This is a genomic window from Janibacter zhangyanbonis, assembly GCF_050507325.1.
Classification (GTDB): Bacteria; Actinomycetota; Actinomycetes; order Actinomycetales; family Dermatophilaceae; genus Janibacter.
Window position 1 is genome coordinate 3306879 of sequence record NZ_CP191481.1, and the last position, 53088, is coordinate 3359966.

At 72.7% G+C, this 53088-nt stretch carries 59 protein-coding genes and 2 riboswitches (2 of these 61 running past the window's edge); of the genes, 28 read left to right on the forward strand and 31 right to left on the reverse strand.

Annotated elements, in window-relative coordinates; genetic code table 11:
• On the forward strand, window positions 1–1500 hold the 3' portion of the coding sequence (gene recD, locus ACQBJO_RS16275) for an exodeoxyribonuclease V subunit alpha (protein WP_421007861.1). 336 nt of this gene lie to the left of the window's left edge; 1500 of the gene's 1836 nt are visible here — the last part of the coding sequence; its start codon lies off the left edge, out of view; the stop codon is at window positions 1498–1500.
• Between the two features lie 6 nt (window positions 1501–1506).
• Here the strand turns inward: recD and ACQBJO_RS16280 are convergent, their stop codons facing one another.
• The 4 genes from ACQBJO_RS16280 to ACQBJO_RS16295 form a co-directional block, all read right to left on the reverse strand.
• The gene (locus tag ACQBJO_RS16280) at window positions 1507–1992 is read right to left on the reverse strand and encodes an ASCH domain-containing protein (protein ID WP_255184733.1); all 486 of its coding nucleotides are present in this window, start codon (window positions 1990–1992) and stop codon (window positions 1507–1509) included.
• 190 nt (window positions 1993–2182) lie between these two features.
• Window positions 2183–2977 (reverse strand): M57 family metalloprotease, encoded by a 795-nt coding sequence (locus tag ACQBJO_RS16285; protein ID WP_421007860.1) that lies wholly within the window; start codon window positions 2975–2977, stop codon window positions 2183–2185.
• Window positions 2978–3225: 248 nt separating this feature from the next.
• Window positions 3226–4032 carry a M57 family metalloprotease gene (locus ACQBJO_RS16290; protein WP_421007859.1) on the reverse strand — a complete coding sequence of 269 codons (807 nt, stop codon included), beginning with the start codon at window positions 4030–4032 and terminating at the stop codon, window positions 3226–3228.
• Between the two features lie 147 nt (window positions 4033–4179).
• Window positions 4180–5172, reverse strand: coding sequence for an LLM class flavin-dependent oxidoreductase (locus tag ACQBJO_RS16295; RefSeq protein ID WP_421007951.1), 993 nt, complete (start codon window positions 5170–5172; stop codon window positions 4180–4182).
• A 136-nt stretch (window positions 5173–5308) separates the two neighbouring features.
• Here ACQBJO_RS16295 and ACQBJO_RS16300 point away from each other — a divergent pair, with 136 nt between their 5' ends.
• The 3 genes from ACQBJO_RS16300 (at window position 5309) to ACQBJO_RS16310 (ending at window position 7134) form a co-directional block, all read left to right on the forward strand.
• Window positions 5309–5986, forward strand: a complete 678-nt coding sequence (locus ACQBJO_RS16300) for a SprT-like domain-containing protein (RefSeq protein ID WP_421007858.1) — start codon at window positions 5309–5311, stop codon at window positions 5984–5986.
• A gap of 130 nt (window positions 5987–6116) precedes the next feature.
• The gene (locus ACQBJO_RS16305; protein ID WP_421007950.1) at window positions 6117–6338 is read left to right on the forward strand and encodes a mycoredoxin; all 222 of its coding nucleotides are present in this window, start codon (window positions 6117–6119) and stop codon (window positions 6336–6338) included.
• Between the two features lies 1 nt (window position 6339).
• On the forward strand, window positions 6340–7134 hold the full coding sequence (locus ACQBJO_RS16310; RefSeq protein WP_255184738.1) for a GTPase domain-containing protein: 795 nt from the start codon (window positions 6340–6342) through the stop codon (window positions 7132–7134).
• A 124-nt stretch (window positions 7135–7258) separates the two neighbouring features.
• On the opposite strand, the gene ACQBJO_RS16315 is transcribed toward ACQBJO_RS16310, so the two are convergent.
• Genes ACQBJO_RS16315 through ACQBJO_RS16335 form a run of 5 tightly spaced genes read right to left on the reverse strand, consistent with a single transcriptional unit; the run spans window position 7259 to window position 12291 of the window.
• Entirely contained in the window at window positions 7259–8527 is a 1269-nt protein-coding gene (locus ACQBJO_RS16315; RefSeq protein WP_421007857.1) for a class I SAM-dependent methyltransferase, read from the reverse strand.
• Window positions 8524–9906, reverse strand: a complete 1383-nt coding sequence (locus ACQBJO_RS16320; RefSeq protein ID WP_421007949.1) for an FAD-binding oxidoreductase — start codon at window positions 9904–9906, stop codon at window positions 8524–8526. Before ACQBJO_RS16320 ends, ACQBJO_RS16315 begins: the two co-directional genes overlap by 4 nt.
• A gap of 31 nt (window positions 9907–9937) precedes the next feature.
• Window positions 9938–10699 carry an alpha/beta hydrolase gene (locus ACQBJO_RS16325; RefSeq protein WP_421007856.1) on the reverse strand — a complete coding sequence of 254 codons (762 nt, stop codon included), beginning with the start codon at window positions 10697–10699 and terminating at the stop codon, window positions 9938–9940.
• On the reverse strand, window positions 10699–11955 hold the full coding sequence (locus ACQBJO_RS16330; protein WP_421007855.1) for a glutaminase: 1257 nt from the start codon (window positions 11953–11955) through the stop codon (window positions 10699–10701). The genes ACQBJO_RS16325 and ACQBJO_RS16330 overlap by 1 nt, the downstream gene beginning before the upstream one ends.
• 12 nt (window positions 11956–11967) lie before the next feature.
• Window positions 11968–12291, reverse strand: a complete 324-nt coding sequence (locus ACQBJO_RS16335; protein ID WP_421007854.1) for an Lrp/AsnC ligand binding domain-containing protein — start codon at window positions 12289–12291, stop codon at window positions 11968–11970.
• A 625-nt stretch (window positions 12292–12916) separates the two neighbouring features.
• Between ACQBJO_RS16335 and ACQBJO_RS16340 the strand changes: the two genes are divergently transcribed.
• The 3 genes from ACQBJO_RS16340 to ACQBJO_RS16350 all read left to right on the forward strand — a co-directional run bounded on the left by ACQBJO_RS16340 (window position 12917) and on the right by ACQBJO_RS16350 (window position 14617).
• Window positions 12917–13309: a M20/M25/M40 family metallo-hydrolase gene (locus tag ACQBJO_RS16340; protein ID WP_421007853.1), complete on the forward strand. Its 393-nt coding sequence runs from the start codon at window positions 12917–12919 to the stop codon at window positions 13307–13309.
• A gap of 105 nt (window positions 13310–13414) precedes the next feature.
• Window positions 13415–13795, forward strand: coding sequence for an MFS transporter (locus ACQBJO_RS16345; protein ID WP_421007852.1), 381 nt, complete (start codon window positions 13415–13417; stop codon window positions 13793–13795).
• 90 nt (window positions 13796–13885) lie between these two features.
• Window positions 13886–14617, forward strand: a complete 732-nt coding sequence (locus ACQBJO_RS16350; RefSeq protein WP_421007851.1) for an MFS transporter — start codon at window positions 13886–13888, stop codon at window positions 14615–14617.
• Window positions 14618–14696: 79 nt separating this feature from the next.
• Here the strand turns inward: ACQBJO_RS16350 and ACQBJO_RS16355 are convergent, their stop codons facing one another.
• Both ACQBJO_RS16355 and ACQBJO_RS16360 read right to left on the reverse strand, forming a co-directional pair.
• Window positions 14697–15650: a hypothetical protein gene (locus ACQBJO_RS16355; RefSeq protein ID WP_421007850.1), complete on the reverse strand. Its 954-nt coding sequence runs from the start codon at window positions 15648–15650 to the stop codon at window positions 14697–14699.
• Complete coding sequence (locus ACQBJO_RS16360; RefSeq protein ID WP_255184744.1) at window positions 15650–16177, reverse strand: DUF4919 domain-containing protein; 528 nt, start codon at window positions 16175–16177, stop codon at window positions 15650–15652. Before ACQBJO_RS16360 ends, ACQBJO_RS16355 begins: the two co-directional genes overlap by 1 nt.
• Window positions 16178–16332: 155 nt before the next feature.
• Between ACQBJO_RS16360 and ACQBJO_RS16365 the strand changes: the two genes are divergently transcribed.
• Window positions 16333–16737, forward strand: a complete 405-nt coding sequence (locus ACQBJO_RS16365) for a hypothetical protein (protein WP_255184745.1) — start codon at window positions 16333–16335, stop codon at window positions 16735–16737.
• A gap of 46 nt (window positions 16738–16783) precedes the next feature.
• On the opposite strand, the gene ACQBJO_RS16370 is transcribed toward ACQBJO_RS16365, so the two are convergent.
• Window positions 16784–17629 carry a MerR family transcriptional regulator gene (locus ACQBJO_RS16370; RefSeq protein WP_421007849.1) on the reverse strand — a complete coding sequence of 282 codons (846 nt, stop codon included), beginning with the start codon at window positions 17627–17629 and terminating at the stop codon, window positions 16784–16786.
• 103 nt (window positions 17630–17732) lie between these two features.
• Between ACQBJO_RS16370 and ACQBJO_RS16375 the strand changes: the two genes are divergently transcribed.
• Window positions 17733–18140, forward strand: a complete 408-nt coding sequence (locus ACQBJO_RS16375) for a hypothetical protein (protein WP_421007848.1) — start codon at window positions 17733–17735, stop codon at window positions 18138–18140.
• Window positions 18141–18143: 3 nt separating this feature from the next.
• On the opposite strand, the gene ACQBJO_RS16380 is transcribed toward ACQBJO_RS16375, so the two are convergent.
• Window positions 18144–19316, reverse strand: a complete 1173-nt coding sequence (locus ACQBJO_RS16380) for an endonuclease (RefSeq protein WP_421007948.1) — start codon at window positions 19314–19316, stop codon at window positions 18144–18146.
• 246 nt (window positions 19317–19562) lie between these two features.
• On the reverse strand, window positions 19563–20600 hold the full coding sequence (locus ACQBJO_RS16385; protein WP_421007847.1) for an NAD(P)-dependent alcohol dehydrogenase: 1038 nt from the start codon (window positions 20598–20600) through the stop codon (window positions 19563–19565).
• Between the two features lie 150 nt (window positions 20601–20750).
• Between ACQBJO_RS16385 and ACQBJO_RS16390 the strand changes: the two genes are divergently transcribed.
• Window positions 20751–21647: a hypothetical protein gene (locus ACQBJO_RS16390; protein WP_421007846.1), complete on the forward strand. Its 897-nt coding sequence runs from the start codon at window positions 20751–20753 to the stop codon at window positions 21645–21647.
• A gap of 151 nt (window positions 21648–21798) precedes the next feature.
• Here ACQBJO_RS16390 and ACQBJO_RS16395 read toward each other — a convergent pair whose 3' ends face one another.
• The 3 genes from ACQBJO_RS16395 to ACQBJO_RS16405 all read right to left on the reverse strand — a co-directional run bounded on the left by ACQBJO_RS16395 (window position 21799) and on the right by ACQBJO_RS16405 (window position 24647).
• Complete coding sequence (locus ACQBJO_RS16395; RefSeq protein ID WP_421007845.1) at window positions 21799–23172, reverse strand: MBL fold metallo-hydrolase; 1374 nt, start codon at window positions 23170–23172, stop codon at window positions 21799–21801.
• 11 nt (window positions 23173–23183) lie between these two features.
• Window positions 23184–23771 (reverse strand): rhodanese-like domain-containing protein, encoded by a 588-nt coding sequence (locus ACQBJO_RS16400; protein ID WP_084449625.1) that lies wholly within the window; start codon window positions 23769–23771, stop codon window positions 23184–23186.
• A gap of 63 nt (window positions 23772–23834) precedes the next feature.
• Complete coding sequence (locus ACQBJO_RS16405) at window positions 23835–24647, reverse strand: sulfite exporter TauE/SafE family protein (RefSeq protein WP_421007844.1); 813 nt, start codon at window positions 24645–24647, stop codon at window positions 23835–23837.
• 97 nt (window positions 24648–24744) lie between these two features.
• On the opposite strand from ACQBJO_RS16405, the gene ACQBJO_RS16410 reads away from it, so the two are divergent.
• From ACQBJO_RS16410 to ACQBJO_RS16420, 3 genes are all read left to right on the forward strand, one after another.
• The gene (locus ACQBJO_RS16410) at window positions 24745–25164 is read left to right on the forward strand and encodes an ankyrin repeat domain-containing protein (protein ID WP_421007843.1); all 420 of its coding nucleotides are present in this window, start codon (window positions 24745–24747) and stop codon (window positions 25162–25164) included.
• Window positions 25165–25475: 311 nt separating this feature from the next.
• Window positions 25476–25835, forward strand: coding sequence for a hypothetical protein (locus tag ACQBJO_RS16415; protein ID WP_421007842.1), 360 nt, complete (start codon window positions 25476–25478; stop codon window positions 25833–25835).
• A gap of 29 nt (window positions 25836–25864) precedes the next feature.
• On the forward strand, window positions 25865–26326 hold the full coding sequence (locus ACQBJO_RS16420) for a pyridoxamine 5'-phosphate oxidase family protein (protein ID WP_421007841.1): 462 nt from the start codon (window positions 25865–25867) through the stop codon (window positions 26324–26326).
• A 58-nt stretch (window positions 26327–26384) separates the two neighbouring features.
• Here the strand turns inward: ACQBJO_RS16420 and ACQBJO_RS16425 are convergent, their stop codons facing one another.
• Together ACQBJO_RS16425 and ACQBJO_RS16430 are read right to left on the reverse strand one after the other, a co-directional pair.
• Complete coding sequence (locus tag ACQBJO_RS16425) at window positions 26385–26609, reverse strand: hypothetical protein (protein WP_421007840.1); 225 nt, start codon at window positions 26607–26609, stop codon at window positions 26385–26387.
• 26 nt (window positions 26610–26635) lie between these two features.
• A complete protein-coding gene (locus tag ACQBJO_RS16430; RefSeq protein WP_421007839.1) occupies window positions 26636–28006 on the reverse strand; it encodes an MBL fold metallo-hydrolase in 1371 nt (456 codons plus the stop codon).
• A gap of 74 nt (window positions 28007–28080) precedes the next feature.
• On the opposite strand from ACQBJO_RS16430, the gene ACQBJO_RS16435 reads away from it, so the two are divergent.
• Complete coding sequence (locus tag ACQBJO_RS16435; RefSeq protein WP_421007838.1) at window positions 28081–28482, forward strand: DUF302 domain-containing protein; 402 nt, start codon at window positions 28081–28083, stop codon at window positions 28480–28482.
• Window positions 28483–28507: 25 nt separating this feature from the next.
• Window positions 28508–28774, forward strand: a complete 267-nt coding sequence (locus ACQBJO_RS16440) for a metal-sensitive transcriptional regulator (protein WP_007923848.1) — start codon at window positions 28508–28510, stop codon at window positions 28772–28774.
• Here ACQBJO_RS16440 and ACQBJO_RS16445 read toward each other — a convergent pair.
• Window positions 28761–29255: a hypothetical protein gene (locus ACQBJO_RS16445; RefSeq protein WP_255184755.1), complete on the reverse strand. Its 495-nt coding sequence runs from the start codon at window positions 29253–29255 to the stop codon at window positions 28761–28763. The genes ACQBJO_RS16440 and ACQBJO_RS16445 overlap by 14 nt on opposite strands.
• A 125-nt stretch (window positions 29256–29380) precedes the next feature.
• Between ACQBJO_RS16445 and ACQBJO_RS16450 the strand changes: the two genes are divergently transcribed.
• Window positions 29381–30367 carry a WXG100 family type VII secretion target gene (locus tag ACQBJO_RS16450; RefSeq protein ID WP_421007837.1) on the forward strand — a complete coding sequence of 329 codons (987 nt, stop codon included), beginning with the start codon at window positions 29381–29383 and terminating at the stop codon, window positions 30365–30367.
• A gap of 3 nt (window positions 30368–30370) precedes the next feature.
• On the opposite strand, the gene ACQBJO_RS16455 is transcribed toward ACQBJO_RS16450, so the two are convergent.
• Together ACQBJO_RS16455 and ACQBJO_RS16460 are read right to left on the reverse strand one after the other, a co-directional pair.
• Window positions 30371–31330 carry a GNAT family N-acetyltransferase gene (locus ACQBJO_RS16455; RefSeq protein WP_421007836.1) on the reverse strand — a complete coding sequence of 320 codons (960 nt, stop codon included), beginning with the start codon at window positions 31328–31330 and terminating at the stop codon, window positions 30371–30373.
• Window positions 31327–31836 (reverse strand): DUF4919 domain-containing protein, encoded by a 510-nt coding sequence (locus ACQBJO_RS16460; RefSeq protein WP_421007835.1) that lies wholly within the window; start codon window positions 31834–31836, stop codon window positions 31327–31329. Before ACQBJO_RS16460 ends, ACQBJO_RS16455 begins: the two co-directional genes overlap by 4 nt.
• A gap of 137 nt (window positions 31837–31973) precedes the next feature.
• Between ACQBJO_RS16460 and ACQBJO_RS16465 the strand changes: the two genes are divergently transcribed.
• From ACQBJO_RS16465 to ACQBJO_RS16480, 4 genes are all read left to right on the forward strand, one after another.
• Entirely contained in the window at window positions 31974–32645 is a 672-nt protein-coding gene (locus ACQBJO_RS16465) for a GTP pyrophosphokinase (RefSeq protein ID WP_421007834.1), read from the forward strand.
• Window positions 32646–32797: 152 nt separating this feature from the next.
• Window positions 32798–32980: riboswitch (cyclic di-AMP (ydaO/yuaA leader) on the forward strand.
• Entirely contained in the window at window positions 32977–33753 is a 777-nt protein-coding gene (locus ACQBJO_RS16470; RefSeq protein WP_421007833.1) for an NlpC/P60 family protein, read from the forward strand. It overlaps the preceding riboswitch by 4 nt.
• Window positions 33754–33916: 163 nt before the next feature.
• Window positions 33917–34105: riboswitch (cyclic di-AMP (ydaO/yuaA leader) on the forward strand.
• Window positions 34102–34950: a C40 family peptidase gene (locus ACQBJO_RS16475; protein ID WP_421007832.1), complete on the forward strand. Its 849-nt coding sequence runs from the start codon at window positions 34102–34104 to the stop codon at window positions 34948–34950. Its footprint overlaps the riboswitch before it by 4 nt.
• A gap of 141 nt (window positions 34951–35091) precedes the next feature.
• Complete coding sequence (locus ACQBJO_RS16480) at window positions 35092–36831, forward strand: AMP-dependent synthetase/ligase (protein WP_421007831.1); 1740 nt, start codon at window positions 35092–35094, stop codon at window positions 36829–36831.
• 32 nt (window positions 36832–36863) lie between these two features.
• Here ACQBJO_RS16480 and ACQBJO_RS16485 read toward each other — a convergent pair whose 3' ends face one another.
• Both ACQBJO_RS16485 and ACQBJO_RS16490 read right to left on the reverse strand, forming a co-directional pair.
• Window positions 36864–37445, reverse strand: coding sequence for a class F sortase (locus ACQBJO_RS16485; protein ID WP_255184761.1), 582 nt, complete (start codon window positions 37443–37445; stop codon window positions 36864–36866).
• A gap of 141 nt (window positions 37446–37586) precedes the next feature.
• A complete protein-coding gene (locus ACQBJO_RS16490) occupies window positions 37587–38699 on the reverse strand; it encodes an excalibur calcium-binding domain-containing protein (protein ID WP_421007830.1) in 1113 nt (370 codons plus the stop codon).
• Window positions 38700–38839: 140 nt separating this feature from the next.
• On the opposite strand from ACQBJO_RS16490, the gene ACQBJO_RS16495 reads away from it, so the two are divergent.
• Complete coding sequence (locus ACQBJO_RS16495; RefSeq protein ID WP_421007829.1) at window positions 38840–39496, forward strand: class I SAM-dependent DNA methyltransferase; 657 nt, start codon at window positions 38840–38842, stop codon at window positions 39494–39496.
• Window positions 39496–40686, forward strand: coding sequence for a winged helix DNA-binding domain-containing protein (locus ACQBJO_RS16500; RefSeq protein ID WP_421007947.1), 1191 nt, complete (start codon window positions 39496–39498; stop codon window positions 40684–40686). Before ACQBJO_RS16495 ends, ACQBJO_RS16500 begins: the two co-directional genes overlap by 1 nt.
• A gap of 27 nt (window positions 40687–40713) precedes the next feature.
• On the opposite strand, the gene ACQBJO_RS16505 is transcribed toward ACQBJO_RS16500, so the two are convergent.
• Complete coding sequence (locus tag ACQBJO_RS16505; protein WP_421007828.1) at window positions 40714–42288, reverse strand: serine/threonine-protein kinase; 1575 nt, start codon at window positions 42286–42288, stop codon at window positions 40714–40716.
• Between the two features lie 192 nt (window positions 42289–42480).
• On the opposite strand from ACQBJO_RS16505, the gene ACQBJO_RS16510 reads away from it, so the two are divergent.
• The 3 genes from ACQBJO_RS16510 (at window position 42481) to ACQBJO_RS16520 (ending at window position 44924) form a co-directional block, all read left to right on the forward strand.
• A complete protein-coding gene (locus ACQBJO_RS16510; RefSeq protein WP_421007827.1) occupies window positions 42481–42870 on the forward strand; it encodes an ankyrin repeat domain-containing protein in 390 nt (129 codons plus the stop codon).
• Window positions 42871–42991: 121 nt separating this feature from the next.
• A complete protein-coding gene (locus tag ACQBJO_RS16515) occupies window positions 42992–43474 on the forward strand; it encodes a cupin domain-containing protein (RefSeq protein ID WP_421007826.1) in 483 nt (160 codons plus the stop codon).
• A gap of 40 nt (window positions 43475–43514) precedes the next feature.
• A complete protein-coding gene (locus ACQBJO_RS16520; RefSeq protein ID WP_421007825.1) occupies window positions 43515–44924 on the forward strand; it encodes a dihydrolipoyl dehydrogenase family protein in 1410 nt (469 codons plus the stop codon).
• Between the two features lie 5 nt (window positions 44925–44929).
• Here ACQBJO_RS16520 and ACQBJO_RS16525 read toward each other — a convergent pair whose 3' ends face one another.
• From ACQBJO_RS16525 to ACQBJO_RS16545, 5 genes are all read right to left on the reverse strand, one after another.
• Entirely contained in the window at window positions 44930–45238 is a 309-nt protein-coding gene (locus tag ACQBJO_RS16525; RefSeq protein ID WP_255184768.1) for a GNAT family N-acetyltransferase, read from the reverse strand.
• 18 nt (window positions 45239–45256) lie between these two features.
• Window positions 45257–47155 (reverse strand): hypothetical protein, encoded by a 1899-nt coding sequence (locus ACQBJO_RS16530; protein WP_421007824.1) that lies wholly within the window; start codon window positions 47153–47155, stop codon window positions 45257–45259.
• Between the two features lie 29 nt (window positions 47156–47184).
• Window positions 47185–47961 carry a HEAT repeat domain-containing protein gene (locus ACQBJO_RS16535; RefSeq protein ID WP_421007823.1) on the reverse strand — a complete coding sequence of 259 codons (777 nt, stop codon included), beginning with the start codon at window positions 47959–47961 and terminating at the stop codon, window positions 47185–47187.
• A gap of 148 nt (window positions 47962–48109) precedes the next feature.
• Window positions 48110–49654 (reverse strand): MFS transporter, encoded by a 1545-nt coding sequence (locus ACQBJO_RS16540; protein WP_421007822.1) that lies wholly within the window; start codon window positions 49652–49654, stop codon window positions 48110–48112.
• A complete protein-coding gene (locus tag ACQBJO_RS16545; RefSeq protein ID WP_421007821.1) occupies window positions 49651–50280 on the reverse strand; it encodes a TetR/AcrR family transcriptional regulator in 630 nt (209 codons plus the stop codon). Before ACQBJO_RS16545 ends, ACQBJO_RS16540 begins: the two co-directional genes overlap by 4 nt.
• Before the next feature lie 126 nt (window positions 50281–50406).
• Between ACQBJO_RS16545 and ACQBJO_RS16550 the strand changes: the two genes are divergently transcribed.
• Complete coding sequence (locus tag ACQBJO_RS16550) at window positions 50407–51513, forward strand: hypothetical protein (protein WP_421007820.1); 1107 nt, start codon at window positions 50407–50409, stop codon at window positions 51511–51513.
• Window positions 51510–52604 carry a hypothetical protein gene (locus ACQBJO_RS16555; RefSeq protein WP_421007819.1) on the forward strand — a complete coding sequence of 365 codons (1095 nt, stop codon included), beginning with the start codon at window positions 51510–51512 and terminating at the stop codon, window positions 52602–52604. The genes ACQBJO_RS16550 and ACQBJO_RS16555 overlap by 4 nt, the downstream gene beginning before the upstream one ends.
• A gap of 10 nt (window positions 52605–52614) precedes the next feature.
• Here the strand turns inward: ACQBJO_RS16555 and ACQBJO_RS16560 are convergent, their stop codons facing one another.
• Complete coding sequence (locus ACQBJO_RS16560) at window positions 52615–52899, reverse strand: hypothetical protein (RefSeq protein WP_255184775.1); 285 nt, start codon at window positions 52897–52899, stop codon at window positions 52615–52617.
• A 77-nt stretch (window positions 52900–52976) separates the two neighbouring features.
• On the opposite strand from ACQBJO_RS16560, the gene ACQBJO_RS16565 reads away from it, so the two are divergent.
• Window positions 52977–53088, forward strand: the 5' end (the start) of a protein-coding gene (locus tag ACQBJO_RS16565; RefSeq protein ID WP_421007818.1) for a DUF2200 domain-containing protein. 233 nt of this gene lie beyond the right edge of the window; the window shows 112 of its 345 coding nt (coding positions 1–112); its start codon is at window positions 52977–52979; its stop codon lies beyond the right edge, outside the window.

Below are 53088 nucleotides of genomic sequence, written 5' to 3' on the forward strand. Positions count from 1 at the left end.
GTCGAGCTGCCGCCGACGCCCGCGTGGCTCGAGCAGGTGCGGGTCAGCGCACTCGCCGAGGCAGGGGTGCTGCTCGTCGAGCACGACCTCGTCTACCTCGACCGCTATCACCGCGAAGAGGTCCAGGTCGCCCAGGACCTGCAGCGCCGGGCCGAGACGGCTGCCCCCGAGGTCGACGAGCAGATGCTCGAGGCGGGACTGGAGCGCGTCTTCCCCAGCACGGGCTGGGGCGAGCAGCGCGACGCGGTCCGGGCTGCCGCCGGGCGCCTGACGACCGTGCTCGCCGGTGGCCCGGGGACCGGCAAGACCTCCACCGTCGCCGGGCTGCTCACCCTGCTGCTCGAGCAGGCCGAGGCCACCGGTCACCGGCCGCGGATCGCCCTGGCCGCCCCGACCGGCAAGGCCGCCGCCCGGCTGCGCGAGTCGGTCCTCGGCTCCCTGGGCCACATGCCCGAGCAGGACCGGCAGCGCCTCGGCACCGACATCGAGGCCGTCACCGTCCACCGGCTGCTCGGGTGGCGGCCCGACAGCGGCAACCGCTTCAGGCGCGACCGGGGCAACCCGCTGCCCCACGACATCGTCGTCGTCGACGAGGCCTCGATGCTGTCGCTGACGCTCACCGCCCGCCTGCTCGAGGCCCTGCGCCCGAGCGCCCGGCTGCTCCTCGTCGGCGACCCCGACCAGCTCGCCTCGGTCGAGGCCGGTGCCGTGCTCGCCGACCTCGTCGCGGGCTACGGCGACGACGGCCCGGTGGCGCGCCTGCAGACCTCGCACCGCTTCGGCCACGAGATCGGCGCCCTCGCCGAGGCCGTGCGCGTCGGCGACGCCGACCGGGTGCTCGAGCTGCTCGCGCAGGCCGGCCCGGGTGGCCCGGTCGAGCACCTGCCGGTCGACGACGTCATCGAGGCCGACGAGGCCCTGCGCCCCCGGCTGCTCACCCACGCCGAGCGGCTGCGCGACCTCGCCCTCGCGGGCCGCTACGCCGACGCGCTCCGCCAGCTCGGCGAGCACCGGCTGCTGTGCGCCCACCGCGACGGACCCTGGGGCGTCGGGCCGTGGAACGACCGCGTCGAGCGCTGGCTCGCCGAGTCGAGCGACCACCTCGGTCGCCAGGTCGTCGGCCGGCCGCTGCTCGTGACGACCAACGACCGGGGCCTGGGCCTCTTCAACGGCGACACCGGCGTCATGGCGCTGCGGGCCGACCACCGCGTCGTCGGGGTCTTCGGCGAGCCGGACGCCCCGATCGTCCACGCCGCCTCGACGCTCGGTGACGTCGACACCGCCCACGCGCTGACGATCCACAAGAGCCAGGGCAGCCAGGCGCGATCGGTCACCGTGCTCCTGCCCGACGCCGACTCTCGCCTGCTCACCCGCGAGCTGCTCTACACCGCGATCACCCGCGCCCAGGAGTCGGTGACGCTCGTCGGCTCCGTCGAGGCCGTGCGGGCCGCGGTCACCCGGCGCACCCAGCGGGCGACCGGGCTGCGGCACCGGGTCTGACGCGCCCTACTCCGCGTGCAGCACCCGCAGCTCCTCGAGGACGACGGGCATGTCGCGGGCGAAGGCGCGGTCGTGGCTCGGGTGCTCGGTGAAGAACCGCTCGTGGACCTGCCGCCAGTGCTCGAGCGAGCGGTCCCCCTCGCCCTCCGCACGGGCGTGGTCGGCATCGACCTCGTCGAAGGGGACCACCCGCACCCGGGTCGTCACGACGAGCGCCCGCGGGCGGCCCGAGCCGTCGACGACGATGCCGAGCGTGCCCTCGGTGGGCAGGTCCTCCCCTTCGGCCTCGTAGTCCCAGAGCGCTGAAGCGGTCGCCGTCTTGTCCCCGGCGAGGACGAGCTCGAGCAGCTCGTCGGCCTGGTCGGGCGTCGCCCCGAAGGCCCATGCCGGCGGGCGGATCACCGCGAGCGGGTTGACCCCGGTGTAGGAGCTGACCTGCGCGAGGTCGGCGTGCTGCTGCGCGCGCTGCCAGAAGGCCTCGATCTCGTCCATGCCCCCATCGTGCCCTTCGAGGCTCGGCCGCGGGCGGCCTCGCACCTCAGGGATCGAGAACCACCTCGGCCGCGGCGGCCTCGCACCTCAGGGATCGAGAACCACCCCGGCCGTGGGGGCAGACGCGGACGCCCCCTTCGTCACGGGGAGGAGCCGTGACGAAGGGGGCGCCGAGTGCCCCAGGGGTGCGTCAGGAGCCGTAGACCGAGCGGATACCCTCACGGTCCGACGCGGTCATGCTCAGGTCGTCGCTCGACCCGTTGCACTGCGGGTAGTGCATGATCGACGCCGAGTCGTAGGGGGTCAGCGGACGCCAGTTGTTGTCCTCGAAGCACGTGCCCGACTCGGGGCGGGTGTGCTCGTGACGGAAGCCGAGCGTGTGGCCGAGCTCGTGGGCGAGGATGTTGCTCGGGGTCCACGAGCCGGCGTTGAAGAGCTGGCTGGTGCTCACGAGGACGTTGCGGCTGCGCTTGGACGTGCTCGGGAAGAAGGCCCGCGCGATGTACTGCGTCGTGTTGGTCGGCTCGACCGAGAAGACGACGTTGTTGTTGCGCGTGGTGCAGCTCTTGTCCTGGCTGGAGACGTAGGTGAAGTTCACCCCGGAGGAGGCGGACTCCCACTGCGCCGCACCGCTGGCCATCGCGTCACGGACGCGGCCGTGGTCGGAGCCGAACTTCGTGCTGACGCAGTAGGTCAGGTTCTTGGCCTGCGTCGTGGTCCAGACGTCGTCCTTGCCGTAGACGGTGTTGACGATCAGAGCATCGCTCTGCTGCGGCGCGACGAGCTCCTGGTAGAACTCGCGCAGCTGCTTCTCGCCCTCCAGCGGGATGTCGCCGTTGACGATGTACTGGCGGTCCGCGTCCTGGTAGGTCTGCGTCTTGAACTCGTCGTACGTCGGCTCGTCGCTCGACGCGGCGTTGCTGACGCTCATGGCGCCCATCGACACGGTGGCGGCAATCGCCAGCACGCTCGCAACACGCTTCATCTGGTCATCCTTCGTCTCGTCGGAGGCGCGGTCGCGCCATCCGGGTGAAGGGAATGTATGACCGTGAAGGGCCCTCGCGGACCAGCGTCGGGTAAGGATCCGACCACCATCGTCGGGACTTCGTCAGGGTGCGGTCAGGCGAGGGTGGGGCACCCCCGGAGACAGGACGCCCCCTTCGCCCCGGGGAGGAAATCCGGGGCGAAGGGGGTATCCCTTCCCAGGGTGGTTCCCGAGCTGGGGGGAGAGGCTCAGGAACCGTAGACCGAGCGGATCCCCTCGCGATCCGCCGCGGTCATGCTCAGGTCGTCGGACGATCCGTTGCACTGGGGGTAGTGCATGATCGACGACGAGTCGTAGGGCGTCAGCGGACGCCAGTTGTTGTCCTCGAAGCAGGTACCGGCCTCGGGACGGGTGTGCTCGTGGCGGAAGCCGAGGGCGTGGCCGAGCTCGTGGGCCAGGACGTTCTGCGCGGCCCAGCCGGAGGAGAAGATCTGGTCCGTGTTGATCAGGACGTTGCGAGTCGACTTCGCGGTGCTCGGGAAGAAGGCGCGGGCGACGTAGCTCGCACCGCTCACCGGCTCCACGGAGAAGAGCACGTTGGAGTTGCGCGTCGTGCAGCTGGCGTCCTGGCTCGAGTCGTAGGTGAAGTCGACACCCGAGCTCGCGGACTCCCACTGGTTGCCGCCGGCCTGCATCGCGCTGACGATCGCCGCCTTGTCGGAGCCGAAGCGGTCACTCACGCAGTAGGTGAGGTTCTGCGCCTGGGTGGCGCTCCACACGTCGTCCTTGCCGTAGACCGTGTTGACGATGAGCTGGCTCTCGTACTGGGGGTTGACGAGCTCCTGGTAGAACTCGCGCAGCTGCTTCTCCCCCGCGAGCGGGATGTCCCCGTTGACGATGTACTGCTGGTCCGTCGGGTCCTGGTAGGTCTGTGCCTTGTACTCCTGGTAGGTCGGCTCGTCGCTCCCGTCGGCGTAGCCGAGGCTCGCCGCTCCCATCGAGATCGTGGCCGCGATACCCAGGACGGTTGCAGCGCGTGTGGTGGTGCGCTTCATGTGGCGTTTCCCTTCATCACCCGGCGACACGGTCGTATCGCCTTCGTGACTGGGACGCTATGCGGCGCCCGCACCACGACTCCATCCTCGCGCCGTCAAGGATCGGGCAGGCGCCGTCAGGACTTCGTCAGGAGGGTCGAAGGGGGGTCAGCTCCCGGTCTCGCGGAGCCCGGCGACGATCTCGAGGGTGCGGATCCGCTGCGCCAGCTCCGGGGCGGGGTTGGTCATGATCAGCTCGTCGGCGTCGGCGAGGGCGGCGAAGTCGGCCAGCCCGCGGGCCACCTCGTCGGGGTTGCCGACGACCGTGTGGGTGAGCATGTGGCGGGCCTGGGCACCGACGTGGGTGTCCATGAGCGCCGTGACCATCTCCTCGTCGAGGCTGCCCGAGCCGACCCGGCCGGCGAGCATCCGCACCCGGGCCCGCAGGACCCGGTCGGCGGCCTCGACCGCCTCGGCGGAGTCGTCGGCGGCGATGACGTTGAGCGCCGCGATGACGTGCGGCTGCTGCAGCTGCTCGCTCGGCGTGAAGCGCTCGCGGTAGACCCGCACGGCCTGCTCGAGGGCGTCGGGCGCGAAGTGGGACGCGAAGGCATAGGGCAGGCCGTAGGCGGCGGCGAGCTGGGCGCCGAAGAGCGAGGAGCCGAGGATGTAGAGCGGCACGCGGGTGCCGCGGCCGGGGTAGGCGTGGATCCCGTCGACCTGCGACTCGTCGGCGAGATATCCCTGCAGCTCGCGGACGTCCTGGGGGAAGGCCTCGGCGGCGCGGGGGTCGGTGCGCAGCGCGCGCAGGGTCTGGCCGTCGGTGCCGGGGGCACGACCGAGCCCGAGGTCGATGCGGCCGGGGTGGAGCTCGGCGAGGGTGCCGAACTGCTCGGCGATGACGAGCGGCGAGTGGTTGGGCAGCATGATGCCGCCGGAGCCGACGCGGATCCGCTCGGTGCGCGAGGCGATGTGCGCGATGAGGACGGAGGTCGCCGCGGAGGCGATGCGCGACATGTTGTGGTGCTCGGCAAACCAGAGGCGCTCGAAGACCCCGAGGTCGTCCGCGCGCTGCGCGAGGGTGACGGTGTCGGCGAGCGCCTCGCTGATCGGCTGGTCGCGGCCCACGGTGGCCAGGTCGAGGAGGGAAAGCTTCGGGATCACACCCGTCGGCAACCCCGTGCACAGCGCACCTATTCCCGGCGTGACTGTCCACAGGCTCCCACCGGCGAAGGGGGTCGTCCCCAGGTCATCGCGTGGTCGGGAGGCATGCGACCCAGCGCCTACGCTCCTGCACATGGAGATCGGGGCGGCACGCGAGATGGCACGGGGGCTCATGGACGAGCACGGCCTGCAGGGCTGGCATCTCGTCGTCGACCGGGCCAAGCGACGTGCCGGGGTGTGCCGTTCGGCCGATCGCACCATCGGGCTGAGCGGCCCGCTCACCGAGCTGCACTCGCCCGAGCAGGTGCGCGACACCGTGCTCCACGAGATCGCCCACGCCCTCGCCGGGCCGCGGGCCGGCCACGGCCCCCGGTGGCGCGAGATCGCGGCGGCGATCGGCGCCGTGCCGCAGCGCTGCCTGCCGAGCGATGCCCCGACCGTGGCCGGCGCCTGGGTCGGCACCTGCCCGGCCGGCCACACCATTGACCGGCACCGACGCCCCACGCAGGTCTCCTCCTGCCGGGAGTGCAGCCGCTCCTTCGACCCCGGGGCGATCTTCACGTGGACCCACCACGGGCAGCCGGCGGTCATGCCCCCTTCGTACCTGCAGCAGCTCGCCGCGATCCGTCTGGCGGCGGAGCGGGCCGGCTCAGGTGACCTCGTCGCCGTCGGCGACCGGGTGCGCATCCTCACCCCGGGGCGCTACCAGGGTGTCGTCGGCGTCGTCGTCAAGCGAGGTCGCACCCGCTTCCACGTGCGGCGGCGCGGGTCCGTGCTCACCGTCCCCTTCGACCACGTCGAGGCCGCCTGAGCCGCCTCGAGACCGTCTCGAGGGGCCCCCGGGTGCGGGAGATCCGGGCAACTCGTGGTTGGCTGGTGGGGTGAACGTTCGCGAGATCCTGCCCCCCGGCCTCGACCTGCCCGCTGAGGGCACGGTGACGATGTTCTCCACGAGCTGGTGCGGCTACTGCCGCCGCCTGAAGTCCCAGCTGGACCGCGAGGGCATCGGCTACACCGAGATCAACATCGAGACCACGCCCGGCACCGCCGAGCTCGTCGAGACGATCAACGGCGGCAACCAGACGGTGCCGACCGTGCTGTACCCCGACGGGTCGTCCGCGACCAACCCCGCGCTGGCCGACGTCAAGAAGCAGCTGCACTGACATGGCACGCATGTCCTCCGCGACCCGGACGGCCGTCGGCACGAGCATCGCCGGTGGGGCCATCTCCGCGCTGTCGGGGGCGCCGCACCAGCTGAGCCACCTCTTCCGCGGCCGCTTCCCGACCGTCGCCGTCACCGGCATGACCGGGGTCGGCAAGACCCGGCTGGCCGACCGCCTCGCCCGCCGCACCAGCGCCGAGAGCACCGTCGAGGTCGGCTCCGCGACGATGGAGCGCCGCACCCGACGCACCGCCAAGGGCCGCGGCTTCCGCTTCCGCGTCGTCCCCGGCGACAACGCCGCGACCCGGCTCGGCGCGCTCGACGAGGTCTTCCACGACGACCCGGTCGACGGCGTGCTGCACGTCGTCGCCTGGGGCCACGCCACCGCCCGCCGTACCGCCGGCACGTCCGGCGAGGCCGTCGCGACCCGCGAGGAGCTGCTCGCCGCCGAGCTCGAGGACTGGACGATCACGGCGCACCGCATCGCGTCGATGGCGCTGCGCCGCGACAAGCCGGTGTGGCTGGTCATCGTCGTCACCAAGGCCGACCTCTTCCCCGACGAGGTCGACGAGGCCGTGCGCTACTACTCGCCCGGCAGCGGCTCCCCCTTCGCCGCGAAGCTCGACGAGCTGCGCTCCCTCGCCGGCGGTGCCCGCCTCTCGGTCGACGTGCTGCCGATGTGCACCGAGCCCGGCGAGGCGACCGGCAAGGCGGCCCGCAAGGACGCCGGCAAGCGGTGCAGCGCGATGCTCACCGCGCTCGAGGCGCGCATGGCCCAGCTCTCCGGCCACGCCTGATCCGAGTACGTCCGCTCCCACGAACACCCCCCACCCTGCAAGACCCTAGGGTCTTGCGCAGTTGCAGACCCTGAACCCTGCAAAACCCTAGGGTTTTGCAGGGTTCAGCGGCTGCCGCCCGGGGTCAGAAGGTGTGGCGCAGGGGGTAGCCGCTCGTGCCGTCGGCGGTGGTCTTCGTCGCGAGCACGTGGGTGAGCTGGACGTCGTTGCGCTCGAAGCCGATCCGCGAGCCGACGAGGTAGAGGCCCCACAGGCGCGCGGTGCCCTCGCCGACCTCGGCGACGCACTCGTCCCAGTGCTCCACGAGGTTGTCGACCCAGCCGGCGAGCGTCCTGGCGTAGTGGGTGCGGAAGTTCTCGGCGTGCTGGAACTCGAGGCCGGCGTCCTGCAGCTTCGCGATGACCGTGCCGGCCCCGGTGAGCTCCCCGTCGGGGAAGATGTAGCGGTCGATGAAGGCACCGGTGCGGGTCGGCCGGTTGTGGTCGCGCGTGATGCAGTGGTTGAGCAGCCGACCGTAGGGCTTGAGCTTGTCGTGCAGCGAGGCGAAGTACACCGGGTAGTTCTGGATCCCGATGTGCTCGGTCAGGCCGATCGAGCTGATCGCGTCGAAGTCCCCCTCGGCGACATCGCGGTAGTCCATGAAGCGCACCTCGGCGAGGTCACCGAGCCCCTCGCGGTCGATCGCCAGCTTGGCCCAGTCGGCCTGCTCCCGCGAGAGCGTGACGCCGAGGGCCTTGACGCCGTAGTGCTTCGCGGCGTGGCGGACCATGCCGCCCCAGCCGCAGCCGACGTCGAGCAGCCGCTGGCCGGGCTGGAGGTCGAGCTTGCGGGCGATGAGGTCGTACTTGTGCTCCTGCGCCTGCTCGAGCGTCGCGTCGGCGGTCGGGTAGACCGCGCAGGTGTAGGTCATCGACGGGCCGAGCACCATCTCGTAGAAGCGGTTGGACACGTCGTAGTGGTGGTGGATGACCTCTGCGTCGCGGGCGCGACTGTGCCGCAGGCCCTCCATGACACGGCGCCACCGCGGCAGGTGCTCCTGCGGCGGGGGCGGCGGCGGGTTGAGGTGCTCCCACCCGAGGCCGCGGACCAGCTCCAGCGCCTCGCGGGCCGTGGGGATGCGCCACCGGTCGGTGCTGCTCATCAGGTCGAGCAGGGGATAGATGTTGCCGGGGTGGAACCCGGTGCCCGTGAGGTCGCCGGCGACCCACGCCCGGGCCATGCCGAGGTCACCGGGGGCGGTCAGCAGGTAGCGCAGCCCGCGCTCGGAGCGCAGCTCGATGCCGATCTCGGCGTCCTGCGGACCTGCGGCGCTGCCGTCGTAGGCCGTGATCCGCACGGGCAGACCCTCGGGGAGGATGCCGGAGAGGGCGTCGGCGATCTTGATCGTGCTCACTGTGTCCGAACCACCTTGTCGTAGAGGTCGGTCAGTCGGCCGGCCGGGTCGTATCGCTGCTGGACCGCAGCGAGGTTGGCGCCGCCGTAGAGGCGGTCGAAGACGTCACGCGGGTAGAAGGCCTCGGAGTAGAGCGACTTGTGCCCGCCGAGCTCGGTCACCCGGGCCTCGATGGCGCGGTTGCGCGGGCCCTGCGGTGCGTCGGGGCCGACGTGCACGGTTCCCCAGAAGCCGACGTTGACGTAGGTGCGCCCCGGTTCGAGGGGGTAGCCGGGCCAGGTGCGGGCATGCCCGTCGACCTCACGCAGGCGAAGGGGGCACAGCCACACCGGCCGCATGCCGATCGCCTCGTCGAACCACCCGAGGAAGTCGGCCAGTCGGTCCGTGGGCACCTCGACGTCCTGGATGACGCGCTCGCGCCGGGGTCGACCGGCGCGCGCGTCGAGCCGGTCGACGATGCCGTGCCGTCGGTCGAGGGCGACGAGCCGGTGGTAGACGTCGGAGCGACGCCACCGCCGCGGCCACAGACGACGGACCGCCGGGCGCTGCACGCCGAAGGCACCCGAGCACCAGAACCAGTCGGTGTCCCAGCGCCACAGGTAGTCGTGCATCGTCAGCAGGTCGCTCGTGCGCTCCTGGAGCGAGCGGTAGAAGATCTGCTGGCCGGTGTAGTCGCTCGTCTCCCCGGCCTCGTCGGTCCACCGCGCGAGGGTCAGGTAGATCTCGTCGGGGGCGAAGGCCACCCCGTCGAGCCCGTCGATGCGCTCCCCGTCGTGCTCACCGGCCGCGACGAGCCGCTCGACGGCCTCGGCCGCCGACTGCGCGTCGTCGAAGCGCAGGTGCCGCAGCGCGACCCGCGGCGGTACCGCCTCGAGCTCGATGTGCAGCCGGGTGGCGTAGCCGAGGGACCCGTAGGAGTTGGGGAAGGCGTGGAAGAGGTCGGCGTGCTCGCCCTCCGGCCCGGCGGTGACGACCTCGCCGGACCCGGTGAGCACGTCCATCTCGAGCACCGACTCGTGGGGCAGGCCGTTGCGCCAGCTCGTCGCCTCGATGCCCAGGCCGGTGACCGCGCCGCCGAGGGTGATCGTGCGCAGCTGCGGGACGACGAGCGGGATCAGCCCGTGCGGCAGGGTCGCGGCGACGAGGTCCTCGTAGGTGCACATGCCCTGCACCTGCGCGGTCCGCGTGTCCGGGTCGACCTCGATGACCCCGGCCAGCCCCGAAACGTCGAGCCCCGGCACCTCGACCCGGGCGCGAGGGCGGAAGAGGTTGGACGTGCGCTTCGCCAGTCGCACCGGCGCCCCGTGCGGGATCGCCGCGTGCGAGCGGACCAGTCGCTCGACCGCGGCCTGGTGTGCCTGCCAGCCAATTACCTGCATCGAGCACACAACCTACTCCTCGGGCCGGCGGTCAGGACAGCGGGTTTCGTCCCGCGTCGGTGCTGCCCTCGAGGGCGGCGACGCCGAGGTCCTGCGTGGCGAATCGGGCGACGACCTCGAGGCACTCGCTCGGCGCCTCCCACAGGTCGTTGTGGGTGCGGCCCGGCACGACGACCCGCTGCGACGACGAGATCCCTCGTGCCAGCTGCTCGCTCATCGCCAGCGGCACGAGGTCGTCACGCTCGCCGTGGACGAGCAGGGTCGGCACGTCGATCCGCTCGAGCAGCGCATCGGTCTCCCAGCGATCGGGGACCAGCTGCCGCGGGAAGACCCGCACGACCCGCTGCACCATCGCGGTCATCGAGGTGAAGGGCGAGACGAGGACGAGGCGGCCACAGCCCTCGTCGTCGTGGAGCAGACCCTGCGCGGCAAGGTGCGCGGCCACCGACGAGCCGAGCGACTCACCCACGAGCACCGTCCGCTCCGCGCGAAGGGAGAGGTGCGCCAGCCCGTCGCGTGCAGCCGCGAGGATCGCCTCCTGGTGCGGACGTCCCGCCGCCGGGCCGTATCCGGGGTACTCCACGGCTGCGAAGCCGAGGCCGTGCCGGGCGAAGAGCCCGGCCAGCGGGCTGATCGACGCCAGGTCGGATCCGTTGCCGTGGAGGTAGACGATCGTGCGACCGCCCTCGGGGGCCGGGGCGTGGACGAGGTGGGCGCCCCCCTTCGTCCTCTCGGCGGGCGGGCCGGCCTCCGGGTCCCACGCGGGGACCGGGTAGATCAGGCGGCGCAGCATCACAGGTCCGCGAACTGCGGCAGCTCGCGTCCGTCGCCCGGGTCGGGCTGAGGGAGGACCTCGTCGGCGTCGGCGAGGTAGACCTCGTGCCCGTCCTGGCGCAGCCGGCGCGCCGTCTCGAGGATCATCCGGCGGCCGACGTCGGTCACCGAGTGCACACCGGTGAGGTCGAGCGCGATGCCCTGCTCCTGCGGCGGGTGCTCGGAGAGCCGGCGCACGACGTGCTCGGCCCCGCTGAAGCCGATCGTGCCGACGAGGTAGTAGACCCGCACCTGCTCGCCGCGGTGATCGATGACCCGGCTGGACTGGATGACCGACCGGGCGGGCGGCGCGACCTTCATGAGGTGCATGCCCATGTCGCGGGAGAGCCGCTCGAAGGTCTCGACGCCACGCACGCTGTTGCCATGGGCGTCGAGCGGCGGGGCGAAGGTCGCCAGACCCGCCTGCCCGGGCATCGCCCCGATGATGCCGCCCCCGACCCCGCTCTTGGCCGGGATGCCGACGGAGGAGACCCAGTCGCCGGCGGAGTCGTACATGCCGCAGGTGAGCATGACCGACATGACGTGGCGGACCTGGGCGCCGGTGAACACCTGCTTGCCGGTCACCGGCTGCACGCCGCCGTTGGCGAGGGTCGCCGCCATGAGCGCGAGGTCGCGCGCGGTGACGAGCACGGCGCACTGGCGTGAATAGGCGCTCACGACCTCCTCCGCCGAGTCGGTGAGGATGCCGTGGCTACGCAGCATGTGGGCGATGGCCAGGTTGCGGTCGGCGGTGGCGACCTCCGAGCGCCACACGTCCTCGTCGACGGACAGCTCACGACCGGCGAGGTCGGACAGGAGCCGGATGATCCGCTCGACCCGCTCGTGGGGCGCGGTGTCGGGCTCGCCGACGAGGGTGTGGGCGGTGATCGCCCCCGCGTTGATCATCGGGTTGCGCGGGCGGCCACTGGCGTCGAGGGAGAGCTCGTCGAAGGGTTCGCCGCTCGGCTCGACGTCGATCCTCTCCAGGACCTGCTCCAGACCGTGGTCGCGCACGGCCAGCCCGTAGACGAAGGCCTTGGAGATCGACTGGATCGTGAACTCGTGCTCGGCGTCGCCGACGGCGTAGACCTCGCCGTCGATCGTCGCGAGCGCGATGCCGAAGCGGTCGGGGTCGACCTTCACCAGCTCGGGGATGTAGGAGGCGGGCTCGCCCCCCTTCGTCGCGGAGCAGGCCTCGGCGACCTCGGTCAGGTAGTCGGGCACGGGAGAACGCATGTCCCGATCCTGTCAGGCAGAGGCGGGCTCGTCACCGATGATCACCGGCTCGACGACCTCGCCCGTGGACCGCCCGCGCGCGTCGATCACCCAGCCGAAGCGCTTGAGGGTGCGCAGCATGACGACGGAGTCGACGAGGGAGAGCCAGGGCAGGCGGTCGCCGAGGAGGCGCTCGAGACGCAGGAGGTCCGACGGCGAGCGCGCCCACACCGACACGAGCAGGTTGCTCTCCCCCGTCGTCGACACGCACAGCCGCAGCTCGGGCAGGGTCGCGAGCGCCGCGACGGTGCGCTCCTTGGCCTCCTCGGGGACCCGCGCCAGCCACGTGCAGTGCAACGCCCAGAGCGTGGGGTCCTGGGCGACCTCGCAGCGGAAGGCGAGCTCACCCGTGGCGATGACGCGCGCGAGGTGGCGCCGGACGGTCGCGGGGTTGCGCCCCGTCCCGCGCCCGATGGCCGCGGCCTCGACCCGACCGTCCGCGCGAGGGCCGCGACGATCGGCCCGGCATCCCGCGGCATCGTCGCGTCGCCGACGGGCACCTGCCGGCGCAGCTCCTCGAAGCGCTCCCGCTGCGCCGGGTCGAGGGACTGCAGGCGCCAGTCACGGCCCTGCCGGTGGATCTGCAGGGCGAGCGAGGTGCGCTGGCGCTGCAGATCGGGCAGGGCGGGCAGCTCGTCGAGGAGATAGCCGGACAGGGCCGTGAGGTCGCGCGCCATGACCGTGACGAGCAGGTCGCGGCCGCGGGCGCTCTGCTCGACCGACAGGGCGCGCGGGTCACGGACGAGGGAACCGAGCACCGACGCCGGAGGAACCATGACCCTGCTGGACGACGCGAGCACGCTGCGCGAGGAGATGACGCGGCTGCGGCGCGACCTGCACCGCGAGCCCGAGATCCCGGACCCGGGACCTGCTCGTCGCCGCCGTCCCCCGCCTCCTCGAGGGCATCGCCCACGCGCACGGCGTGGAGGTCACCGTCTCCGTCGAGGGCGAGTACCCCGTGACGGTCAACGACGTCGACGAGACGCACTTCGCCGCGACGACGATCACCGAGCTGCTCGGCGAGGGGCGCGGCGAGGAGATGGCCCACCCGCTCACCGGGTCCGAGGACTTCTCCCGGGTCCTCGACGAGGTGCCCGGCAGCTTCATCGGCCTCGGCGCCACCCCTGCCGGCGCCGACCCGGGCACCGCCCCCTACAACCACAGCCCGCACGCCGTCTTCGACGACTCGGTCCTGCCCGACGGCGCCGCCCTGCTCGCCGAGCTCGCCAGCCGCCGGCTCGCGAGCGTGCCCGCCACGCCGGCCCCGCCAACCGCGCCCACCTCACCCATCGCATCCACCAGGAGCACGTCATGACCGCCAGCGCCGCCACGCCCGCACCCGTCGGGCCCACACCCGCAGCGCCCGTGCCTGCCGCCGGGCCAAGACCGTCGTCGGCACCGGCGTCGGCAATGCCCTCGAGTGGTTCGACTGGGGGATCTTCGCGATCCTCTCCCCTTCTTCACGACCCAGTTCCTCAACTCCGACGACCCGGTGTCGGCCTTCCTGTCGACGCTGATCGTCTTCGCGGTGGGCTTCGCCGCCCGACCCTTCGGCGGCTTCCTCTTCGGCTGGCTCTCCGACGTGCGCGGCCGTCGCTTCGCCATGGCCGCGACCGTCGGCGCCGCCGCGGCCGGCAGCATCCTCATCGCCGCCGCCCCGACCTACGGGCAGATCGGCGTCCTCGCGTCCGTGGTCCTCGTGCTCGCCCGGCTCGTCCAGGGTCTGGCGCACGGCGGCGAGCTGCCGTCCGCGCAGACCTACGTCTCGGAGTTCGCCGGCCGGCACGACCGCCGCCTGTAGGCGAGCCTGATCTACCTCTCCGGGACCATCGGCAACGTCCTCGGCGTCATCGTCGGCAGCGTCCTCACCGGCCTGCTGACGACCCCGCAGATGGAGTCCTTCGGGTGGCGCATCCCCTTCGTCATCGGTGGCCTCTTCGGCATCTACGCGCTCGTCATGCGCAGCCGGATGCACGAGACGGAGCACTTCGAGGCCGAGCCCGCCGTCGACGAGGGCCCGAGCATCTGGGCCGAGGTCTGGACCCACCGGGCCTCGGCGGCCAAGGTCATCGGCCTGACGGTCGGCCTGACCGTCGCCTTCTACACGTGGGCCATCGCCGCGCCCGCCCACGCGATCGCGACCCTCGGCATCGACGCCCAGTCGGCCCTGTGGGCGGGCGTCGTCGCCAACCTCGTCTTCATCGCCGTGCTGCCCCTGTGGGGCCGCCTGTCCGACCGCATCGGCCGCAAGCCGGTCTTCGCCGCGAGCGGACTGGGCATGGCGGCGGTCTCCTTCCCCATCAACGCCTACCTGCAGGACTCGGCCGTGCAGCTGGCCGTGTCGATGAGCGTCGCGCTCGTCTTCATCGCCGCGGCGGCCGCGATCCTCCCGGCGGTCTTCGCCGAGATGTTCCCCACCCGCATCCGCACCATCGGCGCCGGCATCCCCTACTCGATCGCCGTCGCCCTCTTCGGCGGCACCGCGCCCTACCTGCAGACCTGGCTGGGCACCGAGGTCGGGCCGCGCGCCTTCGTCACCTACTCGGTGGTGCTGCTGCTCGTCTCCGCCGCGGTCGTGCTCACGATGCAGGAGACCAAGGGCAAGGACCTGCTCGAGTCCTGACCACGACGAAGGGGGTGACCCACCGCAGGACGCGGCGGGTCACCCCCTTCGTGCGGCTGGGTCAGGCCAAGCGATGGCCTTATCCGAAGATGTCGTCGAGGACCTCCTTGATCCGCTTGTTGGCCTCGTCCGTGCGCTGTCCGGTCTCGAGCAGTTCGTCAGCCTCGTCTGGCGAAAGACCCTCGACGCCTTCGCTACCCTCGGCCCGCGCGTCCCTCTCGACGGGCTGGTCGAAGTACCCGTCGAAGTCCTTCTTGGGGTCGACGTAGTTGCCGGGAAGTGAGTTTTCCTCCCACTCCTGGACCTGCTCGTGGGTCACTCCGTCGGGATAGCTGTCCTGGCCCGTGGCCGCGTCGATGGCTCGCTCGATGGCACTGGGCTGGTTGTGCCTCATCTCGGACTGACCCGCGTGCCTCATCTCGTGGTAGATGGTGTGCAACATCATCGGGTCGTCCATGTTGCCTGCGTTGATCTTGATCGAGTACGTGCCGTCACCGTTGTCGATGGACACGCCGTTGGAGGTGAAGTTTGGGTCGTCGACCCAGATGATGCTGGGTGTCGGCTCGATGCCATACTTCTCCGCCTCACGCCGGACGATCTCGCGGAAGATGGCTTCGCGCTCCTCGGTCGTGTAGCTCTCCCACTTGTCGGTCATGCCGTCCTGGAGCTCGCCGTAGTCAGCGGCGTCGCGCGACTGGCCCTCTTCGAAGAGACCCGGGGACGTTCCACCGCTCCGCCCGCCGGAGCGCACCGCGCCTTCGCTGACACCATCCTGCTCGTCGGCCTGTGCCACGGCCGTCTTGCCCATGGCCGCGACCAGAGCGGCGGCCTGGGTGAGGCAGCGGTCAGCAGGGGGCCAGGCCCCGTGGGCGAAGGCCTCGAGATCCTGTCCGGACCAGTTGTCCAGCAAAGTCGCGAGCAGCCCGCGCCCCTGGGTCGCCAGCTCTTCCAAGGAGCGTGAGCTGGCGATCAGCTGCCCACCGACCTCCCGCAGTCGAGCGGTGTCCGACCCATGGGTGATGCCGCCCGCCATCAGAGCTCACCCCCGAGGCTGCGCGCGTCTTCGAGCGCGAACCAGACACGGCCCCCCGCAGCGTCCTCGTGACCATCGAGGACTCGGCCATCGGCCTGAAGCACCGCCTGCTGCACCGGCCGGATGTTCTTTGCCCTGAGGACGTCGTACTCATCCGCGACTCGCAGGACCGACCACGGTCGCTCCCGGGTCCCGTCCCCGGTCGACAGGATCGAGGTGATCGACAGCTGTGCCATCAGTCGCTCGCGCCGGGCAGCCGCCTCGTCTCCCACCTCCTCGAAGGCCGATGCGAGCACGGCGTGCGCCCGCGGGTTCAGCGCTGCCCCAGGCATCTTGCCCGTCAGCGCACGGATGGTGTCGCTGGCCCGTCCGTCGTCGAGCGAGGTGCCGACCACGGCTGCAACGTCCAGATCCGGGTCGAAGGTGGGCGAACCCCTGACGACGGAACGCAGCTCCCGGAGCCGTTCTGGTTGCGGGTCGTGGACGTAGGCCCCCACCAAGTCGGTCAACGTGGTCGCGCCTGTCACGTGAGTGTCCCCCTGGATCCCGTCCGAAGCCCTGATTGCGGTCGACCCTAGGGTAAGACCCCCTGCAGTGGTCGATGGGGAGCTCTCCCCTGTGGAGCAACTGCGGCTACACATACGGTGGTCAAGGACCATCGCCCATCAGCCGAGGAGCCACCATGCTCGTTGTCCTGCGCGCCGTGTCGGTTGTGACCGCCCTGGCACTCACCGTGACTGGGTGCTCCGCCGATCCAGGGAGCAGCATGAACATTGAGGTGTCGACCGCCTTCCACGGAGACGGCTCTGCCAAGGACACCGATCCGACGATCACCCGGATCAGCGCGAGCCCAGGCGAGGTCGCAACGATCGACCATGCCGGCGACACGGTACAGATCACCGTGGACTCGACATCCGAGTCGGCGGTGGAGATCTCCACGGACCGCCGGCTGGCCAAGCGAGTCGACGGTGGTCGTGATCTGCGCAACCTCGAGGACAAGTTCACCGTCAGCACGGACAGTCCCCTGCACATCTCCACGCCGTCGCTCGATGGATACACGGAGTACGAGGTCACCTTGGTTCCATGAGCCTCGCCCCTCGCTCCACGCGAAGCGAGGGGCCCCAGCGGCTGGGTCAGGCCAACGGCACGCACACCTCGGTGACGAGGTCCTCCGGCGCGGCGGCCTGCGAGGGGTCGACGAGATAGCGGTTGAAGCCGAGGACGGCGATGTCGTCGTCGACGCCGGAGCGCGGGGCGAGGGTCAGCCCCTCGGACCGGACCAGCTCGTCGATGCGCGTGTGCGCCTCGCTGATCAGCGTGTACGGCCCCTCGACGTGGGCGAGGACGACCTCCTGCTCGGGCAGCTCGTGCACCTCGAGGGGCGCCTGCGCGGTGGCGCCGGGGGGCACGGGCAGCCAGATCGACAGGGTCGGGTCGACCTCGCGGTACTCGGGGTCGTGCTCGAAGACGCCGCACGGACCGGTGGGCGTCAGCCCCTGGCGCCCGAGCTCGGGCAGGAGCCGCTCCCACAGGCGCCCCTCCTGGTCGTAGGCGGGGACGGTGCCGCGCAGGGCGACGACGGTGCGGGCGGGGACGGTCGTGCGGGTGACGGTGATGGTGGACATGGCAGTGCCTTCCTGGTCGAGGAGCTGGTCGATGAGTGCCAGCCGCTCCTTGGCCGCGCGCAGCTCGTCGCCGAGGGACTCCCGCTGCAGGGCGAGTGCCTGCCGGTAGCTCTCGGTGCCGTGGGCGGCGAGGAGGACCGAGATGGCGGACACCGTGAATCCCACGTCGCGCAGCCGCCGCACGTGGGCGGCCTCGGCGAGCTGCTCCGGCGCGTAGCGGCGGTAGCCGGAGGCGGCGTCCACGTCGGCGGGCACGAGGATCCCGTGCTCGCCGTAGTGACGCAGCATCCGCACGCTGAGCCGCGACCTGGAGGAGAAGTCGCCGATCGCCATGAGGTCCGGGGTGTCGGTCATGGGCACCACCCTGACGCCTCACACGGTGTGAGGGTCAAGACCTCCGTGGGAACCGCGAGGCGCTCCCGCCCGTCCCATCCACGACACCGACCCAGGAGCGACCATGACCCGGCGACACCTCACCCTCACGACGGCCCTCGCCCTGCTGCTGCCCCTCGGTGGGTGCGGGGTGCTCGACCGGGACCAGGAGCCGGTCCCGCTGACGATCACGGCGAGCGACTGGAACGGCTGGGACCCCGACCACGAGTCGACCGACACGACGACCGAGGTCGAGGCGGTCGAGGGCCAGACCCTCCGCGTCGACGACGACCTCGAGATCACCTTCACCGACGTCGACGACGACGAGGTCGAGATCCGCACGGCGGACGCGATGTCGCCGGCCGACGAGGGCGGCGGGATCGACCTGCTCGACCCGGAGCACGACTTCACCGTCGAGCGCGGGACCCCGCTGAGGCTCGCCACCCCGACGACGGACGCCGGCACGAGCTACCGGCTGGAGCTCACCGACTGAGGGTCACCAGATCGACTCGACCCACTCCGGGTGGTCGATGAAGGGGTTGCGGTTGCCCTGCCAGTTGTCGAAGATCCGCTCGTTGCGCCGCTGCTCGAAGGCGTCCGGCGGGTCCTGCTGGCTCCACTGCTTGAGGACCGACAGCCGCCCCATGTAGGGGTTGGACCCGTTGTTCACCTGGTCGTTGACCTCGAGGTCGACCATGTCGCCGGCCTCGTAGCGCACGGCCATGTAGAAGATCATCCGGGCGACGTCGCCCTTGACCGCGTCGCGCGGCTCCCACGAGTCGCTGTCGGCGTAGTTGCCCGGGGCCTCGTCGTTCTCGCTGCCGCCGTTGTCGAAGTCGAGGTTGCCGCGGTCGCTGTTGACCGTGACGTCGGTCGGGCGCAGGTGGTGCAGGTCGGTGCCCGGGCCGTTGGACGTGCCGAAGTCGCCGTGGCTCTTGGCCCAGACGTGCTCGCGGTTCCAGTTGTCGGCGTCGCCGCCGTTGTTCGACTTCGGCGAGCTCGTGCCCTTGTAGAGCAGGACGACGTTGTTGGTGTTCTGCGGGTCCTCGTCGACGTCCTTGATGCCGTCCCAGACCTGGTCGTACGACAGGACCCGGTTGTTGCTGATGATGTCGTGGAGCTTCGACTTCAGGGCCGCGCCGGTCAGGCCCGCGGTGCCGTCGTAGTAGCTGCCGGGGTCGGTCGGCTCGCCCGGGTCACCGGGGTCCTCCGGGTCCTCGGGGGTGGTCCCGTCGGCCAGGCCGATGGCACTCGTGCCGGTCATCCCGGGGTGGGAGAAGTAGCTGGCGAGGGCCCCGGTGACGTCGACCTGCTGGCCCATGAGGTCCGGGTTGGAGGCCAGGCCCCACTGGGCGCGCAGGGCCGAGGGCACCTGCACGTAGAGGATCTTCGAGGTGTCGCCCTCCCCCTTCGTCGCCGCGATCGCGATGGCGTAGTCGTTGGGGAAGCCGCTCGTCACGACCCGGTCGGTCGCGGTCGGCTGGCCGACGACGTGGCCGCGGACGGTCTGGGTGGACCCGTCCTGCCGGGAGAGGGCGTCGGCGACCGAGAGCGCGGCGGCGGACTGAACCGCAGCGGCGCCGGTCGTCTGGGTGACGGCCTGCGAAGGGAGGATCGGGACGGCGACGAGGGCGACGGCGGCGGTGGTGCCGGCGAGTCGACGGAGCATGCGGGACACGGGCGGACCTCACGGGGTGGGTGAAGGGGGTCGCGCCCATGTTCGCGACCCCCTTCGGTCCGCGGGTGAACGATAGGTCAGGACCGGGTCGCAGTTCTCTCCCGGTCCTCCCTGAAGCCCCGCACTCGTCAGGACTCGAGGGACCCCGGCGTGCACAAGAGGTCGTCCTGGTGCATCTCGTGACGTTCGTCTGCCGCGAGAGGCCTCAGGACGACCTCTTGTGCTCGGGGGTGCGACTCAGATCGTCGCGGCGTCGATGACGAAGCGGTAGCGCACGTCGGAGGCGACGACGCGGTCCCAGGCCTCGTTGACCTTGTCGGCCGGGATGACCTCGATCTTGGCGCCGATGCCCTTCTCTGCACAGAAGTCGAGCATCTCCTGGGTGCCGGGGATGCCGCCGATGTTGGAGCCGGCGAGCGCCTTGCTGCCTCCGATGAGGGCGAAGGCCGGGACCTCGAAGGGCTCGGCCGGGGCGCCGACGTTGACCAGGGTGCCCTCGGGGGCGAGCAGCGAGAGGTACTTCTTGATCGGCAGGTCGGCGCTGACCGTGTTGAGGATGAGGTCGAACTTCCCGCGCAGGTCGGTGAAGGTCTCGTCGTCGCTCGTCGCCCGGTAGTCGGTGGCGCCGAGCGCGAGGCCGTCCTCCTGCTTCTTCAGCGACTGCGAGAGCACCGTGACCTCGGCGCCGAGGGCGACGGCCAGCTGGACGCCCATGTGCCCGAGCCCGCCGAGACCGACGACCGCGACCTTGGAGCCCTCGCGCACACCCCAGCGGCGCAGCGGCGTCCAGGTCGTGATGCCGGCGCACAGCAGCGGGGCCGCGACGTCGAGCTCGATGCCCTCGGGGATCTTCAGCGCGAAGTCGGCGTCGACGACGACGTGCGTCGAGTAGCCACCCTGCGTGATCGTGCCGTCGCGATCGGTCGCGTTGTACGTGCCGATCGCGTCGGGGCAGTACTGCTCGTTGCCCGCCCGGCAGGCATCGCACTCGCCGCAGGAGTTCACGAGGCAGCCGACGCCCACGCGGTCACCGACGGCGTGCTTGGTCACCTCGGAGCCGACCTCGGCGACGACACCGGCGATCTCGTGGCCGACGACGATCGGGTAGTGCACGTCGCCCCACTCGGCCCGGGCCGTGTGGATGTCGCTGTGGCAGATGCCGGCGTAGGCGATCTCGATGAGGACGTCGTTGGGGCCGACGTCTCGACGCTCGATGGTCGTCGCAGTCAGGGGTTCGGTGGCGGACGGGGCCGCCCAGGCCTTCACAGTGCGCACGGGGCGCTCCTCTCGAGTGGACGAAGGGGGAACCCCCTCAGTCAACTCCTGCACCCCCTTCGTCACCAAACGCAGGCGGGTGCCTGCCCCACGGACGAAGGGGGGTCCACACCCTGTCGCCGAGCCTCACCCGACCGGTGGGATGGGGAGGTGACCACGACGACCGCACCCCGCGCCCTCCCGTGGCCCCTCGTCCTCGCGATGGTGGCCGTGACGCCCTACCTGACGCTCAAGCTGCTGTGGCTCACCGGCTCGCCGATCGGCCTGACCGAGGCCGCGACGGAGACGATGCGCTCGACCCGCTTCGTCGTGGGCAACCTCGTCACCGTCGGCCTCGAGCTCGTCGCGCTCGGCCTGGCCTGGTCGCTCACCCGACCCTGGGCAGATCGACTGCCCGCACGGCTCTTCGCCCTGCTCGCCGCCGGCGCGAGCGGGCTGCTCGCGCCGATCCTGCTGGGCATGCTGCTCGGTCAGGTCGTCGAGACGATCGCCCACGGACGCCCGTCCGTGGAGGGCGAGGGGATGGCGGCCTGGGTCTTCGGGTGCGTCTACGGCGGGTTCACCCTGCTCGGTGTCGCCCTGGCCGTGCTCCTGTGCCGGTACGCCGACGGCCGGTGGGGCGCCAGCTTCGCCAGCCCTCCGCGGGTGCAGCGCCGCCTGACCTTCGCCCTCGGCGCGGTGACGGTCCTCCCCTTCGCCCTGGCGATGGGGTGGTGGGGTGTGGCCGGCCCCGGTGACGCGGGACCGCAGGGGATGGAGGCGCCGGTCCAGCGCACGGTCCTCGTCGTCAGCGGGCTGCTGGCGCTCGCCGCCGTCGTCGCCCCGTCGGCGCGCCTGGCCGTCCCACCGCAGCGCGGTCGGCTCCCTCACCTCGTCGTGTGGGTCGGCTGCTGCACGGCCGCGCTGCAGGGCCCGACCCAGCTGCTGCTCGCCCACGGCGGGACCATCCAGCCCGCCGTCGCGGCCATCACCCTGCTCGCGACGCCCGGCGCGCTCGCCGTCCTCGCGGGCGTCCACGGCGACCTTCGATCGGTGGGTGCCCGATGATCCCGAGACCTTCGAGCTGATCCTCCTCGCACGGACGGCCCGGGGCCTCGCCACCACCATTCCGCACTTCAACGGCCCGGGCACCGGACGACAAGCGGCTCCTGCGCTACGTCACGGGACGTAGCGCAGGAGCCGTGGGCGCACCTCGGACTCAGGCGTCGACGGTCTGCTGCTCCCAGGCCGCGTACCCACCGACGAGGTCGGTGACGTCCGTGTGGCCGACCGAGCGCAGCAGGCTCGCCGCGACGGACGAGCGCCACCCGCCGGCGCAGTGCACGAGCAGCGGACGGTCGGTCGGCAGCTCGTCGTGGCGGCGGGCGAGCTCGGCCAGGGGGATGTGGACGGCGCCGGGGATGACCTGCCCGTCGGCGCGCTCGCCGGCATTGCGCACGTCGACGACGACGGTCTGCTCGGGCAGCGCCGCGAGATCGGCGACCTCGGTGCGCTCGCTCGTCGTCATGAGGGGGGCGAGCGGACCGTCGAGCGTGAGCGGCGCGGCGACGTGGCCGACGACCGCGTCGTGGCCGATCCGCCCCATCCGCAGCGCCGCCTCGGCCGCCCGGCCCTCGGGCGCCACGAGGAGGACCTCGGCGGCGTGGTCGACGACGGTGCCGACCGTCTCGGCGAAGCGGCCGTCGAGGCCGACGTTGACCGAGCCCGCGAGGTGCCCGCGGGCGAAGTCCTCGGGCGAGCGGGCGTCAACGACGGTGACGCCGCCGGCGATCGCGGCGGCCACCTCGGCCGGCGTGAAGGGGACGACCGACTGCCCGGGCTCGAGCAGGTCGCGCTGGCGCAGGTTGAGCATGGCATCGACCTGGAAGTACGCGGGCGCGGAAGGTTGGCCGGTCGTCACCATTCCGATGAAGTCCTCGACCGACATCTCCGCAGCAAAGGGATTGCTCGCGCGCTGCGCCGCGATCGTCGACTCGAGCTCGTCGGAGAGCCCACGGCCGCAGGAGGACCCGGCACCGTGCGCCGGCATGACCTTGGTCTCGTCGGGCAGCGGGAGCAGCACGTCGTGGAGGGTGTGGTGCATCGCCGTGGCGAGGTCCTCGGCGGTGGAGCCGTCGGAGACGACGAGGTCGGGCCGGCCGACGCCGCCGATGAAGAGCGAGTCGCCGGTGAGCACCGCGTGCGGGACGCCGCGCTCGTGCACGAGGACGCTGATCGACTCCCACGTGTGACCGGGGGTCTCGAGGATCTCGAGGGTGACCTCGTCACCGAGCTCGATGCGGTCGCGCCCGGCGAGGGTGCGCACCTCGAACTCGGCGCGCTCGGCCGCCGTCGGCCCGTAGCCGATCCACGCGCCGGTCGCTGCGGCCAGCTCGAGGTGACCGGCGACGAAGTCGGCGTGGACGTGCGTGTTGATGACCCCGACGATCGTCAGGTCGTGCGCCGCGGCGTCGGCGAGGTACTGCTGGATGTCGCGCTGGGGGTCGACGACGACGGCGCGGCGGCTCCCTTCGTCGGCGATGAGGTAGGAGCCGTGCGAGAGGCAGCCGAGGTAGTACTGGGTGAGGATCATGTCGGTCTCCTTCAGTTCCGGCCGCCGCGCAGCTGCGCGAAGACGGCCTCGGGGGTGGGCTCGTGGCGACGGTTGTGGGGCATGCGCGAGAGGAGCGCGCCCATCGCGCAGGTGTTGGTCAGGGCGGCGCCGGTGAGGCCGGCGCCGATGCCCGCGGAGAGCCACTTGGCCTGCGGGACGACGGTGCTCGCAAGGATGCCGGTGAGGACGATCGAGCCGGCGACGAGGCGGACCTGGCGCTCGAGGTCCCAGCCCCCTTCGCCCGCGACGACGTCTCCACCGGCGCTCTCCCACGCGGTGATGCCGCCGTCGAGGACGTGCAGGTGGTCCGTCCCGGTATCGGCCAGGGCGCTCTCGGCCCGGGAGGCGCGCGCGCCCGAGCGGCACACGAGGACGACGTCGTCGTCGAGGTGCTCGGCCAGCTCGCGGCGGTGCTCCTCGAGGAGCGGCAGCGGCACGTTGTAGGAGCCGGGGATGTGCGACGCGGCGAACTCCGCCGGCGTGCGCACGTCGACGAGACGCGGGCCAGCCGGCTCGGCGAGCCAGTCCCGCAGGTCGGTCGCGGTGAGGGTCATGGGGCGGGTGGTGACGGTGGTCATGGGTTCCTTTGATCGGGGATGGACGAAGGGGAGGTCAGTCGGGTTGGTCGGGGGCAGGTTGCGTCAGGCGAGCAGCCCGGGGAGGGCCTGCGCGGCGGTGAGGGCCGCGACGCCCAGGACGAGGACCGCGAAGGCCTTGGAGAGGCGCTGCGCGGGGATGCGGTCGGCGACGCGGCTGCCGAGGAGGCTGCCGACGACCGCCGCCGCGGCGAAGCCGAGGATCAGCGGCCAGTCGAGCTCGCCGGCGCCGTGCTGGAAGCGGGCGACGAGGGAGGTCGCGCTGTTGACGGCGATGACGAGCAGGGAGGTGCCCACGGCGACCGGCATCGGGAAGCCGAGGACCATGACGAGCGCCGGCACGACCACGAAGCCGCCGCCGACACCGAGGAAGCCGGTGAGGAGTCCGACGAGGCTCGCAGCCACGACGAGCTTGAGCAGCCGCGGGCAGGCGCAGGTCACGGGGTTGAGGGTGAGGATCGGCTCGTGCGGCCGGAGGTCGGGCTCCGGGCGCGTGCCGCGACGGAGCATGAGCACCGCCACGACCGTCATGAGAACCGCGAAGGCGGTCATGAGGACGTCGGGCTCGACCGCACGCGAGGCCGCGGACCCGGCGACCGCGCCGAGGACCCCGAGGAGGCCGAAGGTCAGCCCCTGCCCGAGGCGCACCCGGCCGGCCCGGTGGTGGGCCGGCAGGGAGAGCACCGAGGTGATGCCGACGATGATCAACGAGCTCGTCGTCGCCGCGACCGGCCCCTGGCCGAGCAGGTGGACGAGCACGGGCACGGCGAGGATCGAGCCGCCTCCGCCGAGGGCGCCCAGGGCGAGGCCGATGGCCAGCCCGAGCGGGATCACGGCAAGGAGTGCGGCGGTGTGCATGGCTCGAGGTTAATACCCCTGGGGGTATACATGCAAGGCGCGGACACTCCGGGCCCGATGGCGCGCGTCGGGCACCTCTGTCGACCACACTGCGACGATGACCGAGCACTCCGACCCGCACCCGGGGGAGCCCTCCGAGGAGACCGTCGAGCTGGCCCACCAGCTCCTCGACTGGGCCCGCGAAGGGCAGGCCGAGCGGGTGGCCGCCTACGTCGACGCCGGCGCACCGGTCGACCTCGCCGGGCCGGACGGCAACACCCTCCTCATGCTGGCGGCCTACCACGGGCACGCCGCCCTCGTGCGGGCCCTCGCGGAGCGGGGTGCCGACGTCAACCGGCTCAACGACCGCGGTCAGGCGCCCGTGGCCGGTGCCGTCTTCAAGGGCGAGGCCGACGTGGTCGACGCCCTCCTCGAGCACGGCGCCGACCTCGATGCCGGCCACCCGACCGCTCGGGAGACGGCCGCGATGTTCGAGCGGACCGATCTGCTGCCGCCGAGCCGACCAGCGGAACCGTAGGGTCTCCACCATGTTCTCCGACACGACACGACGCGTCCTCGCGATCATCCTCGCCGTGGCCATGGTCGGAAGCCTCGCCACCGGCCTGCTCGTCACGGCCTTCGCCTGAGCGCCGCTCACGGGCGCACTGACGGGGCAGGGCACGTGGATCGCGACCTCCGCGCCTGGCTCACGGTGCTGGGCGTCGCCGCGATCTCTGGGGGCGCGTCGCGCTGCTCGTCGTCCCCGCCGGCGCCCTCCTGGTGCTGCGCACCCCTTCCCGCGAGCCGCGCTCCGGCCATAACATGAGGTGATCGACGAAGGAGCCCGCGATGCCCGACGATCGCCGCCCCGACGGGCTGAGCAGGTGCTCGATCCACGTGTGGGAGGACTCCCCTTCGTCGCCCGCGGGCATCGCCCCCGAGCCGGTGACCCGATCGCTCGACCCCGAGCTCACCGCCCGGCTCGACCCCGAGTCCGCAGCCCGCGCATACCTCGAGGGGCACCAGGACGACGCGCTGACCAGCCTCGGTGCCCTGACCCAGCGACTCTCCCGGACGTCGGGCTTCCTCGACGCCCGAGCGGCATCCGTGGCGAGCGCCCGCTCGCTGCTGCGCACACGACCCGCCGCCGAGCGGGAGACCAAGGTCGCGGCGGTCGCCACGGCTTTCGACGCGGTCGGCATCGCCTGACCGTGGACACCGGAGAAGGGACGGCACAGATGGAGTCGACGGACACCGTGGAGACGCTCGAGGCACACACCTGCTGGTCGCTGATGCGGGAGGTCCCGATCGGGCGGCTCGCCGTCGTGGTCGACGGTCACCCGGAGATCTTCCCGGTCAACATCGTGGTCGACCAGGGCAGCGTCGTCCTCCGCACCGGCGAGGGGACGAAGGCCCACGCGGCGATGAGCGACGCCCCGGTGGCCATCGAGGCGGACGGCTTCGACCCCGAGACGGGGCGCGCGTGGAGCGTCGTGGTCAAGGGGCGCGCCCACACGATCACCGACGTGGAGGCGGTGATCGACAGCGCCGACCTCCCGCTCGAGCCGTGGCAGGCCGGCCGCAAGGACCGCTTCGTCCGGGTGCGCGCCGACGAGGTCACCGGCCGGCGCTTCCCGGTCGCGGACGCCTCCGTCTGGCGCACGCCGGCCTCGGGCGGGACGCGTGCGGCGATGGAGTAGCCGCGCGAAGGGGAGGCCAGCGGGCCTCCCCTTCGCGCCCGGGTCGGCTGGGCCCGGGTCAGCCGCGGCCGAAGAGGCGACCGAGCATCGACGGCACCGACTGTTCGGCCTGTCCGGACTGACCGGACTGACCGGAATGACCGGACGCGCTCGACGAGCGCTGCTGGTCGTGACCGGCGCACCGGTCGGCGCGCGGGACGCCGGCCATCACCTGGTCGACATGCTGGCCGCAGCCGGCCCAGGTGGTCTTGCCGCAGACGCGGCACTTCGCTTGACGGCACATGGAGGGTCTCCTCGGGTCTCGGGTGATCAGTCGGTGATGGGCAGGCCGGCGGCGCCGGCGTTGTCGAAGGCGTCGTCGACGAGGACGACGCGGTGACCTCGGGCGGAGAGGAGCGACGCGGCGATCGAGGCCCGGTAGCCGCTGCCGCAGTGGACCCACAGCTCGCGCTGGGGGATCTCGTCGAACCGGTCGAGCAGCTCGCCGATGGGCACGTTCTGCGCGCCCTCGACATGACCGTCCGCGTACTCCCCGGCGAGGCGCACGTCGAGGACGTGCACGGGCCGGTGGTGGCGCACCTGGGACAGGTCGGCGAAGGCCGCGGTCTCCAACGTCTCCAGCGGCCGGTCGGTCCAGTCCTGTGGTGGACCCGTGGCGGCACCGGCGATCCGGTCCAGACCGATCCGGGCCATCTCCCGCTGGGCCTCGGCGACCTGCTCGGAGGTCTCACCGAGCAGCGTGACCCGCGCCTCCCAGGGGATGAGCCACCCGAGGTAGGTGGAGAACTGCCCGTCCAGCCCGAAGCTCAGCGTCCCGGCCACGTGTCCGGCCGCGAAGGCCGTGCGGGTGCGCAGGTCCACGACCCACTCCCCGGCGTCGATGCGCTGGGCGAGGGTGTCCTTGTCGGCCCGCTCGGGGGCGCTCAGGTCGGCTGCGTCGGGCCCCGCGGCGTTGGCCGGGCTCATGTGGACGTAGTAGGCCGGGTAGGCGTCCAGGCCCGCGAGGGTGTCGGCCACCCACTGCTCCTCGGTCTGGGTGAGCGCCGGGTTGCGCCGCTTCTCCTCGGCGATCGTCGACTCCGTCGCTCCGCCGGTGGACCCGGCCGAGCAGAAGGAGCCGAAGCCATGGGTCGGCAGCACCTCGGCGGACTCGGACAGCTCGTCGACGAGACGGTGGATCGAGGCGAACTGGTGGCGCACGAGATTGCCGGTGTGGTCCCGGCCGAGCAGGTCCGGGCGACCAGCGGCCCCGAAGAGCAACGACCCGCCGGTGAAGACGGCCGAGTCGGTGGCGCCGGAGTCGGTGGCGCTCTCCATCGCGTAGGAGAGGTGGGTGAAGGTGTGACCAGGGGTCGCGATGGCCCGCACCCGCATCACCGGGGAGACCTCCACGACGTCGCCGTCGCGAATCGGCTCGCGGCCGAAGGAGACCTCGTCCTCGGCGTTGACGTGGTAGCGGGCACCGAGGCGGCGTGCCAGCGCCAGCCCCCCGGTTACGTAGTCGTTGTGAATGTGCGTCTCGAAGACGTCGGTGATCCGCACGCCGGCCTCGTCGGCAGCCGCGAGGACGCGGTCGATGTCTCGCTGGGGGTCGACGACGAAGGCGACGTCGCCGTCATGGGCGAGGTAGGAACGGTCGCCCAGGCTCGGGGTCTCGATGGTGATGATCGTGGGCTCCATGGGTGACAAATTAATACCCCTAGGGGTATGCTGTCAACAGTGGCCCGCCCGGCCACGGACCGAAGGGAGATGACATGCAGTACGGCATCAGCACCACTGTGGACGCACCGTTCGACGAGGCGCTCACCGCCACCCGCGAGGCGCTGGCCGAGCAGGGCTTCGGTGTCCTCACCGAGATCGACCTCGCCGGCACGCTCAAGGCGAAGGTCGACGCCGACCTCGCCCCCTACGTCATCCTCGGTGCCTGCCGCCCCCAGCTGGCGCAGCAGGCGGTGGCCCACGAGCCCTCGATCGGGCTCCTGCTGCCGTGCAATGTCGTCGTGCGCGCCGACGGCGACGCCCGCACCGTCGTCGAGGCCCTCGACCCCGACATGATGGTCGGGGTCACGGACAATGAGCAGCTGCAGGACGTCGCAGCCGACGCCCGCACCCGCCTCGACACCGCTCTGGCCTCGCTGCCGAGCAGGGTCTCCTGACCCACCAACCCCGAAGGAGAGAGACATGGTCACCCTCGACATGGAGGACATGGGCCCGGTCGTCAACCGACTGCGCCGCGCCCAGGGTCAGATCGGCGGCGTCATCCGCCTCATCGAGGAGGGGCGCGACTGCAAGGAGGTCGTGACCCAGCTCGCCGCAGCGAGCCGCGCCCTTGACCGCGCGGGCTTCGCCATCGTCTCCTCGGGCCTGCGGGAGTGCCTCTCCTCGCCCGACGGGGTCGACGAGGACGACCGCGCCGCGATGGAAAAGCTCTTCCTCACCCTCGCCTGACGCCCGGCGGCGGGGGCGGCTGCCCGGGCGGGGGTCCCCCCGTCGCCGGAGGGTGCGAGGAGGCCTGTGCCGCAGCCGGATCCGCTGCCTGCCAGGGGACCAGACCGCGACGCAGCCCCTCGGCGATGTGCTCGATCGCCCGCCCGCTCTGCTGCCAGTCACCGGCCTCGGTCTCCCACGCGAACTCCCAGCCGTCCCGCACCTCGACGTGCCAGTGCCGGCCGAAGACCATCCGGCCGAGCAGGGCGAAGGGGAGGACGAGCAGCAGGAGCAGCATCTCGAGGGCCACGACGATCGACAGGATGACGAAGGGGATGATCAGGATCAGCAGGAAGACACCGATGATCGCGCTGATCGGGTCGTCGCCGAGTCCGCCGCCGGTCGGCACGTCGGCCCAGTCCCCGACGCGGCTCTTGCGCCGCCACGGCATCCACCGCCGCGACACCCGCCACGTGCGGCCCCTGGGGTCGACGACCTTCATGACACTCCCTCCGTCCGGTCGGACCCACCCTGCCAGTGGAGGTGGCCTGCCGCGGTGGGGAGCGCTCCCCATCGAGGACGGTCGCGGTGGCTCGATAGCGTCGGTCACGGACGAAGGGAGCGGACGTGGCCGTGACGCAGGGCGGGGACCCGCAGCGGATGCGCGAGGTGAGCGAGCAGCTCGCCGACAGTGCGGAGCACCTCCAGGGCATCACCCATCGGGGCACCGGGCTGCTGGCAACACTGCTCGCGAACTGGTCGGGCCTCGACGCGCAGGGCTTCGCGCACGCGTGGCCCGACGCCCAGTCCGCCCTGGTCCGGGCGGAGGCGACGTGCCGCGCGATGGCGACCGGCCTGCAGCAGCAGGCCGACGAGCAGGAGCGTGCGAGCGCGGGGCGCACCGGGGCGATCGCGGGCGTGAGCGCGGGGCGTGCGCTCGGCACGGGATCGCCCGACGCCCTGGCCGGGCTGCGGGCGCCGATCGTCACCGGCCTGACCGATCTGCCCCTGACCAACGAGCTCACCGCGCCGGCCGCACCGCCGCCGCCCGCCGACGACCCGCTCGAGGGGCAGCTCGGCGAGATCCCGCCCGAGGTCGCGGCGCAGTGGGAGACCTACACGGACGACGAGCGTCGAGCGATCCTCGAGCAGATGGTCCTCGAGCAGGCGGAGGAGTACGGCATCGAGCCGCCACCGATCGTCACCTTCAAGAACACGAAGGACCTGGCCGGCGAGTACTACGACCCCAACCTGTGGAACGGCGGTCGCGGCCGGGTCGTCATCGACGACACCAACCTCGCCGACCCCGACGTGCTCAACACCGCGTCGCACGAGACCCGCCACGCCATGCAGCAGCAGGCCGTGGAGGATGGCACGACGAGCTGGTGGGAGGACTGGCGCGGCGTCGAGCCGACGTACGACAACGGGGTGACGCCCGAAGAGGTGGAGGCCTGGCACGAGAACCAAGGCGACTACACCGAGTGGGACGAGGACCCGCAGGGATATGTCGACCAGCCGCTCGAGGCCGATGCCTTCGAGGAGGAGCGTCGCCGAGCCGAGGAGCTCACCCCCGAGGAGCTCGACCGACTGCTCGAGGCCTCCGAGTCCGGCTGACCCTCACGCCTCCCGGGCGACGAGCCAGCGCAGCAGCGGCGCGACGTCGTCAGGCAGCGGTTCGTCGCTGGCCGTCCAGCGGACCTCGTCGATCTCCCCGGCCGGGTGCACGACCGGCCCCGTGACGTCCGACAGGTGCGGGTGGCGGAAGACGCTCGCGATGAGCGGTCGCCCCGCCTCGTTGGCGGCCGCGGTCCGGTGGACGGCGACGAGCTCGAGCCGCTCCGCGTCGAGCACGAGGCCGAGCTCCTCCTCGACCTCGCGCAGCGCGCACTCCGCGGCGGTCTCGCCCTGCTCGGGCTTGCCGCCGGGGTGCATGAAGGCGGCGGTGCCGCGCTTGCGCACCGTGAGCACCCTCCCCGTGGCATCGCGCAGGTCGACGGCGCTGACGACGATGGCGTCACCCACGTCACGGGGCCGGTCGCTCGCGAGCGCTGCGTACACGAGCGTGTCCGTCCACTCGCCCTTGCTGAAGAGGTCCTGCCGGTGGGTGGCCTCGTGCCGCATGCCGAGGCGCTCGCACAGCGCGGCCGAGGCGAGGTTGCGGGCATCGAGCTCGGCGACGACGCGGTGCACGCCGTGGTGGTCGAAGGCATGGTCGAGGACCGCTGCAGCGGCCTCCGTCGCGAAGCCCTGCCCGGCGACGTCGGGGCGGAAGGACCATCCGACCTCGCGGGTGGCGCCGGTCGCGTCCCTCGCCCACACGGCGACGTCGCCGACGACCCGCCCCTCGTGCTCGACGACGAGTGCCAGCGCCCGCCTCGGTCCGTCGAGGCCGGTCCGCTCGACGCGCTCGGCGATGCGCTCCCGGGCGACCGCCGGGGTCCACGGTGGCTCGAGCAGGTGACGCGCCACCTGCGGGTCGCCGTAGTACGCGAGGCTGGCGTCGAGATCGTCGTGGGTGTAGGGCCGCAGGAGCAGCCGCTCCGTGATGATCGGCAGCAACGGGGCGGGGCCGATCATGCCGGGTCGAGGACGAACCACACGTCCGGACCGTCGACGACCTCGTGCACGTCGACGACCCGACCGTCGACGGTGCGCGTGGCCTGACGGCGGGGGGTCACCCCCTTCGCCCGCATGACGTCGTACTCGTCGGCGACGCGCAGGACGGACCACGGGCGCTCCTGCGTGCCGTCGCCCGTGGCGAGCACGCTCGAGACCGACAGCGTGTGCAGGGTGGCTTCGCGCCGGGCAGCGGCGTCGTCACCCAGCGCCTCGTGGGCTGCGGCGAGCAGGAGGTGGGCCGAGGGGTTGAGGGCGGCACCGGGCATCTTGGCCCGGACCGCGTCGAGCGCCTCGCGGTGTCGGCCGGCCTCGAGCAGCGGGACGGCCTCGCGCAGGTCGACGTCGGGGTCGAAGCCGGCCGACGACCGGACTGCGTGACGCAACGCGGCCAGGTTGTCCGGTGTCTGCTCGCTCAGGTACCTCGTCACGAGCTCTCGCAGGCTCTCGGCGTGGGCTTCGCTCATCGTGGCTCCTCGGGTGGTCCTGCTCCGACCGTATCCGTCGCGGTGGGCGCTGACGCGGCCCGGCCCACTCCCCCTTCGTCCCAGCGCCACGCGCCGACGCACACCTGCCTCTCAGGGGACCTGCCTACGCTGGCCGGGTGACCAGCGCCGCCCAGCCCTCTGGCCTGCCCGAGCTCTCCGACGCGTCCCTGCGCCAGTTCGCGCAGATTCGCGAGGACTTCACCCGGATGATGCTCGGCTACCGCTTCGGCATGGAGCAGGTGGCCACGCGGCTGGAGATCCTGCGCGAGGAGTTCGCCGAGCTGCACCTCGACAACCCGATCGAGCACATCTCCACGCGGGTCAAGAGCCCCGAGTCGATCCTCGAGAAGGCGGCCCGCCAGGAGGTCCCGCTCGAGATCGCGGCGCTGCGCGAGCACATCACCGACATCGCCGGCGTGCGCGTCATCTGCTCCTTCGTCGCCGACGTCTACCGGCTGATGGCGGCGCTCACCGAGCAGGCGGACATCTCCGTGCGCGTGGTCAAGGACTACATCGCCAACCCCAAGCCCAACGGCTACCGGTCGCTGCACGTCATCCTCGAGATCCCGGTCTTCCTCTCGTCGGGGCCCGTCCAGGTGCCGGTGGAGGTGCAGTTCCGCACCGTGGCCATGGACTTCTGGGCGAGCACGGAGCACAAGATCTTCTACAAGTACGAGGGTGACGTGCCCGCCCACCTGCGCCAGCGGATCACGGACGCGGCCGCCACGGCGGCCCGGATGGACGAGGAGATGGCCCAGCTGCACCGGGCCGTCCACGGCACCGACTGAGGCCCCGGTCGGCCGGTCGCACGCCCCGCTCCACGCCCCGCCGACGACGCCGGCACGGCAGGCGCGCCCGGGTCCAGAAAAATCTCCACAGGGCCGTTACCAAACCGTGTCCCGATGCCCTACTCTTCTTTTCGACCCCACACTGCGGGGTCACCACCAGGTCGCCGAGTCCTGCCAGCCGGGTGGTCCCTGAACGCCACGGCAGGAGCGGGGGACCCATTTTTTCGGCCCCAGTGCCTCGGGGTGAAGTCCACGCGGTCGCACGACCGGTGGGCGGGATGCTCATCTCCATCCCAACCCGACAGCTAACTCCGCAGGCGGAGGAGAGACCATGTCGATGTTCTACGCCGGGCGCCACCGCGCCCCGAGCACGAAGACCCCCCAGCGCACCGGCGCCAGCCTGGTGGCCGTCGCCGCCGTCGGCCTCGGCACCGCCGCCGCCACGGCGCCCGCCGCGAGCGCGGCACCCGCCACCGTGAGCGCCCCGTCCGCCGCCTCCATCTCGTCGGCGTCGTCCGCGACGTCGACCGCGAGCTTCTCGGGCCTCGTCCGTCGCGGCGCCCGCGGCTACGTCGTCAAGCAGATCCAGTGGCGCACCGGCGCCAGCGCCGACGGCGTCTTCGGCCCCATGACGGAGTCCGCGGTCAAGCGCTACCAGCGCCGCAACGGCCTCGTCGCCGACGGCATCGTCGGCCCCCGCACCGGCACCAAGATGGGCCTGAGCTCGAGCCGCACCACGACGACCACCTCGCGCACCACGACGCGCACGGTCGCCGGCTCCTCGGTCCTGTCGACGGCGGCCAGCCTCGTCGGCACGCCCTACGTCTACGGCGGCACCTCGCGGTCCGGTTGGGACTGCTCGGGCTTCACCCAGTACGTCTTCGCCCGCCACGGCAAGAGCCTGCCGCGCACGGCCGAGCAGCAGCGTCGCGCCACCACCCGCGTCTACTCCCCGCAGCCCGGCGACCTCGTCTTCTTCGGCGCGCCGGCCTGGCACATGGGCATCTACGCCGGCAACGGCATGATGTACGACGCCGGCAACGCGCGCGTCGACACGACCAAGCGCAAGATCTGGACGAGCAACGTGACCTACGGCCGCGTCCGCTGACCCCAGCACCCCACGACGAAGGGGGCTCCGACCATCACGGTCGGGGCCCCCTTCGTCATTGCTGCCCCTGCGTCATTGGTGCACAACGGGTTTCGCCACCCGCGTTACCATTTCGTGACTATATGACCTATGGTCGAACGCGGTCCCGGCCACTGCCGGGACGCCGTCGAGGACGCCGAGTCCTACCACCTCGACGGGGTACCCCAGCAGCACCGGTAGGAGCGGAGGACCCAACCTCTGGCCACACGGCCTCGGGGTGAAGTCCTACGGCGGGGCATCGCCCGGTCGAAGGGCGGGATGGTCTCCATCCCAACCCGACAGCTAACTCCGCAGGCGAGAGGAGACAGCATGACCATGTTCTACACCGCACGTCACGCCGCCCCCCGCGCCCACCGCTCTGCGGCACAGCGCACGGGCGCCGGCGTCCTCGCCGCCACGGCTCTCGGCCTGGGGGCATCGACGATGACCGCCACGAGCGCGGCAGCCCAGGGCGGCCCCGAGGCTCCGGCCCCGGCCACCTCGCAGACCGCCTCGACCGGCGGCGCGCAGAGCGCCGGCAACTCCGTCGCTCCCAGCGGCTCGACCTCCTTCTCCGACCACGTGCGCGTCGGCGACACCGGCAGCGTCGTCAAGCAGATCCAGGACAAGGTCGGCGTCAGTGCCGACGGCGTCTTCGGGTCCCTGACCGAGCAGGCCGTGAAGAGCTGGCAGGCCAAGAACGGTCTGTCGGCCGACGGCATCGTCGGCCCCGAGACCGGCTCCGCCCTGGGCCTGACCGGCGGCGGCTCCAGCTCGACCGGTGGTGCCCAGTCCGCGGACGGTGGCACCGCCGAGACCGCCCAGGCCTCGGCCAGCGCCCCGGCCTCCGACTCGTCGATCGTCAACACCGCGCGCAGCCTCACCGGCACGCCCTACGTCTACGGCGGCACGACCACCGCGGGCTTCGACTGCTCCGGCTTCGTGCAGTACGTCTACGACAAGGCGGGTAAGGACATCCCGCGCACGACGCAGCAGCAGCAGGCTGCAGCCACCCCGGTCTCCAACCCACAGCCCGGTGACATCGTCTTCTTCGGCAACCCCGCGTACCACAACGGGATCTACGCCGGCGACGGCAAGATCATCGACGCGGGCAACTCCGAGTCGCCGGTGCAGGAGCGCGACATCTGGACCGACGACGTGTCCTACGGCCGCTTCTGAGCGACCACCGCAGGCCGCTCCCGAGCGGCTCGCACGACAGGGCCCCGACCGCCACGGTCGGGGCCTTCGTCGTGCTCGGGAGCCGGAGGCGCGTGAGACACTGGCCCTTTCTACACGCGTAGTCGCCTCAGGAGGTCATCCGTGCCCGCCACCCACGCCACCGGCGAAGCCCTCGAGCTCACCGACCGCGACCTGCTCCCCCTTCGTCCCTGGCGTCGGGCGCAGGAGGACCCGCAGCATCCCTCCTTCAGCCACGTCGTCGACGGCGACTGGCAGACCATCACCGCCGGAGAGCACCTCGAGAGCCTCGTTGCGACGGTCCGGGGACTCGTCGCAAGCGGCGTCGCCGCCGGTGACCGTGTGGCGCTCATGGCCGACACCCGCTATGAGTGGCTGCTGCTCGACGAGGCGATCTGGAACGCCGGGGCCGGCACCGTCCCCGTCTACCCGTCGTCGTCGCGCAGCCAGCTCGAGTGGATCGTCCGCGACTCCGGCGCGCGGGTCCTGCTCGTCGAGACGCCGGCGATGGCACAGCTGGCCACCGGTCTCGACGTCGAGGTCCTCGTCATCGACGACGGCGCCCTCGCCACCCTCGCCGAGCGCGGTCAGACCGTGGCCGACGATGAGGTGCACGCGCGCCGGGACGCAGTGACCTTCGACGGCCTCGCCGGGATCGTCTACACCTCCGGCACCACCGGTCGGCCGAAGGGGGTCGTCCTCACCCACCGGCACCTCGCCGCCGAGGTCGCGGGCTGCCTGGCACACCCGATCGGCGAGGTCGGGGCGCCCGGCCGCCGCATCCTGATGTTCCTGCCGATGGCGCACGTGCTCGCCCGCTCCGTCGCCTACATCGCCGCGCAGTCCGGCGCCACGGTCGGCTTCTGGTCCGACTTCTCGACGATCGTCGAGAAGTTCGGCTCCTTCCGTCCGCACATGGTCGTCGGCGTACCCCGGGTCTTCGAAAAGGTGCACGCCGGCATCCGCGCCAAGGCGGCCGGGCGCCGCGTCTCCGCCGCCGTCTTCGCGAAGGGGGAGCAGGTCGCCATCGACTGGAGCCGGGCCGTGGGCGACGACCCGCGCCCGGGCCGCCCCGGGCTGCGGCTGCGGGTGCTGCACGCGGTCTTCGACCGGCTGCTCTACGCCAAGGTCCGCGCGGCCCTCGGCGGGGAGACGATGTACGAGATCAGCGGCGGCGGGGCGCTCGGCGAGCGCCTCGGCCACTTCTTCCGCGGCGTCGGCGTGCCGATCCACGAGGGCTACGGCCTGACCGAGACCTGCGCGGCGATCACCGTCAACGGGCCCGGCCAGCAGCGTGTCGGCACCGTCGGCCGGCCGCTGCCGGGCAACGAGGTGCGCATCGGCGAGGACGGGGCGATCGAAGTCCGCGGCGCCGTCGTCACCGACGAGTACTGGGGCAACGACGAGGCGACGCGGTCGTCGATCGTCGACGGCTGGTTCGCCACCGGTGACCTCGGCTCGCTCGACGACGAGGGCTATCTGACGATCACCGGCCGGGCCAAGGAGATCATCGTGACCGCGGGCGGCAAGAACGTCGTGCCCGGTCCGCTCGAGGACGTGCTGCGCTCCCACCCGCTCGTCTCCCAGGCGATGGTCGTCGGCGAGGGACGGCCCTTCGTCGCAGCGCTCATCACGCTCGACCCGGAGACGGAGCGCCCCGCCGACCCGCAGGCCGAGCTGCAGGGCGTCGTCGACGAGGCCAACGAGCTGGTCTCCAAGGCCGAGGGGATCAAGAAGTTCGTCGTCCTCGACGACGACTTCACCGAGGAGTCGGGCGAGATGACCGCGACGCAGAAGCTCAGGCGCCACGTCATCGAGACCCAGCGCGCCGAGGCGATCGAGGGGCTCTACGCGAAGCGCTGAGTCGGGGCCCGGACGGGCCCCGCCAAGGCCGCTCAGCTGCTCGCCGGCACCGCCGTGAGCACGACGTTGTCGCGGTAGTGCTGCTCCCCGTCGATCGTCATCACCGGGCCGCCGCACGTGACGAGGGCGAGCTGGCGGGGGCCGTCGACCGCGAAGATCGAGCGGGGCAAGGACACCTTGGAGTAGCTCTGCAGGCTCGTCGTGACGAAGGTCGACCGACGACCCGCGCCGTCGGTGACGTGGACCAGCGCTCCCGGACGGGCGTCACTGAGCCGCGCGAGAGCGCCCGGCGTCCCCGACAGGTCGACGTGCCCCGCGAGCAGGGTCGTGCCCGCGCCCGCGTCGAGCGGGGCGGACCACACGTCGCGACCGACCCGCCACGGCTCCCGCGGGATGTCGAGGGACCCGCCGCTGAACTTCACCCCGTCGAGGCTGGCGTAGATCCCGAGCGAGGGCACGTAGAGGCGCTCGGGCCCCATCCGGTCGGGCGACATGACCAGGCCCTCGCTCGCGCTCGTCGAGGTGCTGGCCGAGGCGCTGGAGGACGAGGTCGAGTCGTCCGGGATCGGGGCGACGGTCGCCGTGCGGGTCGGGTCCGGGGTCGGCGATGCCACCGCGAAGGTGTGGCTGGGGACCGGCGCCGCCGCGGGCTCCTCCCCTCCCGCGAGCGACCACCAGACGAGCCCGGCACCCCCGACGACGAGGGCGAGCGCGAGCAGCAGCAGGGCGAGTCGTCTCAGGGTGCTGCCGCCGGATCAGTCCGCGCGACGGGCGCGCACGGCGACACCGATGCCGCTGAGGAGCAGCAGGCCACCACCGACGAGGCCCAGGGTGTTGGGTCCGGCGACGTCGGGGACACCGGCGTTGATCGTGCGCGCCTGGGTGCGGTCCGCCGCGTCCGAGCCGTCGGTGCCGAAGTAGGTCTCGCACGCGATGCCGTCGTTGTCGGCGTCGAGGCGGTGGGGGTCCATGGCCGGGCCACCGTGGAGGGTGAAGAAGGTCTGCGCCTCCGTCTGGGAGGAGAAGTCGGGGCAGTCCTTGTCAGCGGTCGTGACGGAGGGTGCGGCCGACGAGGCCGACACGGTGACGGACGACCGGCTCGGCGCGGCGGCGGGGGCCTTTGCGGCGGGGACCTTGGCAGCCGGCACCTTGGCAGCCGGCACCTTGGCCGCCGGAGCCTTGGCAGCCGGCACCTTGGCCGCGGGGACCTTGGCCGCGGGGACCTTGGCCGCGGGGACCTTGGCCGCCGGCGCAGCAGGAGCAGCTGCCGGGGCAGCCGCCTGGGGCACAGCAGCCGGGGCGGCCACCTGCGGGGCAGCGGCCGGAGCGGCCTGGGGCGCCACGACCGGTGCCGCCTGCTGGGCGTCCGCAGCCGAGGCCTCCTCGGCAGCGGCGGGGACGGAGCCGTCGGTCTCGCTGTCCTGGGCCGGGGCGTCGTCCGCCGCGTCGGGCGCAACCGCCCCGCACGAGGCGTCGAGGAGCGTGTTGACCGGGGTCGCCCCGTCGGTCCACGCGGCCCGGGCCCAGTCGCGCCCCTCCACGGTCGCGGACGGGTCGGGCTCACCCGCGATCAGCGCGACGGCCATGACGGACGCGTCGCCGCCCTTCGTCACCTCGGACGCCGGCGCGATGACGGCCGTGACGTCGGCGTCGCCGTCGGCCGCCGAGAGCCCGCGAGCGGTGAGCGCCTCGCGCACCGAGCTGACGAGCGCGGCGTCGACGCCCTCGGCGCTCGTCACGGCGAAGGTCGTGCCCGCGTCGCACAGGGTGCTCGGCACGGCGGCCGTCGCCGGTGTGGCGAAGGTCAGCGCGAGGCCTCCCGACATGACGAGTCCGGCGATGGTGGTCCTGGCAATGGTGGTGCGCACGTCTGCTCTCCCCATGACGAAACGGCGAAGGCGCTCCCCCCACGGGCGCGCCGATGGTCGGAAGATATACCCACCCGGGCCGGGCGGGAAGCCCCCTTCGCAAGGTGCTGGCTGACGGTGGCTGCTGGCAGGGTGGGGCCATGGGCGAAGCGGACAACGAGCACGGCCACCGGCACGACGGGGACGCGAAGCACTTCGACGACACGGCCGCGACCTGGGACGACGACCCCGACAAGGTGCGTCAGTCGAATGAGGTGGCGGCGGCGATCGCGGGGCGGGTCCCCCTTCGTCCGCGGCTGCGGCTGCTCGACTACGGCGCCGGCACCGCCCTCGTGACCACGGCGCTGCTGCCGCACCTGCCGGAGGTCGAGGTGACCGTTGCCGACAGCTCCTCGGGGATGCGGCAGGTGCTCGCCGACAAGGTGGCCGGCGGCACGCTGCCGTCCCCGACGCGCGTGTGGGACCTCGACCTCGAGACCCAGCCGGTGCCCACGGAGCGCTTCGACCTCGTGGTCACCTCCAACGTCCTGCACCACGTCGGTGAGCTCGACGGGGTCCTTGCCGGCTTCGCCGAGCTGCTCGACGCCGGCGGGTGGGTGGCCGTCGCCGACCTCGACCGCGAGGACGGCAGCTTCCACGACCACGACTTCGGCGGGCACCACGGCTTCGACCGCGCCGAGGTCGCGAGCCGGCTCGCGTCAGCTGGCTTCGTCGACGTGACCGTCGGCGATGCCGGCCACGTGCACAAGCAGGACCGCGACTACCCGGTCTTCCTCGCCTTCGGCCGTCGGGCGTGATGCGCACCGTCGGCGACGCCGAGCGCCGCGCCCGCCTGGCGACACGGCACGCACTGCACCCCGACCACCACGCACCCGACGTCGTCGGCGCGGCCCGCTCGGTCGTCTGCCTGCACGCGACCGAGGCCGCGACCGTGCACCTGGCCGTCGGCGCCCGCACCACCGGGGTCACCCCCTTCGACGTCGACACGGCGCTCTACGACGACCGCGGCATCGTCAAGCAGCTGGCGATGCGCCGCACGCTCTTCGCCTTCCCCCGTGACCTGTTGCCGGCGGCGCTCGCCGTGGCCCGCGAGCGGATCGCGCCCGAGCAGCACCGGCTCGTCGCCCGCGACGCCACGCGGCACGGCATCGCCGACGACGGTGCGGCCTGGCTCGAGACGGCGGGAGCCGCCGTCGAGCGACGACTGGACGGCGGCGAGGCGCTCCCGGCCGCCGTGCTGCGCGCCGACCTGCCGGAGCTCAGCGGGGCGATCACGATCAACGAGGGCAAGCGCTACGGCGGCACCTTCAACCTCGCGCCGCGCGTGCTCACCTGGCTCGGGGCGCAGGGGCGGATCACCCGCGGGCCCAATGCCGGTCACTGGCGCCTGTCGAAGCCCGCGTGGACCCTCATGGACTCCTGGCTCGGCGAGGAGCCCGCCGTCCCCGACCTCGCGGCCGGCTACGCCGAGCTCGTGCGCCGGTGGCTGGAGCGCTTCGGTCCCGGCACGACCGAGGACGTGCAGTGGTGGCTCGGGGCGACGAAGGGAGCCACCCGCGCGGCCCTCGCGGACGTCGGCGCCGTCGAGGTGGGGCTCGAGGGTGGCGCCACGGGGTGGCTGCTGCCCGACGACCTCGAGCCGGTCGCCGAGGTCGGCCCCTGGGCGGCCCTGCTGCCGACGCTCGACCCCACGACGATGGGGTGGAAGGCCCGCGACTGGTACCTCGACCCTGCCCACCGCGAGCTGCTCTTCGACAGCAACGGCAACGGCGGCACCACGGCCTGGTGGGACGGCCGCATCGTCGGCGCGTGGGTGCAGGACGACGACGGCGTCGTGTCCGTCGTCGAGTGCCCGGGCACCGACCTCGGGAGCGAAGGGAGGTCCGCTCTCGCCGTCGAGGCGGAGCGGCTCACCGCCTGGCTCGACGGCGTGCGGATCACCAACGTCTACTCGTCGCGGCTGATGAAGGGGCAGGCGCTGCCCTAGCTCTGCGTGGCGAGCCCGGGGTGCCGGCTATCGGTCGGAGGTCTGCGGGGCCGGGCTCGTCGAGCCGCCGGAGGACGGCTGGGTCGTCGGGTCGCTCGTCGCCGGGGGCGTCGAGGGCTCTGTCGTCGGGACCGTGGTCGTGGGCTGCGTGCTCGTCGGGGTCGTCGAGGTGGGCGTCGTCGTGGTCGGCGGCGCGACCGTGAAGGACGACGGCGGCACCGTCGTGGACGACGTCGAGGTCGACGACGACGTGGTGGTCGTCGTGGTGAGCGACGGGGTCGTCGACGTGGACCGGGGGGCGCTCGTGGTCGTCGGCGGTGGTGCCTGCGTCGTCGTGGGGGCCGGCGGCGCTGTCGTCGTCGGAGGCGGTGCGACCGGGGCCGTCGTGGTCGGGGCAGGGGTCGTCGTGGAGCGCGTCGTCGACGAGGTCCGCGTCGGCGTCCCGGTGGTCGTCGTGTCACTCGTCGTCGTGGTCGTGACCTCGACCGGGATCGCCGTGTCCGCCTCGCGGGTCAGGGCGAAGGCCACGCCCGCCACGAGCACGACCGCGCCGACGAGACCTGCGACGAGGAGGCCGGCACCGCGACGCCGCCGCGGGCGCGCACCGGGGCGAAGGGAGGCGGCCGCACCTCCGCCGGCCACGACGCCGGTGGCATCGCCGGTCCCCCCGGCGCCGGTGGCCGCGCCCATGGCACCTGTCGCGCCGGCCGCCCCGACTGCACCCGCCGCTCCGACTGCCCCTGCCGCGCCGCCCGTACCGGCCGCGCCACCCGCGGCGCCCACACCGGTGACCGGCTGCGCGGGGCGACGGGAGCCCCCTTCGCTCCGTGGGATGACCACCGTCTCGTCGGGCTCGTCGTCCGCCCACGGGAAGAGCCCGAAGCCGACCGCCGGGTCGACCTCCGGCTCGTCGGCGAGGTCCGCGAACCGGCGGTGGGCCTCGTCGACCGTCAGGCGACGGGACGGGTTCTTGGCCGTCATCGCCGCGAGCACCGCGCCGAGCTCGGTGCCGCGACCGCCGCCGGCGAGGACCGCCCGCAGGGTCGTGCCGAGGGCCCACACGTCGGCGGACCGGCCACGCTCGCCGGTGAGGGTGGGGTCGTGGACGATGGGTTCGGTCAGCTTGGGAGCACCGTCGGCACCGATGAGGACGCTCGACGGGCCGACCCCGCCGTGCACGAGGCCGGCGCGGTGCACGGCCGCGAGGCCGGAGGCGAGCTGGGCACCGAGGACGGCGTCGTCGTGCGGGCGCAGCTGACCCTGCTCACGCACCTGCGCCGTCAGGGTCGGGCCGTCGACGAGCTCGAGGACGAGGAGCGGCGGCTGGCTGTCGGTGACGACGTCGTAGACCGCGACGAGGTGCGGGTGGCTCAGGCGGGAGGCGGTGCGGGCGGCGCGCAGCGCCTCGTCGGCCCGCTCCGGCTCGGCGGCGAGCTCCTTGAGCAGCACCCGACGCTGCAGGACGGTGTCACGGGCCAGCCACGACCGCCCGGTGGGTTCGTTCGCTTCGCGGCGCCCGCCGGCGACTCCGGCCCCGGCACTGCCGGCGAAGACCGGGCCACGCTCGTAGCGGCCGGCCACGAGAGGGGCAGGCTCGCTCATGGCTCCGCCCTCCTCCCGCACGCGGGCTGCGTCGGAGCCGGCTCCGACAGGTCCCCTTGACTGCCCGCAGGTACCACCGTAGGTGCTGCGCCCGCCCCCGGGAAGGCCCGCCCACGGCCCGGCTCCCGCTCGGGCGGAGGTCGGCGCCGACGCTCCGCCGCCCGGCTGCGCCCCACGGGCCAGACTGGGGTCATGAGCGACGAGACCCCCGGCCCGGACGACGCCGCGATCGAGCTGGCCCACCAGCTCTTCGACTGGGCCCGCGAGGGGCAGGCCGAGCGGCTCGGCGCCTATGTCGAGGCCGGCGCCCCCGTCGACCTGCGCGACCCCGCCGGCAACACGATGCTCATGCTCGCGGCCTACCACGGGCACGCCGAGACGGTGCGCGAGCTCGCCCGCCGCGGCGCCGACGTCGATGCGCTCAACGACCGCGGCCAGTCACCTCTGGCCGGCGCCGTCTTCAAGGCTGAGCCCGAGGTCGTCGCCGCCCTGCTCGAGCACGGCGCCGACCCCGACGCCGGCACGCCGAGCGCCCGGGCGACGGCGCAGATGTTCGGCCAGGAGGGCCTGCTCGAGCGGTGACCCGCTCGTTCGGCGACGGCTCCTCCCTTCGCCCAACTCTGCAAGACCCTGGGGTCCTGCGGAGTTACCGGACGGACGGTGGGCTCTGGCCGCCTCGGCCCGGCGGTGGTAGACCGGACCCATGTCCCTCATCCGGAGATATCCCTCGGACACCTACTCCGGGGACGGTGAGGCGAGCGCGTGGGTGCGCCGCGCCGACGAGCCGCCGGAGATCACCTATCGCAACGGCGGGACCTGCGAGTACCTCGCGCGGGGCGAGCGCACCGAGGGTCGCTTCGGGCTCTACCGGTGGACCTTCGGCGACATCGAGACCGGGCCCGACCCGCACTTCCACCGCGCGATCTCCGAGCAGTTCTACGTCCTGTCCGGGCAGGTGCGCCTCTTCGACGGCCGGGAGTGGGTCACCGCGACCTCCGGCGACTTCCTCTACGTCCCCGAGGGCGGGGTCCACGGCTTCCGCGGGTCCGACCACGCGTCGATGCTGCTGATGTTCGCCCCCGGGGCACCGCGGGAGGACTACTTCGAGACCCTCGCCCGCGGCGAGGAGATGACCGAGGAGCAGCGCGCCGAGTTCATGGTCCGGCACGACACCTACTGGGTCTGACCTCCCTTCGCCCGGCCACCCCACCACCCGAGGAGCCAGCATGTCCGAGACCCACGAGTACGACGTCGTCGTCATCGGCGCCGGACCCGTCGGCGAAAACGTCGCGCAGTACGCCATCGAGGGCACCGACCTCACCGCAGCGCTCGTCGAGGGCGAGCTCTACGGCGGCGAGTGCTCCTACTGGGCGTGCATCCCGAGCAAGGCGCTGCTGCGCCCGATCGCCGTTGCCGACACCACCGCCCACCTGCAGGGGGTGGCCACCGCCGAGGTCGAACCGGAGGGCCTGCTCGCCCGCCGCGACACCTGGGTCGGCGGCCGTGACGACTCCGGCCAGGTCCGCTGGGCGGAGGGCCTGGGCATCACGGCCTTGCGCGGCCACGCTCGTCTCGTCGGCGAGCGCGAGGTCGAGGTGACCGGTGACGACGGCCCGCTCCGGCTGCGGGCCCGCCGCGCGGTGGTCATCGCCACCGGCAGCGAGCCGGTGGTCCCGCCGCCCTTCGCCGACGCGCACCCGTGGGGCTCTCGTGACGCGACCGCGGTCGCCGAGGTCCCGGGGCGGCTCGTCGTCGTCGGTGGTGGGGTCGTGGCCGTCGAGGCCGCGACGTGGATGGCCGCCCTCGGCAGCGAGGTCACGATGCTCGTGCGGGGCGACACCCTCCTCGCCGGTCAGGAGCCCTTCGCGGGCAGCGTCGTCGCACAGGCACTTCGGGCGAAGGGGGTCGACGTGCGGCTCTCGACGTCGGCCACCGGCTGCCGCCGGCCGGACGCTCGGGACACCGGGGTCGGCCGCGTCCACGGCGGCCCGGTCACGGTCGTCACCGACGACGGCGAGGTCGAGGCCGACGAGGTGCTTGTCGCGACCGGGCGCCGCCCCCGACTGGGCGATGTCGGCCTCGACGCGGTCGGCCTCTCCCCCGACGACGTACTCGAGGGGCGGCTGCCCGAGTGGCTCCACGCGGTGGGTGACGCGAGCGGCGAGGCGCCGCTGACCCACTGGGGCAAGTACCGCGCGCGGGTGGTCGGGGACGCGATCTCAGCCGCGGCCACCGGGCGCGAGCCGCTCCCGGTGCCCGACGGGGTGCCGGTCCCCCAGGTCGTCTTCACCGACCCGCAGGTGGCGCGGGTCGGGATGACCGAGTCCGAGGCCCGCGAGGCGGGGCACGACGTCGAGGTGGCGGAGGTCCCCTTCGCGCAGGTCGGCGGGGCAGCCCTGCTGCGCGACGACGCCCCCGGCCGGGCGAAGCTCGTCGTCGACCGGGCCACAGGGCTCGTCCTCGGCACGACCTTCGTCGGCACCGACGCCGGGCAGCTGCTGCACGCGGCGACGATCGCGATCACCGGGCAGGTGCCGGTGCACCTGTTGCGGCACGCGGTGCCGAGCTTCCCCGACGCGAGCGAGGTGTGGCTGCGCCTGCTCGAGGCCCTGCCGGTCGACCTGCGTCGCCCCTGAGCCGGTCAGTCGGTCGCGGTCGAGCGCGCCTTGAAGTGGAGGTCCTGGTAGTCGGGGTGCCGGGCCATCCAGCCCTCGATGAAGGGGCAGACCGGCAGCACCTTGCGCCGGCCCTCGGCCCGCACGTGGTCGAGTGCGGCGCGGGCGAGGGCACCACCCACGCCGAGGCCCTCGTGGGCGCGGTCGACCTCGGTGTGGGTGAAGACGTAGAGGTCGTCGGTCAGCTGGTACTCGGCGAAACCCGCTGTGGCGCCGTCGATCTCGGCGACGAAGCGCGACTCGTCGGGGCGGTGGGTGATCGTCACGTCGGCCATGGGTCCTCAGCGTAGGGCTCAGGTCCGGGGGCGCAGGGCGACGATCCCGCCGGTCGCGCCGACGTAGAGCCCGCCGTCGGGCCCGACGTAGATCGCCGCGTAGTGGTTGTTGACCATCGGCCCGGTCCCGGCGAACCGGCGCCACATGACCTCGCCGGTCGTCGCGTCGACCGCGGTGAAGTACCAGGCGTCGATGCCGGCGACGGACTCCCCCTTCGTGTAGGTGGCGATGACCCCTGCCGCGGTCCCCTTGGAGACGACCGACGGGGTACGGATCTGGTCGTTGGCCCACACCTGCTCGCAGCCGTCGTCGGTGACGTCGATGCGGGTCATGCCCGGCTCGGTCGAGCGGCCGAAGGTCGCGTCGAAGAGGGTGTAGCCGTAGTTGCTCTCGACGAAGAGGGATGACCCGATGGCGATGAGCGAGTTGTCCGTGGCGCTGCGCCCGGGGGCGAAGACCGGGACCCGGCAGTGCTCCCGGCTGCCCAGCCCCCGCCGCGTGTCGTAGACGACGACGTGCATCCGCGGGTCGGCGTTGTCGGTGATGGCGACGTAGCGCTCGCCGAGCAGGAGGGTGGGCGTGGTGCCGGAGGCGCGGCTCGTCTGGCCGGGCTTGCGGCGGGTGCCGGCGTCATAGGTCTGCCGCCACACGACCTGCGGGGTGGCGCCGTCGGCGCGCAGGGCGACGAGCTCGCGCGAGGTGACGACCCAGGCGCGTCCGTCGCTGCCGACGGCGAAGGAGTTCTCTATGTCGGCGTCCTCGAAGCGCGTCGAGCCGACGTCGCCGGACTCGGGGTCGAGCACGGCCACGGAGCCGAGCTGGCCGACAACCCAGATCTCGCCGTCCGTGCCCGGCACCGCGGAGTTGATCCCTTCGCCCTCGGCCAGACCTGACGTCACGTCGAACTCGTCGACCGCCTCGATCGCCGGCTCGCCCGAGGAGTCGGCGACCGACCAGCGGGTGATCCGGCCGTCGGAGGTGGGCAGCACGACCCGCTGCTCGTCGTCGAGCACGGCGTATCCGCCCCCGGCGAAGTTCGTCGCGAAGTCGGCGCGGAAGGGCCGGTCGGCGACGTGCTCCCGGGCGAGGACCTCGAGCGAGTCCGGGTCGAGCACGTTGAGCGTCACCCGGGTGGCGTTGACGCACACCGCGACGATGCGGACGTGCTCGTCGAAGAGCATCGAGGCGCACACGCCGCCGAGGTGACGACGGATGACCCGGGCGCCGCGGGGGTCGAGCACCTCACGGTCGGTGTAGGCATCGGTCATCGCCGCGTCGCCGTGGATGTTGCTGTCGGGGTTGGCGGCCAGGTGTCTCCCCTGGGCGGCCGGCTCGCCGTCGAGCGGCGCTGTCGGGGTCGTGGACGACACCTCGAGGTCGGGGCTGAGGGCGGCGCCGATGGGGCCGATCGGGATGGTGTCGCGGGTGGCGCCGACGGCTGCGAGGGCGAGGAGCCAGGCCAGGGCGGCGGCGACGGTGACCCGGCCGGCTCGCGAGCGACCGTGCTCGCGAGTGCGCTCGCCGCGGGCCCGCCACAGCACGAGCAGCGTTGCGGCAGCGACGATCCCGAGCGGGATGCCGTGCACGAGCGGGGCCGCGGTGGTCATGCCGCGCTGGCCGGGGGCGATCGCGATGACGAGCGCCAGGGTCGAGACGATGCCGGCGCCGATCCACGAGCCGGGGGTGCGGCGGCGGACCGCGACGGCGACCGCGACCATGGCGACGGGCAGCAGCGCCACGACGAAGGGCAGGCCCGACGCGATCGTCGCCGGCAGGTCCGCCCGCCGTGCCTGGGCGCCGAGGGCGCGCGGCGATGTCAGCAGGTTGTCGAGCGTGGCGATCGGCGAGGCGACGAGCAGCGCCTGCGCCACGAGGAGCGAAGGGAGCAGCCGCGGACGGGTCGAGGTGGGGGCCATCGGTCCATCCAAGCGTGCGGCGGTGCGGCTCAGGCCCTGTCGGCGCGGTCCGTGATCAACCACCCAGCCGTGATGGAGAGCCAGGCGTCGTCACCGTCACGCAGGCGCGTGAGCACGCCGTCGACCTCGGGCAGGTCGAGCTCGGCGAGGGCCTCGATGGCCGGCAGGACGACCTCCTTGTCGTCGCGCTCGACGGCGTGGAGGAGGTCGGTGGCAGCCTCGCGGGCGGCCGGGTCGCCGATCGCGAGGAGCGCCTCGGCGGCGTGACGGCGCACGGAGAGGTCGGGGTCCTCGCGCAGCCGGGTCGCCAGCCCCTCGACCGCGGCCTCACCGGCCTGCTCGAGGGCTCGGGTCAGCTCGCGGCGACGGAAGTCCTGCTCGACCCCGAGGTGGTCGACGAGCGCGGCAACCGCGCCGGGTGTGTGGATCCGGCCGAGCGCCCACCACGCCTTGGCCGCGACGGCGTCGTCCTCGTCGTCGGTCAGGGGCAGGATCTCGGCGACGGAGGCGGGCTCGCGGATCTTGCTCAGCGCGTGGAGCACCTGGACCCGGCCGGGCCCCGCGGCGAGGTCCTCGTCGTGCAGGGCCTCGACGAGCAGCGGGTAGGTCGCCGCGTGACGGGTGACCACGGCCCAGGTCAGGGTCTCGCGGACGTAGAAGTCGGGCTCGGTGACGAGCAGCCGCACGAGGTCGGCGGCGACGCTCTCGTCGGCGTGGGTGCCGAGCCACAGGGCGGCCCGCTGCCGGACCGACGGGTCGTCGTGACGTGCCGCCTGCAGGGCCTGGTCGAAGGGGGTCTCGCTCACGTGGCTCGACGCTACCCGCCCCTCCCCTTCGCATGGCCAAACGGCACTGCACACCCACGACCCCTCCCCAACTTCGCAAACCCCTAGGGTTTTGCAGGGTTGGGGGCGAGCAACTTCGCAAAACCCTAGGGTTTTGCAGGGTTGGGGGTCAGCCGTGGGTGGCGCCGGAGATGTCGGTGCCGCGCGGGGTGAGCACGAAGACCACGGCGGCCACGACGAGCATGAGCGTCCCGCCGGCGAGGCCGGCCACCTGCAGCGAGTCGACGAAGGCGGCGCCGGCGTCGGCGGCCAGGGCCGGCAGGCCGAGCTCGTCGGCCGTCGCCACCGCCGCGCCGAGAGAGTCCTCGGCGGCTCGGGCCGCCTGCGGGCCGGCCTGCTCCAGAGCGGGCGACTCCTGCAGGTGGGTGCGGTAGACGAGCGCAGAGACGCTGCCGAGGATCGCGACTCCGAGGGTGCCGCCGAGCTCGTAGGAGGTCTCCTCGAGCGCACCGGCATTGCCGGCCTTGTCCTCGGGCGAGCCCATCATGACCATCGCCGAGGCGATGGCGAGCGACCCGGTGCCGGCACCCACGAGGAGCATGGCCGTGAGCACGAGCGGGTAGGTCAGCTCGTCGGGCCCGAGCCCGACGGCGAGCAGCCCGACCCCCGCCAGCGCCAGCCCCGAGGCGAGCACGGCCCGTGCCCCGATGACCCGGGCCAGCGGCGGCGCGGCGAGCGAGGCGACGGCCCCGGCGAGCGCGACGGGGATGAGCTTGATCCCCGACTCGATCGGGCTCGCGCCCTCGACGAGCTGCAGCCACTGGGTGAGCAGGAGCAGCGCCGCGAGCATGGCGAAGGTCGTGCCGAGCGCCGCGATGATCCCGGCGCTGAAGGGGCGGCTGCGGAAGAGGCCGACGTCGAGCAGCGGCGCATCGCTGCGCAGGCAGCGCCGCACGAAGATCGTCAGCGCACCGAGGCCGACCGCGAGCGCCAGCAGCGCGGGCGGGTGGACGAGGCTGGCCTCCTTGCCGAAGGACTTCACCGACCAGACGAAGGCGACCATGCCGACGAGCGCGAGCACCGCGGCCGTGACATCCCACCGGCCGGCGCCCTCGACCCGCGACTCCGGCAGCACGAGGACGCCGGCGATGATCGCGGCGATCATCAGCGGCACGTTGACGAGGAAGGCCGCGTGCCAGGAGAAGTGCTCGAGGAGGAAGCCGCCGACGAGCGGGCCCACGGCCGCCCCGAGCCCGGACACGGCGGCCCAGATGCTCAGGGCCGTCGCCCGCTGCCCGGCGTCGGTGAAGATGACGCGGATGAGCGAGAGCGTGTTGGGCATGATCATCGCGCCGCCGATGCCGAGCACGGCGCGCAGAACGATGACCGCCTCAGCGGTGTCGGCGACGAGGACGAGCAGCGAGCTGACGAGGAAGATCGCGTAGCCGAGCAGGAGCATCCGTCGGCGGCCCCACCGGTCGGCGACCGCGGCCCACGGCACGAGCAGCCCGGCAAGGACGAGGGAGTAGACGTCGACGATCCACAGCTGCTGGTTGGCGGTCGGTCGCAGCTCGGCGGCCATGTCCGGCAACGCGATGTTGAGGATCGTCATGTCCATCGTGATGACGAGCAGGCTCGCGCTGAGGACGGCGACGGCGGCCCAGGCGCGGCGCGTCGACACCGGGGCGGTCGTGGAGGTGAGGGTGGAGGTCATCGGGGGTCACTCCCTTCGGTCGTGGTGGGGTCGGTCGTGGTGCGGGCCGTGGGCCCGGCAGGGGCGGCCATGAGCCGGCGGAAGACCGCGGCCATCGCCTCGGCGGAGACCGGCTCGTCGTGCAGCCCGGCGTGCAGCGTGGCGCCGTCGAGGTAGAGGCCGATCGCCTCGGCGACGGGCGGGTCCAGGTGGCGGGAGAGGATCTCGACGAGCCGGTCGGTCCACCGCAGGGCGAGCTCGCGCAGCCGCGGGTCGTCACCGAGCCCGGCGTGGACGAGCTCGAGGTCGGCGCGCACCGCCCGCTCGTCGGCGAGGAAGCCGTGCATCTCCCGCGCCAGCCGCTCGGGGGCGTCGTCGAGGGGCAGCAGCTGCGCCTCGACCTCGGCCAGGCCGGCGTCGATGAGGTCGGAGAGCGACTGCAGGGCGAGCTCACGCAGCTCGTCGAGCGAGCCGAAGTACTGGGTCGTGGAGCCGAGCGAGACCCCGGCCCGGGCCGCGACGGCGCGGTGGGTCAGGGAGGCGGCGCCCCCTTCGACGACGAGCTCGGCGGCCGCCTCGATGATCGCGCGGCGGCGCCCCTCCGGGTCACGTCGTCCGGGTGCCGGCCGGTCCTGCGTGGAGCCCACGGCCCCTCCCTTTGTTGTTGTACATCCGTACATGTACATGTGTACAGGATCGAAGGGGGAACGCCAAGTCGCCCGCGGGGAGCCCTCCCCGTTGCCACCACACCGGCACTGCACGAAGGTGTCCACATGTCGCGCGCTGCCGAGCTCCCGTCGCTGTGGTCGACCGCCACCGCGCTCGCCAGCGGCACCGCACTGGCCCTCGGCCTCGCCTGGGCCGTCACCGGCCTCGACGGCGACGGCGACTCGCGTCCGCAGGCGAGCCCGGGTGACGTCTTCTCCTCCCCCTACGCCGAGGAGCCCCTGCCCGACCAGGTCCGGCTGGAGCTCCCGTGGCGACATCTCGACGTCGCGGTCGCAGCAGCGCAGCCGGAGCTGCCCGACATCTCCGGCGCCCCGGCCGACGTGGCACCTCCCGAGGGAGGGAGCTTCGTCAGGGTCGACCTGACGAGCCCGACCGACCAGGTGCCCTTCGTCGGGATCCGCCGACCCCTGGCAACGCAGGTCGAGGTCTCCGTGCGCGCCGACGGGGTCGACCACCAGCTGAGCGAGCGCCCGGGAGGCTTCCGCCTCGACCCCGAGACCGCGTGGAGCAACGCCACCGGCACGCGATGGGTGGCCGTCGACGGCGCCCCGACCGATGTGGAGCTCGTCGTCACCGTCGACGGGGAGGAGCAGGTCGTCGGCAGCGACGGCGCCGTCGACCTCGGCCGAGCCGCACAACTCGCCGACCTGCCCGCCGCCACGAGCCTCCAGGAGGAACCGGAGATCGACTGCGGCCGCAGCCGCCGCGCCGACTCCTCCGACCTTGAGGTGGAGGACTACTCCCGTGAGACGGCGTGCACCGTGACGCGAGTGCTGCGCGTGCCCTACGTCGACGGGCTGGGCTGGGCCCCTCCGGGACGCGAGTACGTCGCCGTGCTCCTGACCCTCGACCGCACGGTCGACGTCGAGCGGACCGATGACGAGAGCTGGAGCTCCGCCACCACCCTCTCCGCGCGCCTCGGCGGCGAGGAGCCGCTCGCCGGCCCCGTCGACGTCAACGACCTCAACTCCGGCACCCTGGCGATCCAGGACCCGGACGACCCCCAGATGTTCGTCTTCGAGGTCGACGAGGGCACGAACCCGGACCTGGCCGCGGCGCTCGACATCGAGGCGGTCCCGAGCGATCCCTTCGCGACGGGCCGGGAGACGCTGCGGCTCGTCTGGGACGTCGAGGGAGGGCGGCTGTCGTGACCCGGCCCCCCTTCGCCCGCCGCACCGCCCGACGCCCCGCCACGAGCGCGCAGCTCTGGACCACCGTCTGTGCGGCACTGGCGGCGGCCGCCTTCGCCAGCAACCTCGCCGCTGGCTGGCGCGCCGACCACCGACACGTCCTCGCCGCCGGCGACCGGCTGCCGCTCCAGTCGCGGGTCCACAACGGGCAGCCCCACGAGGTGCTCGTCCCCGGCACGGCCGTGGACCTGCAGGTGGGCCGACCCGTGCGCGAGATGGACGCGAGCCTCGTCGACCTCGGCGCCGACCGCGACTGGTCGGACACGGCTCCCGTGCGCGCCGATGACGCGGCCCGCCTCGTCCCCGTCTCGTGGCTGGCCCGGCCGGTCGACAACGCCGCTGGTCAGGAGGTCGGCGAGCAGGAGATCGGCATCCGCCTCGTCGCCGGCGGGAGACGCATCGACCTGGCGGACGGGACGGGACGGGAGCTGGCCGCCGAGGCCACGGGCACCGGCACCTCAACGCTCGTCGCCGTCGACGCCGAGGTCGACGACCTCGCCGTCGAGGTGACCTTCGACGGCGTGACCCAGCGCCTCGACGTGGCGACCGGAGAGCTGGACCGCGGCGCCGCCGGAGGACTGGCAGTCCGCCCGCGGCGGGTCGACGTGCCGTGCCCCGACTCCCGACCGTGCCAGCTGCGGACCGACGCCGCGTGGCGGCCCTACGCCCGCCGGGCCACCCTCACGACCGGACCCCTGGCCCCCTACGCCTGGGACGACGAGCTCGGCTGGGCAGGCCAGGGGCGGCACTGGACCGGGGTCGCCGTCCGCCCCTCCCCGATGTCATACGTCGTGGACCGCGACGGCACGCCGCGCAGCGTCACCGGCGTCGCCTTCCTCTCGCTCCGCCTGGACGGGCAGGAGCCGGAGCGCACCGAGGGCCTCGAGGGCGGGGAGACGTACTCCAGCGCCCGCCCCGGCTATGCGGTCTTCGCCGTCGACGACGATGCGACGCCGCGCGAGCTCTCGGTGGCGCGCACGCTCCGACTCGACGGGGCGACCATGCAGACGACGGTGCGGGTCTCGGGTCGCTACCCGCTCGGGCGGGGCTGACCCCCTTCGCTCAGGCGCGACGGCCGGAGGCGGCCACGGCACCGGCGTTGAGCACCGAGCCACTGACGAAGAGGGTCGCGCCGATGATCTGGAAGGTGTTGGACAGGCTGGCGTCGACGATCATGTCCTGCACGCTGTCGGCGTCGGCGCCGCAGGACGACCCGGTCTCGGTCGTCGTGCACGTCCAGGAGTCCGTGGAGCTGCGGGAGTCGTGCATGTAGGCGAAGGAGAAGGCGATCGTCAATGCTCCGAGGAGCATGAAGAGCACACCGACGATGACCGCAAGAACCCGCATGACCCACCCCTCTCGCCGGGCACCCTGCCCGTCCGCCGACCACCGTAGCCACCGGGGGCGGCCCCTAGGCTGGCGACATGCACCGGATCTTCACCACGGCCGTCGCCGACGTCTACCCGCACTACGTGACCAAGGTCGAGCGCAAGGGGCGGTCCAGGGACGAGCTCGACGAGGTGATCCGCTGGCTCA

What these genes read in the sequence shown, in the direction of transcription:
- ACQBJO_RS16280 (WP_255184733.1), bottom strand. Translation starts at nt 1,992, where the DNA reads ATGGACGAGATCGAGGCCTTCTGGCAGCGCGCGCAGCAGCACGCCGAC.
- ACQBJO_RS16285 (WP_421007860.1), bottom strand. Translation starts at nt 2,977, where the DNA reads ATGAAGCGTGTTGCGAGCGTGCTGGCGATTGCCGCCACCGTGTCGATG.
- ACQBJO_RS16290 (WP_421007859.1), bottom strand. Translation starts at nt 4,032, where the DNA reads ATGAAGCGCACCACCACACGCGCTGCAACCGTCCTGGGTATCGCGGCC.
- ACQBJO_RS16300 (WP_421007858.1), top strand. Translation starts at nt 5,309, where the DNA reads ATGGAGATCGGGGCGGCACGCGAGATGGCACGGGGGCTCATGGACGAG.
- ACQBJO_RS16305 (WP_421007950.1), top strand. Translation starts at nt 6,117, where the DNA reads ATGTTCTCCACGAGCTGGTGCGGCTACTGCCGCCGCCTGAAGTCCCAG.
- ACQBJO_RS16310 (WP_255184738.1), top strand. Translation starts at nt 6,340, where the DNA reads ATGGCACGCATGTCCTCCGCGACCCGGACGGCCGTCGGCACGAGCATC.
- ACQBJO_RS16320 (WP_421007949.1), bottom strand. Translation starts at nt 9,906, where the DNA reads ATGCAGGTAATTGGCTGGCAGGCACACCAGGCCGCGGTCGAGCGACTG.
- ACQBJO_RS16325 (WP_421007856.1), bottom strand. Translation starts at nt 10,699, where the DNA reads ATGCTGCGCCGCCTGATCTACCCGGTCCCCGCGTGGGACCCGGAGGCC.
- ACQBJO_RS16330 (WP_421007855.1), bottom strand. Translation starts at nt 11,955, where the DNA reads ATGCGTTCTCCCGTGCCCGACTACCTGACCGAGGTCGCCGAGGCCTGC.
- ACQBJO_RS16350 (WP_421007851.1), top strand. Translation starts at nt 13,886, where the DNA reads ATGGAGTCCTTCGGGTGGCGCATCCCCTTCGTCATCGGTGGCCTCTTC.
- ACQBJO_RS16355 (WP_421007850.1), bottom strand. Translation starts at nt 15,650, where the DNA reads ATGGCGGGCGGCATCACCCATGGGTCGGACACCGCTCGACTGCGGGAG.
- ACQBJO_RS16365 (WP_255184745.1), top strand. Translation starts at nt 16,333, where the DNA reads ATGCTCGTTGTCCTGCGCGCCGTGTCGGTTGTGACCGCCCTGGCACTC.
- ACQBJO_RS16370 (WP_421007849.1), bottom strand. Translation starts at nt 17,629, where the DNA reads ATGACCGACACCCCGGACCTCATGGCGATCGGCGACTTCTCCTCCAGG.
- ACQBJO_RS16375 (WP_421007848.1), top strand. Translation starts at nt 17,733, where the DNA reads ATGACCCGGCGACACCTCACCCTCACGACGGCCCTCGCCCTGCTGCTG.
- ACQBJO_RS16380 (WP_421007948.1), bottom strand. Translation starts at nt 19,316, where the DNA reads ATGCTCCGTCGACTCGCCGGCACCACCGCCGCCGTCGCCCTCGTCGCC.
- ACQBJO_RS16395 (WP_421007845.1), bottom strand. Translation starts at nt 23,172, where the DNA reads ATGATCCTCACCCAGTACTACCTCGGCTGCCTCTCGCACGGCTCCTAC.
- ACQBJO_RS16400 (WP_084449625.1), bottom strand. Translation starts at nt 23,771, where the DNA reads ATGACCACCGTCACCACCCGCCCCATGACCCTCACCGCGACCGACCTG.
- ACQBJO_RS16405 (WP_421007844.1), bottom strand. Translation starts at nt 24,647, where the DNA reads ATGCACACCGCCGCACTCCTTGCCGTGATCCCGCTCGGGCTGGCCATC.
- ACQBJO_RS16410 (WP_421007843.1), top strand. Translation starts at nt 24,745, where the DNA reads ATGACCGAGCACTCCGACCCGCACCCGGGGGAGCCCTCCGAGGAGACC.
- ACQBJO_RS16415 (WP_421007842.1), top strand. Translation starts at nt 25,476, where the DNA reads ATGCCCGACGATCGCCGCCCCGACGGGCTGAGCAGGTGCTCGATCCAC.
- ACQBJO_RS16420 (WP_421007841.1), top strand. Translation starts at nt 25,865, where the DNA reads ATGGAGTCGACGGACACCGTGGAGACGCTCGAGGCACACACCTGCTGG.
- ACQBJO_RS16425 (WP_421007840.1), bottom strand. Translation starts at nt 26,609, where the DNA reads ATGTGCCGTCAAGCGAAGTGCCGCGTCTGCGGCAAGACCACCTGGGCC.
- ACQBJO_RS16430 (WP_421007839.1), bottom strand. Translation starts at nt 28,006, where the DNA reads ATGGAGCCCACGATCATCACCATCGAGACCCCGAGCCTGGGCGACCGT.
- ACQBJO_RS16435 (WP_421007838.1), top strand. Translation starts at nt 28,081, where the DNA reads ATGCAGTACGGCATCAGCACCACTGTGGACGCACCGTTCGACGAGGCG.
- ACQBJO_RS16440 (WP_007923848.1), top strand. Translation starts at nt 28,508, where the DNA reads ATGGTCACCCTCGACATGGAGGACATGGGCCCGGTCGTCAACCGACTG.
- ACQBJO_RS16445 (WP_255184755.1), bottom strand. Translation starts at nt 29,255, where the DNA reads ATGAAGGTCGTCGACCCCAGGGGCCGCACGTGGCGGGTGTCGCGGCGG.
- ACQBJO_RS16455 (WP_421007836.1), bottom strand. Translation starts at nt 31,330, where the DNA reads ATGATCGGCCCCGCCCCGTTGCTGCCGATCATCACGGAGCGGCTGCTC.
- ACQBJO_RS16460 (WP_421007835.1), bottom strand. Translation starts at nt 31,836, where the DNA reads ATGAGCGAAGCCCACGCCGAGAGCCTGCGAGAGCTCGTGACGAGGTAC.
- ACQBJO_RS16470 (WP_421007833.1), top strand. Translation starts at nt 32,977, where the DNA reads ATGTCGATGTTCTACGCCGGGCGCCACCGCGCCCCGAGCACGAAGACC.
- ACQBJO_RS16475 (WP_421007832.1), top strand. Translation starts at nt 34,102, where the DNA reads ATGACCATGTTCTACACCGCACGTCACGCCGCCCCCCGCGCCCACCGC.
- ACQBJO_RS16495 (WP_421007829.1), top strand. Translation starts at nt 38,840, where the DNA reads ATGGGCGAAGCGGACAACGAGCACGGCCACCGGCACGACGGGGACGCG.
- ACQBJO_RS16500 (WP_421007947.1), top strand. Translation starts at nt 39,496, where the DNA reads ATGCGCACCGTCGGCGACGCCGAGCGCCGCGCCCGCCTGGCGACACGG.
- ACQBJO_RS16505 (WP_421007828.1), bottom strand. Translation starts at nt 42,288, where the DNA reads ATGAGCGAGCCTGCCCCTCTCGTGGCCGGCCGCTACGAGCGTGGCCCG.
- ACQBJO_RS16510 (WP_421007827.1), top strand. Translation starts at nt 42,481, where the DNA reads ATGAGCGACGAGACCCCCGGCCCGGACGACGCCGCGATCGAGCTGGCC.
- ACQBJO_RS16515 (WP_421007826.1), top strand. Translation starts at nt 42,992, where the DNA reads ATGTCCCTCATCCGGAGATATCCCTCGGACACCTACTCCGGGGACGGT.
- ACQBJO_RS16520 (WP_421007825.1), top strand. Translation starts at nt 43,515, where the DNA reads ATGTCCGAGACCCACGAGTACGACGTCGTCGTCATCGGCGCCGGACCC.
- ACQBJO_RS16525 (WP_255184768.1), bottom strand. Translation starts at nt 45,238, where the DNA reads ATGGCCGACGTGACGATCACCCACCGCCCCGACGAGTCGCGCTTCGTC.
- ACQBJO_RS16530 (WP_421007824.1), bottom strand. Translation starts at nt 47,155, where the DNA reads ATGGCCCCCACCTCGACCCGTCCGCGGCTGCTCCCTTCGCTCCTCGTG.
- ACQBJO_RS16540 (WP_421007822.1), bottom strand. Translation starts at nt 49,654, where the DNA reads ATGACCTCCACCCTCACCTCCACGACCGCCCCGGTGTCGACGCGCCGC.
- ACQBJO_RS16550 (WP_421007820.1), top strand. Translation starts at nt 50,407, where the DNA reads ATGTCGCGCGCTGCCGAGCTCCCGTCGCTGTGGTCGACCGCCACCGCG.
- ACQBJO_RS16560 (WP_255184775.1), bottom strand. Translation starts at nt 52,899, where the DNA reads ATGCGGGTTCTTGCGGTCATCGTCGGTGTGCTCTTCATGCTCCTCGGA.